Raw genomic sequence first — 57,671 nt, 5'->3', positions numbered from 1 at the left:
GAGGCTGACATTGAAAAATGCATTCGCGCTCACATCTGGGAACCGCTGTATGTCCCCTACCGCAAGCCCTATTAAACCCTAGCGCGATGCAATCGCGCGCAGGGTATTCTGGCGAAGCAGATCGGCAAAATCATCGGCCGTCAGGGGTTCGGCAAAATAATAGCCTTGCCCCTGATCACAGCCGAGATCTTTAAGCAGTTGCAATTGTTCCTTGTTTTCGACCCCTTCGGCAATCACTTTCAACTTCAACCCATGCCCCATGGCAATAATCGCCTCGACGATGGACGCATCATTGCTGTCCTTGGTGCAATCACGAACAAAGCATTGGTCAATCTTAAGCTTGTTTACCGGGAATTTTTTCAGGTAATTCAAGCTGGAATACCCGGTACCAAAATCATCAATGACAAAATCAATACCAATGGAATCCAGTTTCAGTAACAGGGAAATGATTTTCTTGGTGTTGTCCATGAGCGTGCTCTCAGTCAATTCGATTTCGAGATAACCCGGGTCCATTCTGGATTGTTTAAGGATATCCTCCAGCGTATCGATAAACCCCTCGCGCTTGACCTGCACGCCGGACACGTTCACGGCGATGCGGATAGGTGGCAGCCCCATTTTTTGCCAGGCGGCATTCTGCAGGCAGGCCGTCCTAATCCCCCATTCGCCCAGGGGAACAATTAATCCGCATTCTTCGGCGGCAATAATAAAATCATTGGGTAACAGGAGGCCGAAATCGGGGTGCTGCCAGCGCATCAGGGCCTCCACGGCACAGATTTCGCCGGTTTCAATATGGATAATCGGTTGATAAAGCATGAAAAATTCTTTGTTTTTTATTGCATTGCGAATCTGGCTTTGAATTTCGAGTTTCTTCTGCGATTGGTAATTGATTTCTTCATCGTACAACTGGTAATTATTTCTCCCCTGACGCTTGGCAAAGTACATGGCCATGTCCGCGTTTTTCAGCAGTGTCGTGGCATCCTTGCCGTGATGAGGGTAAGTGCTGATGCCAATGCTCGTGGTGACAACGATGTCATGGCCACTGAGTTTAATCGGCTGCGTCACTTTATTGAGAATATGATCAGCAAGCACGGTGATGTCTTCCCTGCGGCTGTTCATGAACAAGATTACAAATTCATCGCCGCCAAAGCGGGATACTGTATCGCTTTTACGCACACACTCCTTTAAACGGGCAGCAACCTCCTGCAACAATTGATCGCCGGCATTATGACCCAGTGAGTCATTGATGATTTTAAAATTATCCACATCAAGGAATAACAGTGTTAAATGATTTTGAAAACGTTGCGCGTAAACAATCCCCTGCTCGATGCGATCATAGAGCAGCGTGCGGTTCGGGAGGCTAGTCAGGAGGTCATGGTTAGCCTGATAGGCCAGTTGATGCTCCATCTGTTTTCGCTCACTGATGTCACGATACTGCCAGATATGCCCGGCCTTGCCCTTGTCCGCGCCATGCGGCTTGACATAGAGCTCAAAAAATTTACCGTCCTTGCAGGTCAACTCATCGATCCACTCATGCGCTGACTGCTCATGTAAATGCTGCATTTTTCGGGCATAGGAGTCCGGGTTTTCCAGTTTGGATAAAATATGCTGGCTGATATCCTGGTAAGTGTAACCCGTGATGACGTCCTGAGGGATTTCCCACATGTCCAGAAAAGTCTGGTTAAAATACTCAATATGGCCATGATTATCGACCACCAGCACACCAAATTCGCTCGATTCAAGGCTGGCACGCAGGATATCAAAGGATTTTTCCAGTGCATTAGTACGCTCCGCCACCTTTTTTTCCAGAAGCTGGTTATTAAAACCCAAATCAATGTTGGTTAAACGCAATTCCAGCGAGGACACCACCAGTGAATTCAAGTAGTGAGAGGACCCAAGCATCACGAAAATATAAAGAAACACGCAATAGCCGAGAAGAATATTATCCCCGCCCTGGGCAAAAAGCCAAAACGCATAAGGTAGAACAGCCGGTAACAGGAAAGCAATGTACACGGAGCGAATGGGGGAATAATACGAACTGGCCGAGGCCGTAATACCCAACAGCACGATCACCACGAAATTCTGTTGAAACACACTGTCAACCGGAATGAAAACGCCGGCGGCAAATCCCCAGCCAAGGCTTGAAATCAATACCCCAATCACAAACAGAGTAAGCCAGGCTTTCTGGCTCCGTGCTTCGTAATGGTGCCGGTAACGCCAGACAATGTAACCCCGCCAGGTGGCCGATGCAATGAACATGTAAAGCAGCCAACCGATCAACACCCGTTGGTCAAAGACAGTCCATAAAGCAACACAAATGGAGGTAACCGCCAGGCATTCTCCGAACAAGGCCACGGGGATTTGATCATAAAGCAACTTGACCTGCGCTCTCAGAATATTTCTTGACACGATAGACTGACCTTCCGCACGCATGCCAGATGATTAAACGCTGCTCTTTTCTCCATAACGTCCTGTCGAGTTGCCGGTAATAAACCCTTTTATTCTTATTAGTATAGACACTGGCCAGCCTTGTTTTGAAACTTTTTACGCACCCCAAGGCTGTAAAGCCCAGTAAGTCTTTCTATACTAGTAGTAAAGAAATCAGGATGATTTTCTCTATGATTAAAGAATTAGAACAAGCACTTAGCCAAGCCCTTTACGGAAAAGAAGAGGTGATTCGGTTGGGGATAAGCTGCCTGCTTGCCAATGGGCATTTGCTTCTTGAAGACATACCGGGCATGGGCAAAACCACATTCAGCCATGCCCTGGCCCACTTTACCGGCATGCAATACCGCCGCATTCAGTTTACCAGCGACCTGTTGCCCAGTGATTTAATCGGTGTGTCCATTTTTGACGCAACGACGCAGCAGTTTCGCTTCCATGCCGGCCCGATTTTTTCACAGCTCATCCTTGCCGATGAAGTGAATCGTGCAACGCCACGAACCCAGAGCGCTCTGCTTGAAGCCATGGAGGAACGCCAGGTAACCACAGAAAATGGCACGCACCCCCTGCCGGAACCTTTTTTTGTGATTGCCACCCAAAATCCATCCCATCAGACCGGGACCTATTTTCTGCCGGAATCCCAGCTGGATCGTTTCCTGATGTGCTTAAGCATCGGCTACCCTCCTCCTGAGGCCGAACGGCAACTGCTGAAACTGCCAGAAAATGGTAAAATTTTTGAACAGCCGCCAGTCAGTAGCATTGAACAGCTTCTGACCTGGCAGCAACAAAGCCTTCAAGTACACGTCGCCGACACCGTGTTGGACTACATCCAGAACATTCTGGCCGCCAGCCGCCATCAGGGCTGGTTTAATCATGGTTTAAGCCCGCGAGCGGGCATGGCGCTTGTACGGGCGGCTAAAGCCTATGCCCGAACCGAGGAGCGCGATTTTGTCCGCCCGGACGATGTGCAGGCGGTGATGCCCGCGGTAGTCAATCATCGACTGGTGATTAAACAAGCCCATATCCAGCATTCTCCAGCCGAGATGTTACTTAATCACGTTGAGGTTCCGCTTTGAACACGCTCCTGACCGATCGCATCAAACACTATTGGTTTCAATGGGCAAAACGGCGCAATGCCCCAGGCGAGCCGCAACGATTGGAAAACGCCAACCTCTACATTCTACCCTCTGGTTTTGGCTGGGCCTATGGGGCCGTGTTGTTGACCTTGTTTCTTTGCGCCATCAATTACCAAATCAGTGTCATTTTTTTATTTACGTTTTTTTTAGCGATTATCGGCATGATCAGTGCCTGGGCCACCCATGCCAACCTCAAAGGATTGACCATTACCAGCACAGAGATTATGGATGTACCCAGAGGCTCACCCGTGGCCGTGCGGCTCTTTGTTAAAAGCGTTCATGGACAGCGCTTCAGTTTACACTTCGGCCCACCTCATAAGACACCCCAACCCATCGATTGCCTGCCGGAAGAAGGGAAGGAATTAACGCTTTATCTGCCGAGCGAAAGGCGCGGTTGTTTTACGCTGCCGCCCATCCAATTTTATAGTGTTTTCCCCTTTGGTCTCTTTCGAACCTGGGGCTATGTTTTTTTTGACAAAACCTATTCTGTTTACCCCGAGCCCGTGTCGCCCGGTTTCTGGCCGAAAGCCGTCTCAAGCGAGGAAGGCAGTAATAAAATAAGCCAGGCAGGCATTGAGGATCTGGAAAATTTAAGGCCGGTGAGTAATCCCTGGGTTCAGGTTAATCGTATCGCCTGGAAAATTGCCGCTCGAGGTCAGGGTTGGTATCTCAAAACGATGAGCAATCCGGAAGGCCGCTTTTGGTTATTTAAACTCGATGACCTGCCAGCCATGGACATTGAACAGAAATTACAGCATGTCAGTTATTGGCTGATTGAGGCCGAGCAGCGGGGGTTGGTGTATGGGCTTGAATTAAGGGGGATTCGCACCGCCTTCTCTCAGGGTGCTAATCATTTAAAGCAGTGTTTACGCCAATTGGCAGCTTACTGATGAAGTTAACCACGCACACACCCGCGCTGCGTCTGGCGCTTCTGGTGATGATGTTCTCTTATTTACCGCATGGAATGAACATGCCGGTATTGTTGTCGCTGATGATCTTAAGCGCAATCGGCTACCGCCTGCTGGTGAGCTATTATCCGGTGCCATTGCCGTCAAGCGGAATAAGACTCGGTTTGATTGCGCTGTGCCTTGCCTTGTTATTCTGGCAATACGGTACCGTGTGGTCAGGGCAATTTTTTATTGGCTTCTTACTGCTTTTTGTGGCCTTAAAGAGTCTGGAACTGCAAAACCTGCGCGATTTACGCGTCATCATTCTCTGTAACTTCTATTTAATCCTGACGAACCTCATCGTTTACCAGGAGTTATGGATTTTTATTTACCTTCTTCTTGCTGTGTTTGCCAATCTGTTGTTGATGCTTAAACTCTTTGCGCCTGAAACACCCTGGTTTTCAGGCGGCAAACTGATTGTCAGGCACATGCTGTTAGCGATTCCGATTACGTTGGTGGTGTTTTATCTTTTTCCGCGATTAACCAATCCCCTCTGGCAAGTGCCTTCTCTGTCACGGGGACAATTGGGATTTAATGAGGAACTGAGCCTTGACAAAATGAATGATCTTTTTAACGATGATTCCATCGTGATGCGGGTGACGTTTAAACCGACTTTCTTGCCGACTCTTTACTGGCGCGGCATTGTGCTCAGTCACTACGATGGCTGGCGATGGACTGCCCTCCAACGCGACAGCACCTATTTTCCACCCCTTGAAAAAATCCCTCAAGGACAAACCGCAGACTACCAGATCCTTCTTGAGCCGCATCAGAAAAAGTGGCTTTTTTATCAGGACTTCCCTTATGCCGCCAACCCCAACCTGCTGTATGCCCCGGGACTGGGGCTGGTGCAGCCAGGCGACCACGAGGTGTATCAACGGTTTGCCTACGCCGTCGTTGAGAAAAGACCTTTTTATCTGCCTATTTCTCCCAGAGACAAGCAATTAAACACGTATTTACCACCTGCCAACAACCCGCGCTTGCGCGCCTTTGCGAAGCAGCAATTCACGGCTGTTCAGGGTGATACGGAAGCTTTTATCAATCAACTGAAGCAGTACATTCACAGCGAACCGTTCTGGTACAGCCTGTCGGTTAACAATCCCAGGCGCTTTAATCAGATGGATTATTTCTGGTTTGAACAGCGCAGGGGGTATTGTGAATATTACGCCAGTTCGGTGGCCTTTATCCTGCGGTCGGTTGGGATCCCTTCCCGAGTAGTGGTGGGTTATCATGGCGGGCAATGGAATCCCATGTCCCACTACCTGACCGTGCGGCAGAATGATGCCCATGCCTGGATTGAATACTGGCAGGAAGGGAAAGGATGGCGGCGCCTGGATCCGACACTCTACATTGCCCCTGAGCGGATTGACCGGGCTATCCGTGACAAACAGGGGAACGCGCTCGCCTCGCAGTGGTCCCAGGAAGGATCGCTCCCCTGGCTTGCACAGACTGGGCTGTTTCTCGAATCCCTGCAATTTTTCTGGGAGCGGTGGCTGCTTTTTTATAATTACGATAACCAGCGTGCATTCTTAAAAGAGCTTGGTCTCAACCATTGGGACGGTCAAACCCTGCTTAAGGTGTCTATCGCTTCTCTGCTCGCTTTTTTATTGATCGGCAGCCTCATTTATCAATGGCAGCAGTACCGGTACCGTGATCCCATGGCGCGTGAATACGCAAGATTAAAAAAGCAACTTAAAGCCCTGGGCATTGATGTCGCCCCACCCGCGACATTACAGGATCAATTGCGGGCGTTGGGGCGGCAGTTGCCAGCCTCACGGATTAAACTCAGCCAGTATTACCGCGAGTATGAATTGCTGCGATTAAAGCCTTTGGCCAACCGAAGCAAACGGTATCAGCAAACACTCTGCTGGTTAAAATCGTTATCGGCTTACCTAAAGCGGGTTAAGAAAAGACCCAGCCGGAGCCCAGGGACGGATCGCTAGAGTCGTCATCCAGGTCGTTGGGGGTTGAAGACTGAAGCACCTTCTGTCTATCGGAAGGAGTAGATCCTTTCCTACCGTCGTCAGGTTGCGTCGAAGGATTTAAAATCACAAAATGGTCTTCTGTTTCCTTTGGGGTTGTTTTTTTATTCCCTTTTTTCTTAAACGCATCGTTGACATTGCTGCCTCTCGGAAGGTGCCCATCCTGGACAGGGTTTTGGGTTGCATCTTTTTCGGTCAGGATCTTTTCCACCCCATCAACCAGGGTATTCAGTAAGCCTTGACCGGCCTGAACGATGGCAGCGCCTAGTGTTAACGTTCCGGCGGCGGCCGTGCCTGTGGTTAGCGACACCCCCATCAAGCCAACGAACTGCACCAGAGGGTAAGCGAGCGCATTGAAAACCGGGGCAGCGGCAGGGCTGGCTGCCATGAGCATAGGCACCACAACCGGCGCGGCAAAGTACAACAGAGACGCATAAGCGGTTAATGAGACAACAGCGCTTAACATACCCAGGGCGGGATGAACACGCCAGGCTGCCTTAAAACTGGTAACAGGAGACGTCACCGTGCGAATCGCAAAATACAAGCCTTTGAACAGTCCCTGCAGGCCAATGGTGCTTAATAACAGGCCGCTACGAAAAAACTGCGTCGCCGGATGGGTCGGGGCCCAGGCTATCAGACTGTTTTTAAGAAAACTGAACGACTCCGATACGCCATTGGCCAATAATTCCGGCAACTTGATCACGTTGATTAAGGGATTAAATATGAAACCCAGTGTGAGGAAGTACACCACTTTACGGAAAGTGCCTTTTTGAGAGGGCCAACCCATAAAATAATGGCCAAAATGCAGGGGGTCACGCTCTTCTTCGATTTTATCCGGCAGGTAGGTGTCAAGCCAGGCTTTCTTCATGAATGCCAAAAAGCGGTTCGTAGCCTGTGATTCATAAGGGGTTTTCTCCAGCGCCTCACTGCTTTCATGAACGGGATTGCGGAGTTTGTCCAGTAAGGCGTCAACCGTCAAACGCTTGCTTTGCATGATGAGGCCTTTTAATGCCAACAGTTGCGCCGCATGGTGATAACCGCAGGAAACCCCGTCATAAAACGATTGGGTGCCTAAGGCGAAATGGACTGCCGGCCTGTTGATGTCCTCCCCATCCGACAGAGTAAAGGACGACGTCGGTCTTGGCGACAAGGAATTCCATAAAGCAGGAAACAGCCGACGCCAGCGGAACTTCTGATCAATCAGTTCATCCGAAAAAAATTTTTCCCGATCGCTTGCCTTAGGATCAAAAAAATGAATATCCCCATTGGGCGGCACATACATGCTAACAATGTGGCGTTCGGTTACGCCGTTGCCGACGACACCGGCGAGAACATGAAAACGGGGCTGTCCAGTTTGGAACTCGGGAATGCGCTGTCTAAGGCCCGTGAGTACACTGCCAATATCCTGTTGATTAGGGATCAAATGGATGGGCGTCAAAATGACGAGAAGCTGGTTGTCATCATCGATTGTTTCTATGCAATATTTGAATGATTGACTCAGGTCATTGCCCGCAGCAACTTGTGTATGAGAGAAATTGTTCTCTAATATACTTTCAGTAGCACCATTACCTAAACCCTTATAACCTGCCATGACCAATACCCGCAACACACTTTAGGCGTTTAGAATAACAAAGACAGATTAAGGAAGAATTAATAGCCAGTGATTGATTAAAAATAAAGTGGATGACTGCAGCGCATGATTCGACCCTCCCGACAGCACCATTGGCGTCGCTTCGCCCTCTCCTGAGAGGGCGGTGAGTCGACGTGAGGGATTACAGCAGGCAGTCTTACCTAACGCGGGGGGTATTTATCCGCCGTGGGAGTTGCCGCGATAAAATCAATGTCATGTGCCAGGGGTCTGCGATTGGCGCGAAAATAGGTGATGGGTGAATGCGCCAACAAATCAGACAACTTCGCCATGTAAATGCAGGCAAAACGATCCACCTGATAGGCAAAATAACTTTCCTCAGCACCGGCTCGGAAAACCCGATCCCATTTCGGATTGTAATACTGATGCTGCTCCTGCAGAAGTTTCGCCAACTCCGCATCAATGGCGGTTAATTTTTTCTGTAATTCATTGATGTCCTCATCAAAGGCGTTGGAGTGCTCATCGATGCGTTGGGTACAGAGTTCCACATACTGCTGCTCCAGTGTTTTTTTAACATTCATGGCTTCACCGATTTTCAGCGTGGTCGGCAAGGCTTTAGCCTGGGCCTCAATTTCATCGCCCAATTCTTCGACTACCAACGCCGTGCGCCAGTTACAATCTTTCTTTAAACGGACAATGTCGCCATAAATATGGTCACCGATGTAAAGAATTTCATCACCCTTCAAGTTAAGATCATGAGTGAATTTATTGGCACAGCCGCCTTGATAAATCCCAGGAACAATTGGCCCGTTCAAATTGGTCATGCTGCCATCCGCCGCATTAATGTGTAAAAAGCGCAGATTGTCATAAAAAAACCGCGGTTTATTCGCCAGAGTAATCACAAACTCAAACAAACTGGTCCAGTCTTTCCCCTCGTCAAGAAAGGGGTTAATGGCATAATCGAGCATCAGTTTGGTATAAAAATAATCGGAATTGGTCAGTACAAAAATCTTTTTACCATGGCGGATATACCATTGAAGCCCCTCCACCACATCCTTATCCTTGATGACATACTCATTGAGGTTCTCACTGATCGCTTTTTTAAGGCTGCCATCGGCATGCGCCATGTCGACGTATTTCAGCACGTCCATGGCAATGTCGTGATAGCTTGGCAACTGATTGGGGTATTCGTCTTTGTAATCCACCAGCTGGCTGTACAACACAGCGAAAGCAATCGAGAAGGAGGTATCAATGGCCTTGTAATTGGCATCGCTTAAATCCACATAGATACTGCGGTAAATCTCCTGCTGCTCAACGTAGCTGATGGGGCGCGTGCCATGATAACTCTGACGAATGGCCGCATACCGGCTCAGTTTAAGCAGGTTGCCATTTTTGCTGTCAATCACCAAACCTCGAATGGCGTCATCGAAATTAAACTGAAAGCTTCGGATAGCGGCAGGATAATTGTTGTGGCTGATTAATTTTTCCACAACCAGCGTGTAAACCAGCGTTTCAAGTTTTTTGGTGTTGTAGCGGAGCAAGGTATGGTCCATATCCAGACCAATGTACTTGATTTTCTTCATATTCAAAATGCGGTTTACAAACACTTTTTGATTCATCAGCTTTCCTCAACCTCCCGTTTATCCGGGGTATTAGTCATGAATGGACAAAGACTGGGCAACGTCAACAAGGCTTCCTTTTCCTGGCGCGACAGCGTCTTGATAAATCGCTCAAGCTTTAAGGCGGCGGACTTATCAAAGACTTGCCAATGGGCAGCAATTTCGACTGGTTTAAAACTGCGGGTGTACTTGCATTTTCCTGCCAGATGGGCCTGGTAGCGACGCTCGAGATTAGTCGTGTAGCCCGTATATAGACTGCCATTTTCACAGCGAAGCATATACACCGTATACGCCGTCATCTACCTCATCCTGTCTTCTCCTGTTTTCTCGGGCTTAGGTTACACCAAAGCCTTTTAGAATTCATCTTTTATCGCCTTCCTCGCCAGTGGCGAGGGTAAAAAAATCGATCACCGCCTGATTCCACTCCCCTGGCTTTTCAAGATTCGCCAAATGACCGGCTTCTTCAATAACCACAAGCCGGCTCTGTTTGGTGATGGCCTGCATGGCCCGGCTTTGCTCTGGAGCAATTAACGCATCCTCCTCACCGGTTATAAACAAAACCGGTACGTCCGTTTCGGCCAAAAGCGAGGTGGCATCCTCTCGCATGGCCATGCCTCTTAACGCTGAGGCCATGGCCGCGGGGGATTGTGCCGACAAGACATGATGGAGCCAGGTTCGCAACGCCGTCGAGGCGTGAGCGGACAATGCCTTAGGCAAAAATCCCTCGATGAAAGCCTTGTTTCCATGCTGCAGGATGTCCTGAGCGGCCTGTTCCCTTTTTTCCTGCATGGATACGGTGTCTGCAACGGACTGCGTGTCCGATAAAATTAAACCGGCTGTCTTGAGCGGGTATTTTTTCAAAAAAGCCAAGGCCACATATCCTCCCATGGATTCCCCGGCAACAATGGCTTTTTTAATCCGCAGGTGCTGAAGAAGCAAGGCCACCTCATCGGCATAGTCACTCATACTGACTGCTTCGCCACTGACGGATTGGGATTGGCCAAACCCCCACAAATCAAGGCTGATAACACGAAACTGACTGGCTAAGGTTTGTTGTGGGACCCATAAGCGTTTATCTGTGGGGAATGCATGGATAAATACCAGAGCCGGCCCTTTCCCTGTGTCGGTATATGCGATTGGAGGCGACGAAGCCCGCGCCGTCAGCTCGCCAAAAAAACAAATAAAATCAATACCAAGGCTAAACGCCGAACCACGCTTTCCATGAGGTGAATCTCCTTGTGAAAGAATCCTATCATAGCGGTTTTTCGATACAGAACAATGGGACAAAAGACGCAGAAACTACTTCTCTTAATAATCTGTTAATAATCAGCTAAGCAAACTGTGGTATTTTATGTACATGTGTGAGCGAATTTGGAACAGCAGACAATGCCATTAACTGAACAGCAGGCTCTGGAGTTGCAGCAAGCCATAGCCAATATTCAATTTGAAAAGAAAATAAAATGGGCGCAGCTTCGCTGGATCAGTTTGATGGCACCCAGCGTCAATCCCGTATCGCCCCCCTCCTCCAACGACTTAAACAAAAACCTTGAGGCATTGGCTGAGCTTCAGCACCGCCTCATTGGCGTACGTCAAGCGCATCTGAATACTAAATCCGTTAAAATCAAGTTTGATGAAGGCTCAGCATTCGGCAAAAAAACCATCCGTGTTTTCGATCCCACCCGCCAAAAGAATTTTAACAGTGATGTGTCTGATATTTTTGCCCGGGGCATTGATTCGGCCAATGCGGTGATTGAAATATTAAAACATGCTTTTCCGCTTAAGCTTCGGGAAAGCCAGGGCGCCCTGCAATCATTGACGGAGCATCCCAATCAAAAGGCGATAGCCGCTCTGATGAAGCTACTTTTCCACTTCAAAAATCAAATGGCCAATCATGAAGCTAATTTAGTCGGTCAAAAACAGATTGCTGCTGCCATGAAAGAATTAAAGCAGTTTAATGCCGCCTTGGCTTCGCTGCTTGTGGAATACAATGTGGTTAAGAAACGCAGCCATGCTGAAAAAGCGATTGGCCTCGTACGAGACTTTGTCTGGAAACGGGATCTTTGCATTGCGCACTGCAGCATAGAAAGAAAAACGCCCGGTTCGTCTCATACCATGCTACGCTATGCCGAACCGATGACTTTTGGTCCTTCGGAATTCCGCTTAAAGAAGAGCGACAGCCGATTGGATTTATGGCAGACAAAAGAACGGATGTGGCTTCACGATTTTGCCGAGAAACTGGGTTTGAACCAAGACAGCATGAACGACAGCTGGTTTCAAAAATTCCTGGATGCCAACAAGGAACAGCTTGCTTCCCTGTCTTCCACACCCATGACGCGTTTTACCCCCAATCCAGCCAATGCCTTTGATTGCACCGACTTTATTGTCGATGACACCAATCGCCTGGTGCACATGGGACATCATGTGCGCATGGCCATTACCGACCCTCTCGAAATAAAAAATCCCATCGAGCGCCAGAAACTGACCGATTTCAATCACCTGCAGCTTTTCAGCAAAGCTCGCCTGGCGCAGGAAATCACCGCCTTTATGGACAGTTGGGGGTGTTTATTCCAGGGTGCTGACAATCGCCCCATCCCTTTAACGATTCTTCACCAGACATTAATCGGCGATGAAGTCACATTATCCCCTGATCAAACCAAAGCCGTCAGCGGTTTTGACGGCAGTGTCATCGATGCGAAACAGGAGGCTAATGAGGCTGTTCGTACCATGTTGTCAAAAAGCCTGGTGCTTTGTGAGCGAAGAAAACCCCATCAGGTTGTGATCCTAAACAAATCGTTACTCAAGCAGACAAACAACGGCATTGAGGTGTACGAGGGCCCATCCGGTAAGCGGGGGAAATTGCTTGCTACCTACCAGTATGACGACTACCAGGTGGTAAAGGTCAGTCTTTTGGAAACCAACAATTGCGTGAACATGTGGCATTCGCGTGCCCGCATTCGCAATAAGGATGTCAATCATGCCCGGCAATTGATTAATAATGCCGTCGAACTCTTTGAAGAGTGCAACAAGCAATTGAATGACCCCAACTTTAGCACGATTATCGATTTCTTAAAATCACGCGATCACTCCCTGATTACTCCTCATAAACACCGCGGCGAGAAAGTGAAGGCGGCAGTCAGACAATTCAGCGCGACCCTGCGGAACAACCCTCTTCCCGGCGATCTCGGTGAGCTTAATCGTGAAACCCTTAATTTAAGCCTGCAAGCCGCTGTCGAATTAAAATGCACCGTGCATGAAACCTGGTTTGGCTCCATGCGCCGCGCGATTTCCAATTTTACCCGCGACGTTCGCGACACCGTTCCGGTGATTGGCCATCTAATCAATTGGACCACGCGATTCGTCTTATGGACGCTTGCCACAGTATTCACTATTCTCGCCCTTCCGCTCAATGCCCCTTCCTACATCAAGCATTTAGCCGACAGGAAAGAAATTTCCAAGGCCAATTACGAAGGGCTGCTGGCGGAAAGCATCGGTGCCTTGATGGGCGGCTGCATGAGCGCCGCCGATCGTGCCGGTGAAATTGACGAACAACGCGCCGCGTTGCGCCGGCAATTTGCCGATACAGGGGTGTTGCTGGGCTATAATGACTCGGCAGAGGACAAACTGGCGTTTTTTAAAAACTATGGCAGTACACGCACCAAACACGATAACGTTGAAATGGCCACTGGCACCGCCGTCACCAATGATGCAGAAACACGCGGCTTCAATCCTTTATTGTACGTGGCGAAATTTCTCGCCGCCATTCACCTGATTTCCCCTGACGCGGTTGATCTCATGACCGTTGGCTTAATGTCATCGCGCGTTGAAACGCCCGAGGAACGAGACGCCAACGAACAGATGTCAGGCTTGAGAAAAACAAGCTATGACGGAAAAATCAGGCTCAGCACTCAGTACCTGGGAGACAAAACAAAATCGGCTTCCCAGGCAAGCGCTGATCCTGAAATGCAGAACAGAGGAGCCGACAGTAGGCAGAGCCATGCAGTCATTCACAGGGGCGAACTGGATGAGAACCCAATCCACGTCATTACCTCCAACTTCAAGAGTTAATCGCCCGCTGCCGTCAAACAACCGGCGATAGCCAAAATCAGTGTTTAAAGTCCATCTCCTGCGTATCCACCGGCGGTGCTGAGGGGGCATATGGACTCTGCGCGTGACCAGGGAAAAAATTCTCTGGATTGGCCGCAAACGGCATGGTTATGGTCTGTATCTGGCACGCTTTATTGTGATAAAAAGCCGCTGTTTCAGCATGAGAACTTATTTTGCCTCTGATTTCATTCACACTTAAATAACTTCTGTTAACCTCCTCTTCCAGTTGAGGAATTTTTTTCTCGTTAAGTTCACTGACCTCCCCTGTTTGATCCTGCCAGGTTTGGGTGTTTTGCCTCATTTTGCTGGTCTTTTCTTCAAGTTGACTCTGGCTCGCATTATTCATTAAGGTAAAAACCAGGACCATAATGAGCAACCCAACCAATGCCAGCGCGGCTGCTCCGCCCGGTATAAACAACAGGGGCAATAAACCGGCAGCGACAGGCAGCGTTGTCAATGGCAGGGCGAAAGGAATGCCTATGCCAAGAGCCGCCGCGAAGAAAGCAACGGTTGAGGCAATCAGCGCACGGCGACGCGCACGATCTCGCCCTGCGATCTGAACACGTAAGTCCTCATTCTCCGCCGCCAATTGCTCGTTTTGCTTCAGCAATTGGGGGTTGGATTGCACAAGACTCTGCAGGCGTTTTCTGGCATTCGCCAATGCCTGCTTCAGGGAGTTGTGAAGCGACTCCGCCTGCTCAAGATTCCTCTTCTCCTGAGTCTCTTTCTTTTTTTCCTGCAGGTAGGCATTCATCGTGCTGGCAATGTGCAACAAAGGCGTTTTCTGCGAACCGAGCCGGCTCAGGTCTGTGTCGTGAAGCAGAACATCAATGCAGTCGCGGTAACTGATTTCAGTAGCTGTCTTTAACAACTCCTCCTTCTTTTGGTCCAGTTTGTTATGGCAGAACAGGATGTCCTTTTCCAGTGCCTTGCGTTTTTTTTCGGATAATTGATTCATTGTGCCTTCGCTGCGTGCTTTTGTTCGCGTTTCCCGGTCAAAACTGCGCTGTTGTCTCTCCTTTTCACGTCGAGGAATGGTGTCTAATTCAGTACTGTTTTTGTCATAGGCTGCTTTTAATTGACTGAGGGTGGTTTTCGCGCTGCACACGTCAAGCTCCGCATTACGGCATTGCCCTTCAAGATGACTACGCCGGGAAGTCAATGCCTGCCAGTCCTCGGAAGGGTGATGGCTCACAACGGCATGACCATGATGATGACTAAGCGGCGTGTGTTCGTGGTGATGGCTAGTCACGGCATGCCCGTGATGATGAGTACCCGTAGGGTGACCATGGCTGTGCTGAATGCTTTCCAGTTGACTTATCTGCCTGTTCAGGTCAAGCAGTTGATTGCTTATTCCCTGATGGTGTAAAGCAAGGGTATCAAGATGACTTTGTTCCTGGATGATTTGTTTGTTTAAGCGGTTGAGCGCCTGAGATAGGGATTCAGCCAATTGCCTGTCTTTCTCAGCCTCACGTTTATCGTGAAGGTCTTCTTTGCTGTCCTCTTCCTCCTGTTGTTTGAAGAAAGCCTGCGTGAGCAATTCCTTACTCTCTGTTTTATCTTTTTCACATTCCGTAGAAAGCAGACCGGCTACCGCCTGAATGACTGACTCTAAAGGCCTGACCTCGAGACAAAGGTTTCGCAATTGCTCATAACCGCATTGATCAATGGCAACCTTTGTTTTTTCCCTGACTAGACGATGAATATCGAGAGTGGCTAACGGCATGGGTTATCTCCTTATTAGAAGGCCCATTTTAGCCGTATTTACTACGCCGTCAACTCAGAAAAGCGGGTGTTTCATGTTTTGGCAACCCGTTTTAAACACTGCCTATCGACTGGCTGAACAAGCGAATAATCCAGTAGAAAAGGATGAGCACCTGCCCTACAAAAAACACAAAACGCACAAGCACAGCCAGAACCCGGGTCGACAGGACATGGACAATGGACTGCAGTACCCTCAAGGTTAACAAAGTGAGCGCCAAGGGATTAATGACAGACAGTTGCTGGGTCATGGCGGCTACAAAGACCACGCCTAAAACCACAGGAAGGTTTTCGTAACAGTTGGCATGGGCGCGGCATAAGCGATTGGCAAAAGGCGACACCTCATCGCCAAACGGAGAAAACGCGTTGGCACGGCGTTGACCGCTTACGGTGAGGCTGACGCGTAATAAGCCAATACTGAACAATAAAATCAACGTCCAGGTGCAATACCCCAATACCAGCAAATAACCTAATTCCATGGCGATCCTGTTTCCTCATCAAATGATTAGCATAACCAAGGAATTGCTGTTTGTCAGCGTTATTTACGCCGGGAAACAAAAGGGTTGTCTTTAATGTAGAAACGCAATTCCTCTTTTGCCCATTCTTTCGCGTAATCCACGCCAATGCGAGGGGTCCTGATAATAGAAAAGGGATCAACTGCAGGATTTTTAGCGACAAAAAAGTTGTCGCTCAACAAGTCATGGGCATTCAACTGCCTGTCGATTCCCATGGCGCGGCAAAGCAGGCCAGGCCCCTGGGTGCGGCTGGCAATGTTGTGAATGGGTTCAAGCGCTCGCAGCAGCACCGCCGTGCCCTGCCCTTCAGGTTCAGTCACCACATTGACACAATGGTACATGCCATAGATGAGGTAAACATAAGCATACCCGGGAGGACCAAACATCACACGCGTGCGCGGCGTGATGCCGCGGGAGGAATGGGCGGCCAAATCCCGTTGACCGAGGTAAGCCTCTACCTCGACGATTTTGCCGACACGTTCTTCATCCCCAACCCGGTGAATGAGGTAGTGGCCCAACAGGGATTGAGCCACCTCCACCGTGTCGCGGTTATAGAAATCACGGGTTAATTTTTCCCACACCATAAGCAATCTGAATTCATTGGGTCGATAAGCCGCAATCGGCTTAAAGCAAGACCTTTTAATCAATCCTATAGTATAGCTGACTGCCGTGGTTTGACGATAAGCGGGAAACAACTTAATGCAACGGCTCCCTGACTTCGTTGCCAGGGATGACAAGACCCCCCTCTATTCCGCGCCCACAGACACTTTACCCGCGGTGTAGGAATGAGCGCCGACCCCGGCCAAACGTCCCTGATTCACCACCAGGTACTCGTCACGGATCGGACGTCCCGCCAACCAGCACTCCAGAATTTCACGGGTTCCTGCCGCATACCTTGCCTGAGCAGACAGGGACGTGCCGGAAATATGGGGCGTCATCCCATGATGAGGCATGAAACGCCAGGGGTGGTTCTGCGGTGCAGGCTGAGGAAACCAGACATCCCCCGCATAGCCGGCAAGCTGTCCTGATTTGCAGGCGCGAACAATGGCATCCGGATCACAAATCTTTCCTCGTGCCGTGTTAATCAGGTACGCCCCTTTTTTCATTTGAGCCAGCAGTTCATCGTCAAACAGATGTTCTGTTTCAGGATGCAGGGGCACATTGATCGTCACCACGTCACAGTGCGGCAGCATGGATTGCACATTGGGGTGGTAAACAAGGCCCAATTCTTGTTCTACCGCCTCAGGCAAGCGGTGATAATCGGTATAGTGCAGCGTCACATCAAACGGTTTTAAACGACGCATGGCGGCGAGACCAATACGGCCAGCACCCAATGAACCGACTGCCATGCCTTCGAGATCATAAGAGCGTGTCACACAGTCAGCAATATTCCATCCGCCGTCTATCACCTGCTGATAGGAGGGGATATAATGGCGAACTAACGCCAGGATCATCATCACCACATGTTCCGCCACGCTGATGCTGTTGGAGTAGGTCACTTCAGCCACCGTGATACCATGGGCCATGGCCGCACTCAAATCCACATGATCAGACCCAATGCCGGCTGTTATTGCTAACTTTAATTTCCCGGCCTTGGCCAAACGCTCTGACGTCAGGTAAGCTGGCCAGAACGGTTGGGAGATAACGATGTCGGCCTCCGGCAATTCCTGTTCAAAACGGGAATGAGGGCCGTCTTTATCCGACGTGACAATCAAAATATGGCCCTGGCTTTCAAGAAAAGTACGCAAACCCAACTCGCCTGAGACACTACCCAGCAATTGCCCTGGTCTAAAATCAATTCGTTCCGGATTGGGTAAGGACTGGCCGCCAGGGTAATGGCTGATGCGGGGAATACCCTCACGGGCATAGTGCTCAGGGTAGCCGGTGACGGGATCATCATACAAAACGCAAAGTACCTTTGCCATTTATTCTCTCCATGTAATAAGTGTCCTGAGCCACAAGCTCAGCGTCCCTGGATTAAAGCGTATAACGCCATCCTGGCAACCCCTGTTCGTCTAAACTTAAGCCGTCAGCCAGCGTTGCAGCAATAACGTTGTCCGTTCACGTGTCTGAATCAGGGCGTCTGAATCGTCCTCACTCGGCGCGGCCAAATCGTCACAATGCGACGCGCCAGGAATCATGCTGTAAGTCAACCCGGGATTGCCGGTATTGTTGTTGCGTTCAGCTAAAGACAACAGGGACCAGGGATCCTGTTCGCCATTGGTGAAGTGAATGTTATCAATGCCGCTTTCGATCAAGGGAAAATAAAAGGCGGTGTTCATCCGCTCCGTGTTGGCCGGCTGCGTCAGACCAAACAACCGTTGACAGAGCATTTGATGGTATTCGTCATTAATCAGCCTGGATCGTGTTGACTTGTCCGGATTGGGATGAGCATTCTGCCAGTAACCGTACTCGGTGCAGGATTGATAAAGCCAGGCACGCAGGCCAAACGCTTTATTATAGTCAGCCGGATTCTCACTGATCGCGCCCTGGGCGCTGAGTTCCACGGCGGTGATGCCATAATGGTTAAAAATCGCCTGGGCAAATGCCGCGTAGTTCTCTAAAACCGTTTTTTCAGGCGAGGCCAACTGTTCACAGAAAAAATCGCGCATGCCGTATTGTACCGCCATGGCACCCAAATCGGCGACCACGTAGATAAAATCGACATTCTCTTGAATCGCTTCGGCGCTAAAAAGCTGCTTGATTTCCTGCAGACGCGTCGGGTCTGTGAAGGACGCTTCGATGTCACGTACCGCCTCCCGCATTCTGCCTGCGCAATCAGAACCGGCAACCTCCGTCACATGGGCATCGTATTCAATGAAATCACTTTTAGCCATCACCGGTGCTGAGGACGCCAGGGCGCCGGCTACCAGCTCGGGGTATTTCAAACGATAATAGGCCGCCAGCGAACCGGGATAGGAACCGCCAAACGCGATCCAGCGGCCTGTCCATTGCCGCTCTTTGCTCAGGCGTTGCTGGAAATTGGCCAGGTCATCCAACGCAGCTTCGGTGGATAAATACCGGAGGTGTGCGGTGGACAGCGTGGCAAAAGGATGGCTTTCGCCGTAATAACGGTGCTCCAAAGCCACCAGCCGGGCATGAAACTGTTGAGCAAAATGCCGTATGGCCCCCTGTAAATGGCGTTTTTCACAGGCCCCCTCACCGCAAATGTAGAAAAAAACAGGGGCGTCTTTTCCTGCAGCGAAGCGTTCATCTATATAATAACGTTGGGCAAATGTACCCAGATCATGCTGATGGTGATCAATCCATTGCTGGAAACGGCCTTCATGAATTTTTTTCTCAGCCAGAGGCAATGACGGTGTGCGGTCACGCTGGACGTAATAATCCAGCGGATTAGCATGGGTCAGCGGCAACAATAAAAACAAACTGAGACCGGCCAGCAGCGGCCCTGCAAATCCCTTTACCCTGTCCATCATCCCGTCCTCCTTTACTCATGGAATTCCATGATATTTTTGTAAGGGAGATAAAACAATATTAATTTAACAATTGCGGGTTTTTTTGCAGGTATTGCAGTAAATTGTCCGGCCGATAGTCCGGATCGGACTTGTAACGCTGCAAAACGGACGGATGAAGCATTTCACAGGTTTCCTTGCCTTCCCCCGCCGCCTGGTCGATTGGCCGGGAGTAGGGCGGGATAAGCCGATACAGGCCGGTACGCGAGTTGGCACAGGGCTGCATCAAATCAGGCTTAATGGGGAGATCAGACAGCCCGAGACCCGCATGCCTTGCCTTGTCTGCCATCCAGTGAAGCGCAATATCCGATAGACCGGTTGCGCTGTAGCCGCCGCCAACATCGGAATGGACACCCACAAACCACACCTGTTCCATGGTTTGGCGGGTATCGCTTTTATCTTTTTCCCACAAAGCCGGCTGAAAATGACGCCGCTGTTCATTAATGGCCACCGCATGGTAAGCATGATCCACCATGCTGCTTAATTTATAATCGTGAAAACGGTAGCGCGGCGCTAAAATGCCATTAAGCAACAAGGGATTGCCCAGTGCACCCACCGTGTCCCAGACCCCGATGAATTTAATCGGCGTCCGATCCCTGACCGCATAGGAACGGCGAAACAGGGTTGATTCCACCAGGCGGGGATGAGACGACAAGGTACGGGCACTGTAAAGCTTAAAGCCCTGATCCATTTTATCGATCTGATTACGCCGTAAAATGCCGCAATTGCGAATCATGCCGGCTAAGGTCCGCACCGTGAATGCACCGCGGCTGAAACCGAATAAAAACAATTCGTCGCCGTCATCATAATTCTGCACCAGAAAACGATAGGCCTTCAGCATGTTTTCCGATAAACGGTAGCCGGTCAAGCCATCGTAAACCCGGATGAACCTGTTGCCCTGCGTGCCTATACCCGTGTCATAGAACATCATCTGCTGAATGCCTTTGTATTCATACAATACGGCTTCAGCGACTTTGGTGACGTTGGTTTTCAACGGCAGTCCATTAAACACGGCATCGGGTAAATTCCAGGTGCCGTCGCAGCAAACCACAATCCGTTTCATCAAGGCTATCCCTGTTGCTTTTTCTTTAATTATAGAAGTAGATTATACCTCTCCCGAGCGTTGCGCTGTTTCGTTATAATGCCGCCATTGTCTTTTGGATGAAACCAATGAAAAGGATTTTCACAATCTGGCTTTGCCTTATCGCCTGTCTGAACCTGTATGCCCAAACGAGTTTGCAGCGCCTTGAACTTCACGGTACTTTTTATGACATGGGTAAACAATATGCCGAAAAAACAGCAGAGAAGCTGATCGCGCAAAAAGCCTTATCCATTCAGAGTCTTTACCCCGATGATCCGGTTAAAAAACAGAAATTCGCACGCCTGGTGAAGCATTGGCTTAAACAAGCCCGCCTGCGTTACCCGCCTGAACTTTATGAATTTCTACAGGGCGAGGCCAACAGCGATTTTGCCAAAACCCATGGCCTGAGCATTGATGATTTTATTTTTCTTGATCAGAGCATTTTACTGACTCTCTTCGCTAAAGAATTTAAGCACGGTCCCTCTGTTGATTCCTGCTCTTTTCTGGGTTTAAAGGATGACGCTGTCATGGCGGGGCGTAATTTTGATTACCCCAGGGACTATCTGGCCATGACCACCCGCTACCCCCAGGTTATTCTTTTTGAACACCAGAACAAAGCGCTTTACCCCCATCGCGTCATGAGCATTGGACAACCGGGCCTGATTTCCGCCGCCACGTTTATGAACGACCAGGGTTATTTTATGGCCATTAATGCCGGGGCCAGTGTTGGCAATGAGTACAAGGTGTTTCAAAGACGCTCTTATTTTGGTCAGATGTTGATTCAAATGTTTAAAACCAGCCAGTTTGATCAATTGTCGAACTGGGTCCGTCACACGGCGCCAGACTTTGGCTATCTGGTGAATATTGCCGGTCCAAAGGAAAATGATCTGATGTCCTTCGAAGCCTCGCCGTATAATGAAGTCCAGGGGCATTATCCCCTTGATCAACTCCCTGAGGATGTGTTTAAAATTCGTTCACGGAAACCCGGCGAAGCAGAGACTGTTGAACCGGAACTGGACAATAACAAGGATTTTCTAGTGGTTGCTAACACGTTCCGGTTATTGAATTGGCCGCTGTACCTGGGTCATGACCACGGCCAGCAGACACCCAGTTTTTCAGCTGAGCGTTACCTTCATCTAACGGCGTTGGCCCGGACGCGACAGAACAGCTCCGCAGAGACACTCAAGGGCATCATGGAAAAAGAACTCAATACCCTACAGGCCTTTCCCGGTGCAACGGTGCATTACTGCGGCACCGATCCCCACTACCTCCGTGATCCCAGTGCGACTTATTACACCGTGGTTTTTGATACCGCCAGGCGAGAAGCCTTTATTCGATTTCAACAAACCGACAACGCTGAAGCAGCCACCTGCGAAAGCCAATGGACGCCCTGGCAGTCTGTCACATTTTGAGCCGACGAGACGCCGTATACAGCATAACGGTGAAGCCAGCAAAAAACGGGCGCTTGTCCACCAATCACAACACTTGGAGAAAAGTCATCAGGAGCAATGAGGGAGGTGACATCACCGGTTGTGGCTACCTTTTTCTACGCATGTAGCCGGCAACCAATACAATCACGGCAATGCCGAAAACAACCGCCGACAGCGATAATTTTCCGAAGCCACCAAAGTACCCTTCCACGAAGTTCACATTAATGGAGGGTTCAATGAGATCAGCGTAAGCCACTGTAACAGAAGTCAGTATCAGGCACAGGCAGGCAATAATTTTAACCAGCACAATAGTTCTCCGACAATAATTGAACTGCCGTTTAAGATCAGGGAATAACCGAGGCCCGATTTCAACGGCTTTAACATGGCAATGCGAATCAGCAGGGCTTCTACCAGAATGACAGCCGTCTCGGTAACAAGCCAGCTCAGGTTCGGTGCATGCGTTGTCTGCTCCAAATAATGAAAGGCGATCTGGGCCAATGGATTGGTGACGCAGTTTAATCCTATAATAAAAGCTATCCATAGCCAGAATTCTTTTTTGGGGACTAAGCGTTTGATAATCAGTAAAAAAGCAGCCAACTCACACAGTATGGTCACGAGCAGTGTGGTGGTCATGTTTATGCTGTCAGCATCCATTTTTCCTTTTAGCTCCTACTTGCTATCCCTCAGTTTACTGGGGGCGCCTCACGTCTATTACGAACTGGTTTATATCCGCAAACACATCGCCACGCAGTTACCGGCATCTTTTATGATTCTCGTGGTAAGCATACTCTCTTTCCTGGTCATTGTGAAAATCTTTCATCTGATACACCCTCTTCCCGGGATGACGCTTTTTGAACTTCTTTGTTTATTCTCTCTGTTATTTCTGTGCCTTTATTACAGCACCAACTGGCTGACCAGCCTCGTTCTGGCTGTGTTCACAAGCCTGCTGATTTTCAATGCGGCCCTGCTTTTAGTTACCCTCGCCTTTTTACATAACCTGACCCCCTGGGGCTTTCTGTCAGTGCAAAAAGCGTCATCGCGAGCCTGGATCCTTTTTATTGTCAATCCTTGCGTTGTTTTTCTCTTAGCCCTTTATCTGACAGTCGATGCGCCTGTGTTTTCTCATCAGGAAATCCACCAGTTCTTGTCCCATTACATCCTGAATGCGTCTTACAACACCCTGACCATTGCCTGGTTTGCGGCAGCCGTTTATCTACAAATGATTCATTATTACTTTGTGCTTCGGGTGCTTCCAAACCATGCGGGCATGACCTTGCCTATTCATTTACCGGTACTGGCCATTTTTGTAGTATTCAGCGCCTTTTTCTTCTACGCCTTTTCAGTCACCAGAACATTCTACGGCATCGCTGCTCTTTTTCATGCCTACCTTGAAATTCCCCTGCTGCTTTATCTTTTGCCCCTGACAGGGAAACTAACTGCTAACTCTGATCAAATAACCAGCATTGTCAAAAAATAAGGTTCAATGATATTGTAATCGATGGGGGTAACTTTTGCGGTTTAAAGTCATCGATTAAGCTCCGTCCACGATCGGGCTCCACAACTAATTAAGGATGATGTATGAAATATTTAGTGACTTATTGTGCCTTCGATACAGAAACCAGCAATCCTTTATGGCATAGCGCCTTTATTTTGTCTCAATGGGATGAGATGCAAGGCAATCAGGCGCCCATAGAGGTGGTCAATACTTACGGATTTTACGGCGTCCCCACAACCACACGCCATACCTGGACCGCTAAACTCAAACTGCTTGTGGGATTTGATGTCGATCTGAACGGCAATCACGGCATGCTTCGTCCGGAAGAAACCCGCTTTATGGATTTTGGTTCCGGCATGCACGGCGTTACGTTTGAATTAACGATGGAACAGTTCCAGGCGTTGCAGGGCAAATGCAAACAAATGATACAGGAGCAGGAAGACACCATTGAGGAAACTGCCCAATTTTTTAAATTGAAGGCCGCCGATAAAAAGCGAGTCTATGCCTACGAAAAATGGTCCGCCTTAATTTATGAAACTGAAAAAATCCGCGCCAGCAATGAAGGCCGCGAGCCGCGTTTAAAACCCTTTGAAATCAATCCCTCGCTGACCTGGTCAGGACCTTCGTTAAGCCAGTCTCATACCTGCAAATCTCAGGCAATACGCCTGCTGGAGGGAGTACTGACGGCCAGCCAGATTGCCCGGCTGACGGAAAATGGCAAACACCCCGCAGTCCCACGCTACAGCGGTATTATGGAGCCCCTTGCACTCCACAGTGAAGGGCCTTTGAAAACCCATGTGAAGTCGGATGGGACACTCGTCCATTTTCGTGACGGCGCCGATCCTGCGGTGAAATTACGCTGGACTCTCCCTCCTCAGGAAATTGAGGCCCTCTCGGAAGATACCTTACGGCGAGTAACGCTGCCTGAGGAACATTTACCTCGAATCAGAACACTTTGTAAGCGGCTTCAACGACTGGAGTGGTTATTTATCAATGCCGAATTACCGGCTTCCTATGAATCTTACCGCACGGCGCTCATTGCGCTTATCCGTTCCAGCTATCAGGCATTTTCCAACCCAGTCCCCAAAGAAGCACTGACCGAGCTTCCTGGCTGGAAAGGGTATATGCGCCATTTGTTCTCTATTCCCAGAAATCAGTATGAGGTCGCCTTGCTTGACCAACTCAGGCAGGGCGAAGTCCTGCTGAACAGCCTCTACATGGCCATGGTGGACAATTGGAAAATTGAAAGCGAATGCCCTATGGAATCCATAAACACCTTGCCGGCGGATGACTCCCAGGAAGACGATGTCTATAAAAATCCGGTTGAAGCCATTGCAGCTTATCTTAAAGAAAAAGATAAAGAACGCGCCTGCCAAATCATGGGCCGCAGTTATGTCAGTGCAGAGGAAGAGGAGGCAGAGCAAGAGGAGGCAGACGAAGAAGCTGCTTTCAGTGCAACCCCAGCACTCCAATAAATCAGAAGGGAACCGCGCCAGGCGGTTCCCCGTCCCTCTTTATCTATTGAAATGACCAGTCAAATACTGAATAATGGCAAAGCCTCTTACATGACCTTGATGGTTAATTGATAACCATGTCGGAATTAAATCAATTAAATAACAGTGAGTTGCGGCAACTATTAAATTCGAACAGGTTAAATGACCTGTACGAGTTTCTGGACGAGGGAACCGTCGATGCCCTGATTGCCTACGGGCACAGAATCGCTCCGAAAATGCGTCGTAAGAATAAACTGCTGCAGGCCATATCCCTCCCCCTGACCGATTCCTCAAGCTACCCTCTGATCTTATTATGGAGCGTTATTGGCGTCGTGACCCTGGGGGTTCTTTCCCTATTGATAAGTACGAGCATTATGGCCTTGCTCTCTCTCTTAATGGGCGGACTGTTTATTTATGCCAATTACAAAGAGTTGCATCGAGACGAACTTAAAAATCAAAAATATTGCTGTCTCTATGCGTTAAAAAACAAAACAGCCGATCTTCTGCTTGAACGAAACGGCTTGGCTGTAAAGACACGACGAATCCCTGAGTACATCAACAAAAACCGTGCCCTGCTTGTCCGCGACGCGGTAAATACCACCGCGTTAATCTGCACGACCTTATTCGGTACTTATTTTCTCGGGGTCAATGCAGTTTTAACCGCGTTTGAAGCGGCCGCCGTCGCGGGATTGACGATTGGACCGGCCGGTTTTCTCATTGGGATTGGCATCGCGGGTTTCATCAGTCTCTATTTAGGCTACCATTATTATCAATCAATAAAGGCCGATGATTACTCTAAATACCAAAAAAAATGCCTCACCACCATTGTGGAAAAAAAAGCCGCCGTCTGCGAGGCCATTCATAACCGGGACATTGAACTTGTTTCACCCAACGAAATACAGTCTAAGGGCGCGCTCGGCGTAAACAGCGTCTCCACCCGAAGTAAATTCCTGTTCACCTTGACCGCGGTCAAGGACAATGCCTTTTTTAAGCCCGAGGAGGAAAAAAAGGAACCAGAAAAATTGCCGCTCCCGTTGACCATAGGCTCCTATCGCTAGGCAAACCGGTTTTAACTCCAACCGATGACGTCGTCTGTCCCTGCTCCTTCCGGAAAGGGTTTGGATGTTCCTTTGAATAATCAAGCACTCACGTGTACTATGGGTGTGTTAGTTTGCGGATTAAGGATAATCAAGGGGTTCTATGGCATTGATTCTATTTCAACGCACGGGCGAAAAAGCAGGTGCCTTATTGCAATCCACCGTTTTCTTCTTTGTGTTTTTTGGTCATTTTTTTTATAGCCTGCTGTGTAACTGGAACGCCATCGCCTGGCGCGAATCCTTTATTGCCACCTTGCGAGCCGGAACCTGGGTGGTAATCCCCCTGCTGTTTGTCAGCATGTTGATGGGCACCTCCCTCGCCGTCAGTATTCATTACATGCTCGCCTCGTATAACCTTCAGCATCAAGGCATGCTGATTGCCCAGAATACCGTCATTCATGATTTCGCCCCGCTAACCATTGGCTTTGTTCTGTGTACTCAGTGCGGTTTAAACCTCATTGATTTTTATCACCCAAGCCTTCATGAAGATCCGCAAAAAGTGTTGCTTGAAAACATCATTCCTCTTGTCGCCGGATTCAATGTCACGGCTCTGCTGCTGTATACCTATGTCTCGTTAGGATTTTTAACCAGCATTTACTTAACCTTCTATTATTACCTCAAGGCGGATATCAATGAGTATTTAATCCGTTTAGGCGATGTCATTACTCTGGCTGATTTACTGAATTCGCTCTGCAAGACTATCCTCTATGCAACCATTGCCAGTTTCACCGCAGGTTATTATTATTATGATGTGGCCAATCGAATATTGCCTACGAGGAAAGCGGTGTCACGCATCATTACACGCGGGTTGTTTTGGTTAATTATTGTCAGCGTCATATTGAAATTATATCTCTCATAGCCACCGGTAAGGAATAGAATGCCCAGGGAACGTCAGGAACGCATCTACATAGGAATTGGTGTATTTATTTTTGGCGCGATCGTGCTTGCCGCGCTGAGTCTGGTTTTTATGTACAAAGAATACATGCATGGTAAAGTTGAGACCTATACCATGTTTTTCAAAGGCTCCTTAAACGGCTTGAATGTGACCTCCCCCATCACCTACCGCGGCGTTAAAATCGGTGAAGTCAAACGCATCGAGTTGACTGCGAATAAATCAAAATCCAATGTGGCCATTCCAGTCTATGTTGAGTTTTTCGTCGAAAAATCCTTCGTCCAGAAAGACAACCCCATTCAAATTCTGATTGATAACGGCATCGTGGCGACAATTACCGCACCCAATATTCTCACCGGCACAGCCAGCATCGAGTTGGTGCCTTCCGAAAACAAACAAAGAACAACCCCATTGATTCGAACCTTCCACGGCTATTCCATGTTCCCAACCGAAACGTCTAACGAAGACGACATGACAGCCAATGATACCCTGCGCGCGGCACGGAAAACCTTACGCGACATCAGCAATTTAATTCGCTCCAAAGAATTCAAAGACACCATTGTCGCCATTAAAGACATGGCGGCCAGTATTGATAAATTAGCCATTGCCATCTCCGAACGCATGCCGGGTACCTTTGTCTACTTTAATGAAAGCATGAGGGAAGTAGCCAAGGCCGCTTATTCCGTCCGCAACTTAAGCGATTTCCTTTCCCGCCACCCGGAATCCCTGCTGCGGGGTAAATCATGAGGCGCGCCGTAGGATTACTCCTCAGTGCAAGTCTGATTCTTACCGCCTGTTCGCGCAGTAAAGATCCGTCCTATTATGTACTGAATCCGGTTTCAGCACCGGTGATTCAAAGCAATCAATACATTCATGTCAGGCTGGGGATTGAACGGGTCAGCGTACCGGACTACCTCGATAAACCGCAATTAAGTATTTATTACACACCCAATCTCAGTGAATTACAGGAAGATTCTCAATGGGCAGAAGAGGTCCGGGGCAATGTGAAGCGGGTCATTAAAACCAATCTGTCCACTTTTTTATCTGGCGCCCTTGTTGAACTGGCGCCCTGGGATATTAAATACAAACCCAACTATCAATTGCAGGTCGATATTTCCCAATACAAGGTGACCGCTCAGGGGCAAAGCATTTTACAGGCGGAATATGTCATTTATAAAGGCGAAGAACCCTTTAAAAAATACAAGGTAGCCTACACGGAAAAGCTGTCTGTGGTGAACCCCAATACCATGGTCATCAGCATGAACAATAACCTGACCCGGCTAACCCGGGATATTGCCAGGCACCTGCCCCGCGCTTAATCAATGCGGCCGCCCGCCTGTTGAATGTGGTGAAGGATGTAGCGCTGTACGTCTTCGCTGACCTGCGCACTTGGAAACGTAATGAATTGACTCTTTGAAAAAAAGAGCAACCACAGGTCATCATAACGCCACACGTCTTTAATGGCTGACCAGGGAAAGGTGCTGCTGCCGGCGCTGGAAGAGATTGTTGCGCTGTTTTCTGACGCAATAAATGACGCCACGGGCGAGCCCATTTCCCTGAATTTATGCCAGGCATTACGAAAATGCACCAGGTAGAGCGTTAAAATCATTAAAAAACTGAGAAGGAGCGCCGCCCCCAACGCCCCGATCCACCAGGAACGGTTGCCCTGATAAAGCAGAATAAAAAAAACCAGGGTCATTATGACCAGAGCAATCGGGTAGACCAGGCCAACCGTTCTTTTCCAAAAGCGGAAAATGGCTTTGCGAACCATGGATTCATCATAGGTCAGGGTAATCTGGTGCATGATCTTCACTTCACGGCCTGTTTATAAAAAGATAGCAGTTATTCGGTATCTGCTCTAATTTTTAACTAAAAAACTGGTCAATCCCCGTTTAAAGGCAGTACTATAACGGCCTTATCAGTTACTATGGGTATTGTCCTTATGAACACATTGAAGAAAGCCGTGGGCCGCTTTATTTTTATGAGCCGCTGGCTTCAGGCGCCCCTGTATCTTGGCCTCATTGTTATTTTAGCCACGTATGTCTACCGTTTTATTGCTGAGCTTTACCATCTGATCAGCCATTTAAATGGTGTGGATGACAATCAAATCATGCTCGGCGTATTAAGCCTGATTGACGTGGTCATGATTGCCAACCTGCTCATCATGGTGGTCATGGGCGGTTATGAAACCTTCATCTCGCGTCTTGATCTGGATGCCCATCCTGATCAGCCGGAATGGCTGGATCACCTTGACGCAGGAGCTATGAAAATTAAACTGGCCCTGGCGTTAATCGGCATTTCATCCATTCATTTATTGCGTACATTCATCGATCCCTCGAGGATGGCCAACGACAAGGTTATGTGGCAGGTTCTCATTCACCTTACCCTGCTGGTCTCCGCGTTAGCCATTGCTTACACCAACAAGCTTTTGTCTTCCGGCAGTAAACATTATTCCACAGAGTAGACTGACAAACATTATTGCATCATGGTCATCCTTATGCCATGATGACCGCGTTAACTATTGATTTGGATTTAGATATGTTAAAAAAAATAGCCGTTTTGTCGCTTGGCACTGCCTCCCCTGTGTTAATGGCGAGTAACGCCGTAGACCTTTATCAGGCCCCGCTTTCCAGTTTAAACTCGTTTTCCCTCATCCAGCCTCAAGCCCATCTCGCTGCAGCTAAAAAGATTGCGCCGCAAGAAAATGCCTTGCAACAGATCAGTCAAACACGAGAAAACAACAAAACCATTACCCGTTTTCAACAGCTCTACAAAGGAATCCCGGTGATTGGCGCCCAGGTCATGGTTGCCAAGTCCACCACCGCCGCGCTAGCGGCCACTGCCGAGGGCGAAGTGAACGGCCAGTTGATTAACGAATTAGACTTAAACACGCAACCCGCACTCAGTGCCAATCAGGCTATTGCTGTCGCGAAAAAAGACTATCAAACCACCCATACCAGTGAACTCCACCCCGTTCGCAGTGAATTGCAAATCCGTATGGAAGAACCCAATACGCCCCGTCTGGTTTATCTGGTTGCCTTTAAAACTGTCGAGAGCAACAAGCCGGCGCAGCCGACCTTCGTCATTGACGCCCAATCCGGCACTGTTTTGAGTCAATGGAACGATGTCAAAACCTACGGTGATAGCGGCCCTGGAGGGAATGAAAAAGTTCATGAGTACTGGTACGGTAAAGACGGCCTGCCGGCATTGGAAGTGACTCAGCGCGGCGACACGTGCATCATGGATGATTCGAAAGTGCGGTTGGTTAATTTAAATTCCAAGTGGGATTGGGACGACAAAATCATGACTCCCCATCAATATCCCTGCAATGCCAACATCGAAGAAACCGTGAACGGCGCCTATTCGCCAACGGATGACGCTTATTATTTCGGTCACACCATCATTGACATGTACAAAGACTGGTACGGGGTCAATGCGTTGCAAAACACCAAAGGCAAGGCGATACCTCTCGTGATGCGCGTCCATTTCGGTGACGGGTATGACAATGCCTTCTGGGATGGTCAGGCCATGTCGTTTGGCGATGGCACCGATTTTTATCCCTTGGTTTCGCTTGATGTCGCAGGGCATGAGGTTACCCATGGCTTTACCGAGCAACACGCCGGCCTTGAATACCATGATCAACCCGGAGCGCTCAATGAATCCTTATCGGATATGGGCGGTCAGGCGACCCGCGCTTACCTGTTAGAAAAAAATCCCTTGCTTTTCAGCAAAACCAATTTAAATCCCACGGCAGTGACCTGGGGCATTGGTGAGACCGTCGTGAAGGATTCTTTTGGTAAAGCGCTGCGTTTTATGGATTATCCCTCTTCGGATGGCAGTTCTGCGGATTGTCTTGATAAGACAATTGCCCGCAGCAGCGGCAGCTATTGCGCAATCAGTTACCCTGAACTGGTGGCTTTTGCCAAATCACGCATCTCGGATCCACAGGATCAGCAAAGCTTCATTGTGCATACAGCCAGCGGCGTGTTCAACAAAGCGTTTTATCTGTTATCGCAGAAAATCGGCATCAAAAAAGCCTACCATGCCATGGTCGTCGCCAACACCCGTTATTGGACGCCAACAACTGATTTCAAAAACGGGGCTTGCGGTGTTTTGTATGCCGCTAACGATTTGAAACTGGATTTGAAAACCTTTAAAACGGCCTTTGCGCAAGTGGGCGTCATGACCACTCAATGCCGCGTATAAGCATCCGCTTCATCTGCCCGGCTTTATCTGTCATCCCGGTCTTCACCTCCCCCGCGCAGGCGGGGGAACCACGCGTCATCCATTTAAAAAGTCACAATGGCCTGTAAGGCGAAGGTATCCCGATTGCCACGGTAGCCTCTGACCGGCCGATCAAGGCCTGAAGCCATGACGGACTGTTTGTAATTCAAGTCTTTAAAATATTGCAACTGCAGGGTGAGGTAAGGCGTTGGAAACAAAGCCAGACCGACTCCGGCTCGTTTTTCGGGCAATTGCAAGGCCAGCGCCTGAAAGGATTGATCATAAAAAACACTGACTTTGACTGGAACAGTCCTTACCTGGAACTCATACCCGCTTTGCACGCTCAAGGCCTTGGGTGCTGCCCCTTGGTTCTGGTAGGCAAGTTCATTGCTATCAAAGCGCCGCAAAGCCGAAACGAAGGTCAGGTAGGTTGAATAGCCGCGATAATGCCAATTCACATAAGCCGCTCCTCCCGGCACATGGCTATTGATAGTGGAAAACAGGTAACCTCCAAATCCCTTGTTGTATTGAAACAATTGGCTCTCAGCGAATGAATAGAGATAACTGAACCCCACATCGTAATACTCATTGTGCCAACCCGTATTGAGATTGTAATAATAATCAAGCGTTGAGGAACGAACCCGTGAATGAGGAGAAAACAGGGACACACTGCCATAAAGGCGGTTATCAAAAGCCATGACTAAGGTGTCTTCATTCGTCTGGCCCATGGCCTTAGTCAAAGGCTTGTAAATCAGGTCATTTTTATAACTGCCGAAAGGCAGCCATTTTCTGCCGGCATCGACGTAAACCGAAGCCATAGCGGGCTCGTGCAAACCCAGGTAAAGTTGCTCAAAATACAATTCAGGGGTGACTGGCGTGGGCAGGGTGTTGTAAATCAACAAGCCTTTGATCTGGCTTTTTTCCCAGAAAGCCCAATCGGACTCAAACTTTACATTGGATAATTGTTGATTGAGTAAATAACGTTCTCCTGCCAGCGCGGAATCACTGACATTAAAAAACACATGCCCCTGGTAGGAGAATCGCTCATTTTCAAAAGGATGAGGCAAGGCGGCAGCTGAGCTGGACAAGATAAACAAGCCACCCAAGGCACGTTTTTTCAACATCAAGGCAAAGAATCAGGATAAAATTAAATGATAATGATTATCATTTACGTTTGCAAGATGCGCTGTCCGATTAGGAGTGAGACGACAGATTGTTCCCTTCATCGGGTTTAAAGTGGCGTCGGCTTTGGAGCTGAGTACAGAGGATCTTCTTGCCATTGGTTGCATAAAAGAAGGTATCGCCCACGCGGCCTTCGTGCATTTTGAACATTTTTTTATAAGGAAAATACTCGTTCGCATTGGTCATGCTTTTTGTGGTTTTTTTAAAGCCTGGCGGCAGAATCGGCTTCGTCAAATCCCAATCAGGGTAAGAGGCATGACTTGAAAAAACATGGCATAACGCTAACGCATTGAAAGCAAAAGCCAAATCATACTGAATGATCTGATTAGCGTAAGGCGTTTGCCCGGGAAAATCCATGGTCGGGGTGGTGTTAACCAGTTGCAGACGAGGCTCCCGGGTTAGCAGCAGATAATTTAACAGGGGGGTGTAGCGCTGCCATTCATCCTCGTTCATAACCGGTAGAGGCAAGCCCTGCTGTATTGTCGTTTCTATTCGTTGAATCAACGCCATCATGGCGGGTTCAATGGACAGGTAATAATTCACGGCCATGGCTTTAACCAGCCCAATGACGAGATCGTGCATGGCCGAATCAGGTTTTTCAATAGCCGCCAGTTCAGCAAAAAAACCATTCAATTCCTCGCAGGTCAGGAGTTCAAACCGAGTAAGGCGGGTTAAAAAAAGGGGGACAGCATGCGGCACCTCGTCGTCAAGGATGCGATGGTTTTCTGCGTAATTTATAGCTTGAATTTTTACAGAAAAAGAAATAGCCCCTTGTTCAATCAGTTCTTTAACCATCATCGTACAGCAAAGCGACTACTCTCATGTAATTATAGCTCAACTGGGCCCTTCCAGTAGAAATAAGACAGCCTGGGATGCGTTTTTTAAGACTGAAATAAAAAATGCTCCACTTTACTAACCACCGAATAATCAATACATTACGCCTATTATTATCTGGCGTTGAAAAAGATGAAGAAATACTTACTCCCCTTGCTGTGTATTGTCTCCCTTAGCCACGCCCACTGCCCGATTTACTTCAAGAAGGATACCCTGCCCATCCAACAGGATCCTTTATTTTCACTGGTGTCATCGAGTGCCTCTTGCCCTGAAACAATTACCGCTTTCACTGCCCTGTTGCGTGACAATGGCTTAAATCAGCAAATAAGTCTGGTTGCCAACCGTGGCCGCAACAATCCGTCACAAGGAAGCTTCAGCTTCTTTACCTCCATTTTCGGTGCGATGCGGAACGGTAAGTCAGTCGCACACGGTGATTTCTTTATTGGGTATTTCACCGATCAGAAAGAAGGCCTCATTTATCTTGATCAACAAGCGGAAGCGGGCAAATTAATGATCGAAGTTATTGCCTGGGATAACGACAAAGCGCTGTATAATTTTTATGAATTACGGGGGATTGATGGCGGTCAAACCCGCTGGTTTTATCGTGGAAATTCTAAAGATGCTTATCGCGACAACCGCTTTTTATATCGTCAGAATCCCCCGGATGAAGCCCATTTCGGCCAGCGTATGCGCTGCTCGGCCTGCCACAATTCAGGGGGCCCTATTCTTAAGGAAATGAAAGCGCCTCACAATGATTGGTGGACAAGCGCACGGCCTTTGGAGTTCGCACCCAATCGGCTTGATGAGGAAACCGCCTTGCTGCTGTCTCAGATCAGCGAGGCCCATTTGTTGGCAAACGATGTCAAAAAAGGAATGGAGAAACTGCGTCAATCCGCTAAAATGCGATCGTTTATCAATCGCTTAAGTTTACAGGAACAGCTTCGCCCCCTCTTCTGCACCACTGAAATTAATCTGGAATCCAGTTTTAAAAATTCCCGGGTCTCTATCCCTTCGGCATTCTGGCTCAATCCATTGCTGGGTCAGGTGAAGTCATCATTAGCCACCCCCGTGTATGCCTCTTTATTGAATCAATGGGATATGCACTTTCCCGAAACGTCCTTGCAGGATGCTGATCATCCCTGGCTCACCCCGGTTAAGGGCTATAATGACCAGCAGGCGATTCGCCAGCTGCTTCGGGATAAAATCATTGATAAGCACTTCGTTCAGGCAGTCCTGATGATTGACTATCAGCATCCTGTGTTTTCCAAAACACGCTGTGAACTTTTAACCCGTCTGCCATTAGAGAATAAGCCGGGTTGGCAGGTTGAATTTATTGAGACTTTAACTCGGTCGGAACACCTGAGCGCAGGCAGGCAACTCGCTCGCTTTCTCACCATGAGCAACAGCAGTGAATGGCAGACCGTTATTCGTCAATATCGCCAATCGGTGCGGCAGCTGCTGCGCACCGAATCGGGCGCTGCTGCCAGCTTTCAGCAATTACTTCGGCTGCGTCAACGTGTGTTTGACAGTGAGATCTCACAAAATCCCCTCGGGCAAATTCTTGAGCCGGGATTTCGAGTGATTTTTCCACGATCGCCAACAAGCGTGTAGAGTCTCAGGGGGTCTTATACCCCCTGCCCTTTGGGATTTTTGCACTGTGCCAAATCAATCCCTTTTTCTTTTAATGCCGCCGCCAGTGCGTCTCGTGTTGGATAGGAATAAATACTCCATGACACCCCGTAATTACTGCGCTTGCCCTCAAAAAAATAAAAAATGTCATCGAGATACGGATTGCTTTTGGGATGCCTGACAAATTGTTCCGGGGCACAGACAAAATCATCAGGTTGAATATTATACATATTGGCCTGCAACCTGTTGTAGTTGGCAAATTGGCTGCCCGTATGATAAATCACGTACAGAAGCGGCAGTAAACAGAGAAAAGGAATCAACAGCACCATAATCGATTGGTCGGGACGTGATGCTTTATTCAGCCTACGGGCATAAAACAGGCTGGCGAAAACAATCAAGGGGTAAAGCCAAATGTAATAGCCGACGATGGAGACATAATGTGACGCAACGCCCGGCCCACCACAAAGACCGCTGTAACAAACGTAGAAAGTAATGGCATACGGAACCACCAACAGGGAAAACCAGACTAAAGCCAACAGAAAAGTACGTGTAAATTGTTTCATGAGCAATCACCTTAAAACGAGTCAAATCCTTGATAATCCTGCCAGGGAAGATCTTCACGGCTATGCTCTTCCACACGGGCTAAACGTGGGCCTTTTTTTATCCAGGCATAAAACAGATCCAGTTTATCCACGTCTCCACAGGCAAAAATTTCTACACGCCCATCCTTCAGATTACGTGCCCAACCGGTAATACCCAGTCTGAATGCCTCCTCTTTGGCAGAGGCCCGATACCATACTCCCTGCACTTTGCCTGCAACAAAACAGCGCATACACGATGGATTAGTCATAGGAATTTCTTACTGGTTTGCGTAGTATTAGAGTTTATGCTTATTTTACAAAGAAGTGGAGATGAAAATGGCCATCTGGTACAACGAGTTTGGTGTTGACGATTTGAATCGCCGCGGAAACAACACCCTGTCTGAGCTACTTGGCATTCAGTTTACCGACATTGGCGATGATTACCTGACCGCCACCATGCCCGTTGATGATCGTACGCGGCAACCCATCGGCATTCTCCATGGCGGCGCCAATGTGGTGCTGGCAGAAACCGTGGCCAGTACTGCAGCCAATGCCGTGATTGATATCAAGCGCTTTTATTGCGTGGGGCTGGAAATTAACGCCAACCACCTTCGCTCCGTGAAAGAAGGGCTGGTCACGGCTGTCGCCTCGCCAGTGCATCTGGGCCGTACGACGCAGGTTTGGCAGATTGCCATTTACAACGAGCAGGGCAAACAGACCTGCATTTCACGAATGACGGCGGCAGTCATTGCCCGCTAGGTTGGTTATAATGCGAAAGAATCTTATCCTCGTGCTGGTGTCCTTTGCCATGTTCATGGAATCCGTGGACACCACGGTCATTAACACCGCCATTCCAGTGATGGCCAAAAGCCTTAAGGTCTATCCCATCGATTTAAAACTGGCATTGATAAGCTACCTGCTCAGCCTGGCTATTTTCATCCCCATCAGCGGCTGGATTGCGGATAAATTCGGGGTTAAAAAAGTCTTCATGTGTGCCATTGCCGTGTTTACGTTAAGCTCCATCTGGTGTGGCTTTACCCAAAGCCTGCCGGAACTGATTGCAGCCCGCATTGTGCAGGGCCTGGGTGGTTCATTGACCATGCCCGTCGGCCGTCTAATTATTATCCGCACCTGTGAGCGCCACGAACTGGTTGCCAAAATGAGCATTGTGGTGATGGTGGCGGCGATAGGCATGATGCTTGGGCCGGTTGTTGGCGGCTTCATCACCAGCCATTTTTCCTGGCGCTGGATATTCTGGGTGAATGCACCCATTGGTGTACTGGCTTTAGTGCTTGCCCGGAGATTGCTGCCGTCAATGCCGCCAAGGCCGGTACCGAACCTGGATAAGATCGGGTTTATCCTGTTCGGCAGTGGACTGGCCACGCTGACCTTTGGCCTGTCCACGTTAAGTGAATCCCATACCAGAAACTCGCACTCGATGTTGACCCTCGCCATGGCAGTGTTACTGCTGTTATTTTATAGTTGGCATTCGCGCAATAAAGCGCATCCCGTGGTTAAGGTAAGTCTGCTTCGCCTCCGCACCTTTCGGGTTTCCATCACCGGGAATCTTCTGGCGCGCCTGGGTTTTGGCGGCATTCCCTTTCTGCTTCCCCTGCTTTTTCAACTTAGCCTTGGATTTTCACCGGAGCTTTCAGGGTTGCTTCTGGCGCCGATAGCCTTAGGGGTTTTACTGGTTAAGCCGTTGTCGCTTGCTATTCTGAGACTCTTTGGCTACAAGAAACTGTTGATACTCAACACCGTCCTGGTGGCGCTGGGACTGTTTTCCTTTGCCCTGGTCAATGCACAGACGTCCCTCTACTTTATTACCGCCCTGACTTTCGCCTACGGCTTTTTAATCTCATTGCAATACACGGGCATGAATTCCTTAGCGTATGCCAATCTCGCCCCCGATGACATCAGTGCAGCCACCAGCATCATGAGCACGACCCAGCAACTCGCACAAAGTTTCGGGGTGGCGGTGGCTGCCGTTTTGGTGCGAATTTTTGCAGCCAGTAACAACGAAACCCTATTAAGCCTTAAAACTTTTCATGAATCGTTTATCGCCTTGGGGATATTAACCTTGTGCTCCGTGGCTGTTTTTATTTCATTAAAAAAAGAGGATGGCGATGAATTAATTCATGGTCCCCTGGAAAACGCCCGGGCCAACTAGAAAAAGCCAATGACCAGACCACCGCCAAAGGAACGCTCCAGGCTGTTTAAAGCGCCGTGGAGGCGCTGGTTGTAAACCACATCGACCGTCATGTTTTTTGCCACCAGAAAAACCAGGCCGGCATCGGCATTCACGCCCCAACCCTGATTAGGTGCGGTGCGGCTTTGGGCATAGGCTTCGACGTACATGTTCATTTTATCCTGCAATGGCCATCCTGCAAGAATCAGGGGATTCATGCTGAGATAGCGTTGATTTCCATCCACCGGTTGAGTCACGAATGAAGCAAAACCCACTTGCGCCGCAATCCCAAACCCGGAATCAAAACTGTAATTGTAAATGCCATTCACCATGCAGCCATTTTTACGGCCACCAAAATTGTTACCTCCTGAGGGTGGTGAAATAGCCGCCTGCAGTGTAACCAACTGATGGTCGTCATAATAGGCAATGCGTTTAGCCCCCACGGTCACAACACCGTAGCCGACCTGGCGGGGCGTTGATTGCCAGTTGTAAGCCGGGGGTAAAATATCAATCTCGGTATGGTGCCCCAAACCGAACCGCCACTCCATCTGCGGGACATTGTGACTGAAGCCATTGGGTGTGGTTTGCTGGTAAGTATAGCCGGATTCAATGAGTAATGACCTGGCAGGGACGATGCAAGCGCTTAAAGCTTCGGAAGGCCGGTCCACCAATGCCAACAGGCGGTTTTCCCCGCTGCAAAGCGGCACCTCGCCGGCCTGCAGGGGAAAAATGGCAAAGGCCAGCAGGCAGAGAAACAGGAAGGGTTGATAAACACCATTCATGCAGCAATCCATTGATGCAATACTAAAATAACCACTTTACCTGGCTTAGCCGTCATTGACAAATCGCCTCTTAATCAAAACGACAGGCGGCCAAGGTCACACGCCGGGTTTGATTCAGCCATTTATGGCTAAGCCATACACCTAAAAACAAGGGAACGCCAAGGTAGGAAATGATAACCCCTTGCCAATCAATGGCCTGCCCGGTAAACGCCCTGTAATTTTGACTGCCAATGATCAATAGGCATAATCCGAAGGCAAACAGAGGCCCATACGGGTACCCTTTGGCGAGATAAGGCAGCTTCTTTGGATCCCTCCCCTGATGAAGATAGGCTTTTCGGAAGCGGTAATGGCTCGCGGCAATACCCATCCAGGTGATAAATCCTGACAGACTGCCGGCATTCAGTAACCAGAAATACACCCTGCCGCTGCCATAGAGCGAAGATAAAAACGCCAGCAAGGCAATGCTGCTGGTCAAAGCCAGGGCCCGCAAGGGTACGCCGCGGCGATTGACTTTAGCAAAGGCTCTGGGTACATGGCCTTCACTGGCAAGAAACCAGAGCAGACGGCTTGAGACATACAAACCGGAATTGGCTGTGGAGAGAATGGCAATCAACACCACACCATTCATCAGTAACGCCGCCGAAGTAAAGCCTCTTTGCTGAAACACAAACGTAAAGGGGCTCATCAACACATCCGAAACCGTCAATTGTTTGGCTGTATAAGGGATAAGCAGGCTGATAATTAAAATCGATAACACAAAGAACAATAGAATCCGCCAGAATACCAATCTGACCGCACGAGGTACATTAACCCCCGGATTGTCACTCTCGCCTGCGGCGATGCCTAATAATTCCGTCCCCTGAAAGGAAAAACCAGCGGCAACAAACGCACTTAACACCCCGAGCCAACCACCATGAAACGGTGCATCGCCGATAGACCAGTATTTAAACCCGGCTGGCTGGTATTCCGTCAAGCCGGCAATCATGGCAAAACCCACCACAATAAACAAAATGATAACCGTGATTTTGATGAACGAAAACCAGTATTCCGCCAGGCCGAACGCTTTGGTGGAAATCACATTAAAACCCATCACCAAAAACAAAAAAGTGGCACACCAAAGCAGCGGCGGGCTACCAGGAAACCAGAAATTCATCAGCAAGGCGGAGGCTGCGATTTCAGACGCAATGGTAATGGGCCAGCTAAACCAGTAATTCCAGGCCAGCGCGTAACCGAGGGAAGGATCAATAAAACGGGAGGCATACACATAAAAAGACCCTGAACTCGGCATGTAGGCGGCCAGCTCCCCTAAACCGCTCATCAGGTAATAGACCATAATGCCCATGATCACGTAAGCCAGCAACGTACCGCCCGGGCCTGCCAGCGACAAGGCATTGCCGCTGGCTAAAAAAATACCGGTGCCCAAGGAGCCGCCCAGAGTAATCATGCTTAAGGTGCGGGCACTCAGCTGACGCTGCAAACCCGGTTGTGATGACGCATCCTGCATCATTGTCCTTAGTTAGTCATTCAGGAATTCACAGAGTAACCGTTGAAAATGATGAGTCCCTTGTTCTTTGGTCGGTGAAAAACGCCCGCCATCATAAAAACGGGACCGTATCCCTTTTTGTACAGCCTCCACCACGGCCTCGTCTTCCCGCTCAACAACATCCAGTTCCCCGCCTGCCCCTTTACCCAAGTGACTCTCATCAAGCACAAAGGTTAGAAACGAGACTTTCGTGACATCAGGCGTCATGGGTTTGACCACATTCACCGAGCATCCCCAGGGATAAAAATTGAGCATGGTGTTGGGGAATATCCAGTAATAATAAGCCGCTACCTCCTTGCCATAATCCTGCGCGTCTTTCGGTAAGTTGAAACTCGCTTCGCCATTGGCGGCCAGCGCCAATTGCAAATTGCAATAACGGTAAATTTCCGTGGTATACGTGGTGCAGTCAATGACCTGCCTTAAACCATGATGGACAAAGGGAATATGCAGGGCTTCAAGGTAATTTTCACAGTAAAGGGCCCAATGGGCCTTGACTAAGTAATCGCGGGACCGCTGCGCATCCAGGCGCATGTTTTCCATGGGCAGCCAGAATAAACGCTCGCGAATTTCGGCAAAAACCTCCTTAAACGGCACGGCAGGCGACAGCGCGGCAAATAAAAACGGCTCCAGAGTATCAAAGGGAATGGCAGGCAGGTTGTCGCGCTCCGAAGGAAAATTCTCCGTTTGTTCAAATTCCGGCATGTGCAGCATGTCACCACAAAGACTGAAACGGCGGCCATGATAGGCACATTTAATTTTCTGCATGACAGTGCAGGGGGCTTCAACCAGAAGATTACCGCGGTGGGTGCAGACATTGCTCAGACAGTGCAGGGCATCCTGCTCATCGCGCACAAACAGCAAGGGCTCATCGAGCAAGCCAGGCAGCAGGGTATGAGGAACCAATTGACCGGGAAGCCGTAAAGCCTCCGAACTCAGGCAAAACTGCCAGGTTCTCGCAAAAATTTTTTCCCTGCTTTGCTCAAACCAGTCGGTTGAAGTATAAAAGTCCGAAGACAACGTGGACGCTTTTCTAATATCCGGATCAACATAAAGCGGCTTCATTCAAATATCCTTGTGCAGCACTCCCGCAACAGGCTGGTAAAATTATTGTATTCCCTGCCGACTGTCAATTGAATTTACGGTACTGGCGATTGACTGTACTGCCTGAACAGGTCCGTCAGCACGCGTGCGGAAGGCCCCATGTTCTGGGGATTGTGATGCACCAGATACAGTGGGTAAGTACGCACGTTATCTTGTGGTAATCGCAGGGGTTTGATGGGTAAATTTCTACCCTCGACCAGCGCTTCAGGCAACCAGGAAAAACCAATGCCATGCGCCACGCATTGAATTTTCATTTCCATGGAACTGACCTTCCAGTGAAATTCAGAGCCTAACCAGCCTTCATTCCTTTTTTTATGTCGGCCCGAATCCTGAACGATGATGTATCGTTCCTCGCAGAGTTCCTCAAGGCCTATGTTCTTTTGATGCAGGGGGCTGTCAATGTGGGCATAGGGAATGGAGTTAATGTCCATTAATTTCTCCCCCATGTAACCTTCAGGAATACGAGAAACTATAACCATCTCGGCTTCACCCTGCTCTAACGCGTCGCTGGGACCGGATAACAGTCCTTGATTTAAAATAATACGGGTATGGGTATTCTGAAGACCAAAGGCTTTTAAAACCTGCAATAAGCGATTGGGTGGGAAAATTTCATCCACAGCCAGACGCAGGGTTTTTTCATGGTTGGATTTAAACTGATGAACGCTCTGCTCCAGATTCCTGGCAGCCCGTGTTAATTGCCGCGACGAATTAAGAATATGCAGGCCCTGCTCGGTAAGCACAGCCTTTCGGCCCTGCAAATCAAACAGGCGAATACCGAGAATATCCTGTAATTTACCCACGGTGTAACTGATGCTTGATTGACTTTTATGCAGTTTTTCTCCTGCTTTTGCAAAGGTCCCTTCATCCGCCACGGCTTGCAAAACCCGCCACTGCTCCAGAGTAATTTTAGCCATTGCGCCCCTTTAATCTAAAAAACTGATTGTTTTGCTCAAAAAATCGCGCTTTTTTATTTAAAAAAGCCAATTATAATCGATTTAATCAATAAATAAAGGAGAATAACATGAGCAAAAAAGGCATCACACTGGCCCTCTGTCTGGCCGCTTCCAGTCTGGCTTTTGCTGCAAAAAATGAACAGGAGATGAATAAAGACGTCGTGACCCGGTTTTATCAAAAAGCCATTAATGACAAGGATTTTGCCGCCGCAGAAACGTACATGGGACCCTGGTATATCCAACACAATCCCCTGGCAAAAGACGGTATTGAGGGCTTTAAGCAATACGTTGATTACCTGAAAAGCACCTATCCTGAGTCGCACAGCGAAATCAAACGGGTCCTGGCGGAAGGGGATTATGTGATTCTGCATGTCCATTCCATCAAAGAGCCCGGCACTCGCGGCCAGGCCATCATCGACATTTTCAGGCTGGAAAACAATAAAATTGTCGAACATTGGGACGTGGTGCAAAACATTCCCGAGAATGCCGCCAACAGCAATGGCATGTTTTAACCATCAAGGCCGTGTCACGGCCTTCATGTCAGACATTTAACCGCAGAGTGAATTCAATGGCCTGAGTGAGTAAGCCTTTAATGTCGTGCTCGGCAATGTAAAACGAAGCTTGTCCCGGAGTACCGGGATTGCTGGTGATGACGCTGCCGCTGGCTTTGAAGCTGGATGTGCCCAATAAACGGTATTGCAGGATCGCAGTGGTTTTATCATTCACTGCATACGCGGCACCCGCCTTAAACTGCCAGGCAAATGCCGTACCATAAAGGGAAGGACTGGTTTGCGTCGCTGGTGCGGTTTCAACCAGGGGCGTGGCCGGATCATCGATATTGATGATGTTATTGGTTTTTACCCGACCCGATTGCAGCCAGGCCACACCCACCCCACCATTTAAGAAGGGAGTCCATTGACCATTCGGGGTTAAATCATACGCGATGTTCGTCAGCAGCGAGTACACATGAGCCCGCTTGCTTTTGTCGCTGATGGGGTTATTGGCTTGTCGTGCGTAAATGGCCCCGGTAATGGGATTTTGTTCTTGCCAGTCATAATTGCCTTGACTGTGATGCTTCAGGTTTTGATACAAAAATTCAACATCGGCTCGCCAGGTGTCATTCAGGCGATAACCCAGGGCTGCGTTTAAATCAAAACCATTTTTAAATTCATTACGCCAGTTCACATCCGGCAATGAAAATAAGCTGGTGCCTATGGCAGTCGGGCCATAGAGTACCGTGGTTGAATTGCCGGTAAAGCGATTGCTGGTCGAGGAAAAAGCCCCGCCGGCCCCCAGATTAAAATAAACGGCGGCTGGCGCTGCGGCAGTCCAGAGTAGGCTCACCAGGGCCAGATTGGCTTTTAACATCCTGCTCATGACGAAATTCCTTTTTTAAAACCTTGTTTATTATCATGATTTTTTTCATGAAGTAAAGAATCAGCCGTTACAATCGATGCCGAGGGGTCCCTCATCCCTTCCATTCAGATCAGGTGCTGTTTCAGATTGGGAAGGCGTCATGGGTGGTCGAGGCTTGAAAAAACCTGGCGCTCGGTGTTCAACCAGTTTGTAGAGCGAACGGCAGCCAGCCACCAGAAAAAGGCACAACAACAGATCTGCCAAATCAGCCTGCGGCGCCTGCCCGTCTTTGCTGCCCATTGTTTTCATCAGCAGAGCAAAAAAAGCGGTGGTGAAAAACAACAAGGCCCCGGTTTTATTCATCTCTTGGCGGTAAGGATCGTAAGGATGATTTAGGCAGGCCTGCAATTCGTTAAAAGCCGCCGCGCCATCATACTCCTGATAACGATCAACCGGATTGAGCGTATCCAGTTTCTGCTTGAAGTCCTTATCATAAATGACATAAGCCACCTGCTCCCGGGTTAAGGGCGAAGTTCTATGACCCTGCTTAAACCAATCCAGCAAAGCGGATAATTCATAGTGATGGGGATAAACATAAACCGGATGACGCATCGGCTCGTGCGTGATAGGGCAGAAAAACGTTGTCGGTACACGGTCTTTTTTCATTGAATAACTCCTGTTACAGGCGCAAAATACTTTCGTGTTCATCCGGATCAACGGAAATGACCTCTCCCACCCAATGAAGGAAGCGGGGTACTTTCCTTAACCCTTCAGCAAGACCGTATTGGTGATTGCTCGCGAAGCGAATGCCATAGTCCAGAAGAGTGGTGGCCAGCATCAGCACAAGCAGACTATCCGCGTCTAACGTCTTGCATTCTTTGAATAGATTCAGAGCAACAACCACCAAAAGGAGAGCATCGGCTGTTAAAAAAGCCTTATAGGCATCCTGCTTCCAGGGTTTGTAGGGTGCGCCCAGGCGTTCGGTTAATTGCTCAAGATAAGGCTGGCGCTCATACTCGTCATAGCGCTCGGGTAAATCCATGTTATCGAGATCATTTCGAAGCGGTAAATCATAACTGGCGAAAAAAATCGCCTCGCGGTCATGAAAACCCGTTCTATGACCGGCTTTAAGACGCTCATTCAGGGCTTTCAGCTCGTAATGATGGCCATCGGAAGCCAGCACAGGATGACGGAAGGGTCTTCCTGTCAGGGGACAGACAAGGCCATGATTAACACTGCTTTCGACTTTATTTTGCATGGTGACTCAACAAGGTAGGCCAAAAGCGCAAAATAGTACCTTGTGATCAATTTGCTGTCAAAAGAGTATTCATTTAAATCCAGCATAAAGGGATAGAGTCTGGGTTAAAGCATCGATCAATAACGCGTGGTGTTCGCTCGATTCAAACCCGGCGGATTCTCAGACAAGGCGGCATAGTCATGCAAGCTGCGTGTTTTTTTTATATCCAACTTTGCAATGTCCTGATAGAACGCCTCGACTGCTGGATCCCGTTTTCTGAACGTTTCGTGGAACGCTTTGGTAAACGCCGAGTCTGATTTTTTGTCATTAGCCAAGGCAATGATTTCAGCAAGCATCGCCGGACTTGACGTGTTTTTAGCCATAATCGCGTTCATTTTTTGTAATCCATCAACATTCGGATGTTTCGCAATAAACGCTTTGATTTTCGCGAGCACGTCCGCACAGGCCTTATGGGTCTCTTTTTCCCTGAGAATGCCTGTGGCATGATGCGTCGCCTCATGATGGAAATTAGCCAGTTCAAAGGCTAACTGAGTACGTTTAGGGTGCGTGTGAGCATAATGATTGAGGAAATGGCCGTTCAACTGTTTGGATAACTCAACAAAAGCGGCTTGAGGATCGCTGCTGCCCCGCTCAATATTGGGTAATCCCTGAACAAACTCTGTGGGTTTATACGGTACTCCCGTCGCGATGCAGTGAAGGGCTTGCAGCAAATTAGGGATGATTTGAGAATCGGCACGTCCAGGGCGAAATGAGCCAGAGGATCTGTTCGTGTGAGGAATATTATCGTGTAATGCCTGCAGGGCCTTGCCGTAGGTTGTCAATAACTGTTTCGCCTGCTCTTTGCTAATCATGGATGGCCTCACCCTTTCTCAGCTTAATTATAGACTTTTTACGCAGACTGATTAATGTTTAATCTATTTCACGCGTCTCGATGGATGCAAAACACGACAGGAGCCACGCCCCAGGTTCCGTGCCAGTTCCGATTTTCCGTCACGCATACTCTCTCTAAACTGCTCAATTAAAGACATCCATGAGTCGCTCCTCGGGCGGTAAACAGACCTTTTGCTGATTTTTTCTTCCTTTTTTTGCTTTCCTTAATATTTCATTAAGAAATAAATAGTACTATTTTTGGACAGATATTGTACTTTTAATACAGGATTCGCAACTCATGTTACTAAAACTAATCGCCAATGTGCAAAACAGTAATCTGGTTGAACTTCATATCGATGGGCATTTTGTCCGCTACGTCAAGATCAGTGATTTGCCTCTTCTGAGTCAGGGAGTGAATGGGTTCCTTTTGAACCAGGAATTGGTTAATCTAGACGACCCATCCCAATCCCTCACGTTAACAGCCCAGTCCGAATACGATCTGGGAGATCTTGATGAATCTCAGGAAGAGCTCTTAAGAACCCTGCTGGAAACAGGCCCCAATAAACACAAAGTAGAACTTCCTCAGAATTTGGCGACCTCGGCCCAAAACAATCCAGTGGTTTTTTCCTACCGTAATCTTGGCGAGTTTCAAAACTATTGGCAAAACCAATCCCTCGATAAAAAAACCATGCTTTACCAGGTATTGTCTGCTGATCTTATCGAAACGCCTTATGTTGATGATCCCCGCGATTACATCGAGCGTCAGAACGTTATCGCCTACCATACCAACCATGGCACGTGCCATGGCATCCGTCAGGATAAATTATCCGTTGCCTACTTGCAGCTGATTAAGGCGCAAGGCAATGCAGTCACTCTAAAGACAGCCAACTCTCTGACCGGTGAAGAAGAAGCCTGTCTGCAACTGGCCGCCTTCTTATTCCGCTCAGGACGCACGAATGAATTGAGCTGGCGGGATGATGCGACTTATGGCCAACGTTCGGCCGCCATTTTTAAGCAGGTCGCTATTGATTTGGGGTTTAACACAGCGATTGTCGATTTAATCGCGCTGTGTTTCGATTACCATAGCAAAAACGAACACATCACTCCTTTGCCGAATCATACCATGCAAGAAACCCGCAGTAAGCTTGATTTGTTCACCAGTATCTTAAAATTAAGCCATGAAAGTGATTTAATCCGGGTCAATATGGATGGCTATGCCAAGCAGCGTGAACCGATTGTCGCAGAACTTGAAAAGGTACTCGGTGAGGAAAGTGACGTGGCCAGCGTGGCCGATGCCCTGTTGTTGTACGCAGGCCAACTGTGTGCTGAAACCGGTGCCCCCATTACCGATAGCAGTTTACGTGAACGGGTCGCTCAATCCTTTAACGAATTAAAAACCACCCGCAAAGGCATGAATCCTTCCATGACCGGCAACCAGGTCATAGCGGCTAAATCCGCCAATGAATTACGCCAGACTTATTATCGCCTGCTTGAACTCAGCCCTGCTATTTTCCCAGGCTTTACTTCTGCCACCGCCTTATGGATAGAGTCAGACGAGCATACCTATTCAACAGAAGATGGTACCTCCTCTCTTAAGAAAGAAAAAGAATCGGTGCAAGAGGAGCGAACGCCCTTTCAACGCAGTACAACAGGTCATTTTTTAATCTGGGGTCACTCCGACACTAATAAAATCCTCATGAAAGACAGTTGGACTCCTCAAAGCATTCAGGCTATTCCGACCAAACCCTGCATTGAAGAAGAACTCCAGTTGGCGGAAACCCATGTCAGCATTTACCATGCCACCACCAAAGCCAGCTACGCTCTGGATCTGTTTTGCCGTGAATTGAAACGCCTGTCAGAAGGAGCCAATCATGTCGCCTGGTTAAGGGATTTCCACTCGAAGCCACGCGGCCGCATTTACACCGAAATTGAAGAAATTAAAAGCAAAATGAGTGATGGACGCTCTGTCGACAACAGTGAAAACGTCAGTTGGAATCTGTTGTCCTGCAGTCCAAGCCTGTGGCAAAACGCGGATTTCGCCTCTGAAGAGTCGACGGTGGATTATTTCTACAATAACAGTTCAGTCACTCGCCTGAATTTTAAAACCATTCTCCATGATTTATGGGATAAAGAGGGTTTGCTGGTCGGGCAAAACGATTTACGTAAAAAATTGGTGGATGACTTTAATGAGTTGGTCAATGATCCGGCTTTTGGCAGCCAGGGGGTTATTTATCAATTCATGATTCCTCATCACCTGGTGGATGAGATGGCCTACATTTCCAAAGAAAACGGGATTTACGACCCGAGCAATCCCAGCGCCTTAAACACCCTGCTTAAATTAAAAACACCTGAGCAACAGGCGCCCAATCACCACACCCTGCAGGTGCGTTTGCTGGTGTCTAAAGTGATTAATCCCGACATTGCGAAATCCATTCAGGTGCATAACCATGTCAATATGCAGACCAGCCTGCATGACACACTGAAAAGCAGAGTGGCCGTTATGGCGGAAATGGCCTATTCCGGTCCAACCGAAGGTGTTAAGAAAAAAGTTGAAGTTAAAGATGAAAAAGCGTCTTATTCGTTTAATCTCTTAAGTTCACTGACCCGCGTTGAGATTCCGTTAACGCCGGTTAAACCTAAAAAGCAGGTTGAAGTATCAGATGAGTGGTTTTTTGATTTCTTCACCCCGGCTGAAAGCGAGGCCACCACGGAGGCCCCGCATTCCACCTCGGAATCAGACAGTGAAATGACCAGTCAATCCAATGGTTTTCCTTGTTAACAGAGACAGGCAATTCGACAAATACATGCGCACACTGCTCATATAATGCTAAAATTGCCTTTTTCATTTTCTGGGTCTTAAATTATGCTGAAAATTCAGACCAACCGCCTGAGTTCGGAAATTTTCGAGCTGCGCGTGAATGATCACTTTGCACGTTATGTTTCCCGAACAGAAATGGATGAACTCGAATTAAAGATTCGTCACTTTGCCGATGAAACCGAGGAGAATCCACTCTTGTCCTTTAATCCATCCGTGGCTGAGCCGCTCGTGGTGGATTTGTCTCGAGATGATGAAGCCCGTCTTCTCGACCTTCTACTCCATCAACAAAAGAAACCCATTGATTTTCCAGAGGAATTGACTTTATCCAAAGAAAATAAATACCCGGTGATTGTCACTTACAGCGATCTTTCAGAATTCAAATACTATTGGCAGGATCAAAAAGCGGGGGCGTCTTTGTTATGGCAACAGTTATCGCGGGAACTGATTGAACACCCTTACCTCGATGACCCTCACAATTATGAGGTGCGTCACAACAAGATTGCCTTTCACATCAATCATGGCACCGCCTCGGGATTACGCACTATGATCCTTGTGCGAAGTGGGTGGGCATTGCTTAAACAATGGGGCAGTGACGAAGTAAAAACCCTCGCCAAAAATCTCGGTACGGAAGAACTGAATTGCCTTCAATTAGCCAGCTTTTTATTACGAAGCGGGCGAACCAATGAATTAAGCTGGGATGATGATCCCAGCTATAGTCCACGCTCAGCTTACATTTTCACCACCATCGCCCACGAATTGGGCTATGACCCTGAATTAATCAAAGACATTTCAGAGTGCTTTGATTTCGACAAAGAGTTGACTTCAGGCGATGATGAATCACTGTCCAAACGCCGCCATAGAAAAACCCTTTACCAAACCCTGCTTAAACTGGCTCACCAGGCCGAGTTAGTCCGTTGCAAATCCAAATTGGAAGTCCTCGCGACTAAAATCAGCTCCCTCTTTAACGAGCTTCTGCTCCCGACCAGCCCTATCAGTCATCTGGCTACACAATTTCTACTCTTCGCCGCTGTATTGTGTAAAAACACCGGTTCTCCAGTATTGCCGAAAGAGTTAAGGGAAACATTGAGCATGGGTTTTGCCAATCCTGTTCTTGCAGTTCATTGTGCCAACGATGTGGGGACCACTCTGAAAAACTTAACTGTTCTGGGGGAGGAATTTGTATTCCATTTTGACTGCAAATCCATTGCAGACGCCACCACCCATCCCCAAACCCTTTACCTGTCATTGGGCATTAAAAACACCCATGAGAAAGAAGAAATCGCGCTGAAGGACACTGTCGAATCAAACGAATTGGCTTACAGTTTTGAAAACGCGTTCTTCTCATTGCCAGAGAAAGTCACGGAGACTAAAAAAGAACCCCCGAGCATACTGAACTCCGGGATGGTTTAACCGCAATGTCATCAACAGGGCAAACAATGCCCGTCAGGATAACCGACCTCGGAAATGGCCTCGCCTTTCTCAGGCTTTTGCATCACGTACGCCGGATGGTACGTCGTGCTCTCACTGATGGTTTGATCGCGCTTGGCCGCCACACAGTTTTCAACCCGAAAACCGATGGACTCGAGGTTTTTTTTCGATAACAGCAGGGAGGTAAGCCCCGTTGCAATCACAGCCCCGCCCTCGGCCAACATCGCTAAATAATCACAGGCATTGGCATAGGCGGTGTCGTAAGAAACCACTTGATTGTTCAAGGGCCCCCCGCAGGAAATGATTAAATCCACACCGCCCTTGACGACTGACTCGTCAAACTGGGCTTGATGTAATCCATCCTGAACTGTCTTATCATCCAGACTGGTCATAAAATCCTGCAGGGTACCATGGAAAACCACCACCTGAGGGTAGATTTTGAGTAATGCTTCGGCGGCCTCGCATTGAGACAAATCCGGTTCAATTAAAACATAGTGAAGCTCGATGCCCATGCACTGGGCTTCACGCAATAATTTATCAGCAAGCCTTCCTTTACCGCCGCCCACATCCAGTACCAGGGCTTCGGATGACGCTTTATTGGTCATGTGCTTTCGAAAAGTATCGACGGTGACCGCATCAATCCCCCCCGGCGCACTGTAAGGCGTCGTGTACTTATCGAGCCCCCATTCCTTGCCCCAGAAGGAGTTGGGGTGGGGCTTTGCCCGCAGACGATAATAGCGCTTCAGCTTTTCTTCAATCTGCTGAATGGGTAACTGAAGACGCAAAGCACGGAATGCGTCATTCAAGTCGTGTTTATTTTTGGCAACGTAATGGGTTTTCTGTACCTTTTTCTCATCGAGGTATTCGACCGTGAAGAGGGTTAAACGTTGATTGTGGGTAAATTTGCTTTGTGATTGTTTAATGGTCAGTACGTCACGCCCGCGGTGATCTTTAATCGCATAGGCACGGATGTCCAGAGAAAGACTGTATTCGCAAAAACGGTCGTCGCCAAACAGCGTTTTAAATGACTTGAATTGCTCGTGACTTAACGGGATAAGGAAAGAAAATAATCCGCGTGCCTCCTCGATGGTTTTGGCCGAGAGGGTATCAATGCCGCAAAGCGCTTTGTTGTTAAAGCTCAGCTCCCCTAAAGCCTGTATTCTTTCCACTATTTTCGCAGTATCGATCATCCCGCACCCCTAAATAGTTTGAGCTATAGTTAGTTATAACGAGGAAGAATAAGAAAGTATAGACCAAGGAATTCCCATGAGAAAAAGCCTGTTATTGCTTTTGGCAGTGACATTTCCCTGTTTCTCACTGACCCCTCTGCAATTTCTTAAAGAAAGAACCACGCCGGCGGAAGAACCGGTGTTGAGCGAGGTCATTTCCGTTATCAACAATCAACCGCCGATTAATGGGCACACCCTGCAAAGCATTCATGCGCTCCTGCGTCAGCAAAGCCCACACCTCAGTGAAGCGGTCATCAACAAGGTACTGACTACCTTAAAATGCCTGGACACCTACCACATTGAGCATAACCCGGTGTTAACGATCATCGACTATTCTCTGCCTTCCAGCGAAAAACGGCTCTGGGTTTTTGATTTAAGCACCAATCAATTGCTGTTTCATACTTACGTTTCCCATGGCATCCGCTCCGGCACCCTGTTGACACAATACTTTTCCAACCAGTACGACAGCAAAGCCAGCAGCATCGGGGTCTACAAAACCGAACAGGCGTATTACGGACGCGAAGGCTTGTCATTACGTCTGGCGGGACTTGATCAGGGTTTTAACGACAATGCCATTGGCCGTTACCTGGTCATGCACAGCGGCTGGTATGTCGATGAGGATTTTATCAAAAAATATGGCCGTGCAGGCCGCAGTTGGGGATGCCCGGCTTTACCCATGCACTTGGCGAAACCCATCATTGATACCATCAAGGACAATTCCCTCATGGTGATTTATTATCCCAGCGACAATTGGTTTCTCAAATCCAAATTTTTAAATTGCGACAACCTGTCACCCGTCCGCCGCAGCGCCATTCAGACGGTGGAAGAAAACCTGTTGCCACCAAAGCATGAAACGCGTGATGGTATTCTTTTTGTCGATCTCAATAAAAACAATCAACGGGAAGAAAATGAACCGATTGTGGTGATTACCGCCGATAATTACCTGCGATTCTTTCATCGCCCGCCGCCGCTTGAGCGCATGCTGAGAAGACAGATTGATAGAATTGAGTACATTGCCTTAAGCCAGGATGAATTCACCACCCTGCTTGGCAACACCCAGGACCCGCTGCCTGATTTCAGCCACTTTTATTTTGTCATTCCCGAGGTGAAACGCCTGCGCGGCTATTACATCACCGAAATGAAGCTGCTGACTCTCGGAAAGATTAAAACCATTAGCAAACGAGACGACAGCGGAGAGAACCCGGGCACGGACGACTACCTGATTTCCTTTGACAACCGCCCCGCGGCGACGCTGAAAACAACCGCTCATTTTATACGCTGGCTGGGGTTATAGACAGGGCGCGGGGGGCTTGTTTCCAGCGTCTTTAAGGAATGCAATTCCATAAAATACTGATTGAACACAACCATCCCACAAACCAGATGGTGGATCGTAATGTCGACCAGTTCAACAGATAAATGGCATGGTAGGCCAGCCTTGCCACAATAAAGGCAATGGCTAAATATTGATTGACCGTTGCGGTGTGCTGGGTCGCTAATGCCGCAAGAACCGCTGTGGAGAAAACCAGCAGCGCTTCGAAGCTGTTCTGATGCGCCGCCACGGCGCGAGCCCCCAAGCCCGTGAGTCCAGCCTGTTGCTGGCGAGGATGATGATTATCGTAGCGGCCTTCTTTTTTAATGGCATAGACCACCGCCAGTTTTGACAGATAGGGTAATAATGCCGCAATAAACAGACAAATCAGTAAGGTCGTCACTTTTGCTCCCTGTGGCTTGATGAAAGAGCGAGGATACCACAGCCTAACATCCCGGCCAATCCGGAATGCCAGACACTAGCTTTCAATGCGCAGGGATTGCACAATTGTCCAGAAATCCGCCCAGGGATCGTGCTTTAACTGCTTAAGCCGTTTTGGCAAGGTATGGATAGTATAAAAATTATCATCGAATCGCCCGCTTAGCTCCTCCCAATGCAAAGGCACCGCAACCGGAGCGTGCGGCCTCGCGCGTGTTGAAAACGGGGCAATGGCGGTAGCCCCGCGCTGATTACGCAGGTAATCAACGAAAATTTTCCCCTTGCGCTTCACTTTCGCCATGGTGCTGATGTAGTTTTTCGGGTTGATTTTTTCAAGGTATTCCACAAAGACATGGGTGTAGTTTTTTATCATTTCCCAATCGTGGTCAGGCTTAATGGGAATCACCAGATGCAGGCCCTTTCCTCCGGTTGTTTTTACAAAGCAGCGCAACGAATAACTCGCCAGGCGATCACGGATATCGAAGGCGGCATCAACCACCTGACTCCACGCGACCCCGGCACCGGGATCCAAATCAAAAATGAGAATATCCGGGTACTCGTACTGCTTCACCGTACTGCCCCAGGGATGAATTTCAAGAACCCCCATCTGCACCAGGCTTAACAACCCCTCCTTGTCATTAAGATAAAGGTATTGCTCGCTCTCGCCGTGTTTATCCTGAACAGGCAGGGAGAGCAGGTGATCTGACTTCTGGTTTAGGTGTTTCTGATAAAAACATTCCGTGTAGCTTGAAGGACAGCGCACCAGGGATAAAAACCGATTGCGGATGTAGGGCAGGATATAATCGCTGACTTCGTCATAATACTCGTAAAGATCCTGTTTGGTGATTTTGTCTTCAGGGTAAAGGATCTTGTCCGGATTGGAGAGAATAATGGCTGTGCTTTTGATTTTAGACTCCTTTTTTTCAATGGGCTCCACCGGTTTGACGTTTTCCTTAACCACCTCACTCGCTGGCTTATCCAAGCGTAAGCCCTTGAAACTCGGGTGCCTTAATCGCCCATCCTCTGTCCACTGTGAAAATTCCACTTCAATGACCAGTTCAGGCTTCACCCAGGTCGCCGTTTTGGTATCCGGCGGTTTTTTTTTAAATGGGCTTTTGTCAGTGATGAGGGGTTTCATTCTCTCATACAGGGATTTGATGGATTTGTCGGTAAAGCCGGTGCCTACGTTGCCGGTATGCACAAATTCGCCCTGCTCATTGAATACGCCAATAAATAGCGATCCAAAACAGGTGCGTGAGCCTTTGGGCTGAGAAAAACCGCCAATGACGAATTCCTGCCGATGACTGCATTTTATTTTAAGCCAGGACAGGGAACGCTTCCCCTCGTAAGGACTGTGAATCTGCTTGGCAATAATGCCTTCCAACGCCATGTCACAGGCCTGTTGAAAGACGTCATTGCCCTGACCGATGATGTGGTCGCTGTAGCGCAGGATGGATGAAGCAGAGGCTGCGATTAATGGCGCGAGCAGGCTTTTCCGCTCAATCAGCGGCAGGGGGCGTATATCGTATTGTTCCAGGTACAGCAAATCAAACAGATAATAGATAAATGGCGCCTTTAAGCCTTCTTTAATGGAATTCTGCAAACGCTGAAAGTCAGGCCGTCCCTCCTCATTTAAAACCACCACTTCGCCGTCAAAAATGGCCTTTTTGACCGGCAATTCGCCAATGGCATCAACCACCGCCGGGAAAACCGAGGTCCAGTCATTGTGGTTGCGGGTTAACAGATGGACTTTTTTATTGTTTTTCAGCGCTAAAATACGGTAACCGTCGAGCTTTAACTCCTGTAGCCATCCCTCCCCTCGCGGCGGTTTGTTCACCAGCGTCGCCAATTGGACCGACACAGTCTCTGGAAATGGCGATTCGGGAAGGTTCAGTTGCAATCGTTGCAGAGCAGTCACGGATTTTTTACGTCCCCGGTTTTTTTTTTCCTTACTGCTCCACACCCGCTCGTAGTGATCGGAAAGGCTTTCCATGGACTGTCCGCTTAATACACTCAAGGGCTTATCGGTGGTTATGTCGTAGTCAGCCGGCTTTGCATAGTCATCTTTGAACTTAATTAAAAACCAGTTTTTATCGTCTTTAAAGCGGATGAGATCCCAGCGTCCTTTCAGCTTTTTGCCTTTTAATTCAAAACGTAAGTGGCCTTTTTCATACCCGGCCCGTGGATCCTTATCCAGGGGAATCCATTCGCCCTGATCCCAAAGCATCACTGTACCGCCGCCGTATTCGCCTTTGGGAATGATGCCTTCAAAGGTTCCGTATTCAAGGGGATGATCTTCCACATGCACCGCCAGGCGTTTGACGGTGTTGTCCAGACAGGGTCCCTTGGGCACCGCCCAGCTTTTCAGTACGCCATCCAGTTCCAGACGGAAATCATAATGCAGGTGACTCGCGGCATGTTTTTGAATGACATAAAGAAAATGCTTCTGCCGATGCACACGACCGCGCGGTTCGGGCGTTTTTTTAAAATTTCTTTTTTTATGGTAGGTTTCAAGGCCCATGGCAATCCTTGGCTCGTCCTCTTAACTCTCTAATTGTAGTTCAATAAAAGAACAGCCACGTATTTTTTCCTATACTTAAGGAAAGCTAAAAACAAGGAGAAAACCATGCCAAGGCCTGTGTGGAAAGGCGACATTTCCTTCGGTCTGGTTGCAATCCCTGTCAGCCTCGTGCAAGTTGAAGAAAAACAGGATATCCACTTTCACCTGGTGGACTCACGTGACCATTCCCGAATTCGCTATGAGCGCGTTAATTCCGAGACAGGCAAGGAAGTGCCCTGGAATGAGATTGTCAAAGCCTATGAATACGACAAGGACAGTTATATCGTCCTGGACGAAGACGATTTTAAAAAAGCAAGTCCTGATGCCTATAAATCCATTGATATCGAGGAATTCGTCAATCTAAAGGACATTGATTACCTTTTTTTCGATAAACCCTACTATATTCTGCCGGAAAGCAAAAATAAAAAAGCCTACGTGTTATTGCGGGAAGCGTTGAAAAAATCCAATAAAGTCGGCGTGGCCAAAATCATTATTCGCACCCGTGAATATTTAAGCCTGATCCTTCCCCACGACAAGGCGCTGATTTTATACATCATTCGCTTTCAACAGGAAATCCGCGAAGAAGAGGACTTTAATTTTCCGACCAATGACTTAAAAGCCTATAAAATCAATGACAAAGAAATCAAAATGGCGAAGGACCTGATTTCTGAAATGAGCACACCCTGGGAACCTGAAAAATACCATGATGACTACCGCGATGCGCTCATTGCCTGGATAGACAAAAAAATGCAGGGCATTACCAGCGCCAAACCCGCTAAAAAAGCGAAGAAAACAACCAGTGATGATGTCATTGATTTCATGGAACTGCTGAAGCAAAGCATGGACAAAAAGGGGAAAGGAAAAAGCGACAAACAGGAATCCAGTAAAACGGTCAAAAAAGCCAGGAAATCCTCTTCAAAATAGTACTAAATTGGTACAAATTTATCAATAAGCAACTATACTTACTGATGAGAATGTCTATGGAGAAATCAACCGATGTTATACCGTTTCTTACTCCGCTATTTCCAGGCCAAACTGCTTGGCCGCCTTCTGGCTGCATTTTTAAAAAATAAAAGCCTGAAAAGCATGCCGTTAAGCCGCATGGGGATACTCTATTTTCTGTTTAACCATTTTTTCCGTCAAGCCAAACCGCTGAACAGAAAATAAGCGTCTCGCGCCAAATCCAGGCTTAATCCTGAATATTATACCCGCCATCAACATAGAGGATTTGACCGGTAATGGCTTGTGCTTTTTCGGACACAAGAAAAGCCGCCATTTCACCAATGGCTTCGATGGTCACTCGTTGATGCAGCGGGGCTTTCTGCGCGGCTTTTTCCATGAGTTCATCAAAATCAGTAAGCCCTGAAGCTGCACGGGTACTGACCGGTCCTGGGGAAATGGCATTGACTCTTATTTTTTTACTGCCAAGTTCAATGGCCAGATAGCGCACCGTGGCTTCCAATGCCGCCTTCACTGGTCCCATCACATTGTAATTCTGCACGACTTTTTCTGATCCGTAATAGCTCATGGTGATAAGGCTTCCGCCATGACTCATCAAGGGTTCCGCCGCGTTAGCCAAGCGAATGAATGAATGGCAGGAAATGTCCATGGCGACCATAAATCCTTCGCGGGAACAATCCACCACACGCCCCTGCAAATCGCTTTTCGGCGCAAAAGCAATCGCGTGGATAAGGAAATCCAGACGGCCCCAATGCGTTTGGAGCGCTCAAACAAGGCATCCATCTGATCCGCCTCCCTGACATCCAGCGGCATGACTATGGGGCAGGCAATTTCATTGACCAGGGGTTCGATGTAGGCTCTGGTTTTTTCATTCTGATAGGTTATCGCAAGTTCACAGCCTGCCTCATGCAGGACTTTCGCACATCCCCAGGCAATGGAATCGTTATTGGCTATGCCGACAATCAGCCCTTTTAAATGGGTCATGTGCGTTCCTCCTTCTGATTTTCAAGCACTGTCAGTGTGTGCAGTGCCATCATGTGTTCTTCATTGGCCTCGATGACGCGGACTTCAAAGGGTCTTAAAAAATCAAGGGAATGGACAATACGGTCGCGGACAGTCTCTGCGTTTTCTCCGATTCCCCCAGTAAATACCAGGCCATCGATGCCGCCCAGGGACACCGCCATCATGCCGGCAAATTGCGCAGTCCGCAGGCAAAAAAAGTCGAGTGCAAATCGGGCCCGGGGGTCTTCGCTGTTCTGCAGGAGGCGAACATCCTGGGTCCATTGCGATAAACCCCGCAACCCTGACTCGTAATAAAGAATAGACTCGGCCTCATCCGGGGAGAGTTGAAGCTCGCGGGTCATGTAAATGACAGCACC

At 48.6% G+C, this 57,671-nt stretch carries 53 protein-coding genes and 1 pseudogene (2 of these 54 running past the window's edge); 23 read left to right on the top strand and 31 right to left on the bottom strand.

The window, feature by feature from the left end; genetic code table 11:
* Positions 1 to 75, top strand: the 3' portion of a protein-coding gene (locus tag DYE45_RS04060) for an NAD-dependent malic enzyme (RefSeq protein ID WP_108292461.1). It extends 1,635 nt beyond the left edge of the window; the window shows 75 of its 1,710 coding nt (coding positions 1,636-1,710); the start codon falls outside the window, past its left edge; it ends in the stop codon at positions 73 to 75.
* A 3-nt stretch (positions 76 to 78) separates the two neighbouring features.
* Here DYE45_RS04060 and DYE45_RS04055 read toward each other — a convergent pair whose 3' ends face one another.
* Entirely contained in the window at positions 79 to 2,406 is a 2,328-nt protein-coding gene (locus tag DYE45_RS04055; protein ID WP_242602697.1) for a putative bifunctional diguanylate cyclase/phosphodiesterase, read from the bottom strand.
* A 209-nt stretch (positions 2,407 to 2,615) separates the two neighbouring features.
* On the opposite strand from DYE45_RS04055, the gene DYE45_RS04050 reads away from it, so the two are divergent.
* The 3 genes from DYE45_RS04050 to DYE45_RS04040 are packed head-to-tail and all read left to right on the top strand — an operon-like array spanning position 2,616 to position 6,462.
* Positions 2,616 to 3,515, top strand: coding sequence for an AAA family ATPase (locus DYE45_RS04050; RefSeq protein WP_174703683.1), 900 nt, complete (start codon positions 2,616 to 2,618; stop codon positions 3,513 to 3,515).
* Positions 3,512 to 4,465, top strand: coding sequence for a DUF58 domain-containing protein (locus tag DYE45_RS04045; RefSeq protein ID WP_115300498.1), 954 nt, complete (start codon positions 3,512 to 3,514; stop codon positions 4,463 to 4,465). Before DYE45_RS04050 ends, DYE45_RS04045 begins: the two co-directional genes overlap by 4 nt.
* Positions 4,465 to 6,462, top strand: a complete 1,998-nt coding sequence (locus DYE45_RS04040; protein WP_115300497.1) for a transglutaminase TgpA family protein — start codon at positions 4,465 to 4,467, stop codon at positions 6,460 to 6,462. The genes DYE45_RS04045 and DYE45_RS04040 overlap by 1 nt, the downstream gene beginning before the upstream one ends.
* Here DYE45_RS04040 and DYE45_RS04035 read toward each other — a convergent pair.
* The 4 genes from DYE45_RS04035 to DYE45_RS04015 form a co-directional block, all read right to left on the bottom strand.
* Positions 6,422 to 8,092: a hypothetical protein gene (locus DYE45_RS04035; protein ID WP_120047373.1), complete on the bottom strand. Its 1,671-nt coding sequence runs from the start codon at positions 8,090 to 8,092 to the stop codon at positions 6,422 to 6,424. The two genes, DYE45_RS04040 and DYE45_RS04035, sit on opposite strands and share 41 nt — an antisense overlap.
* Positions 8,093 to 8,292: 200 nt before the next feature.
* Positions 8,293 to 9,708 (bottom strand): HAD-IG family 5'-nucleotidase, encoded by a 1,416-nt coding sequence (locus tag DYE45_RS04025; RefSeq protein ID WP_108294113.1) that lies wholly within the window; start codon positions 9,706 to 9,708, stop codon positions 8,293 to 8,295.
* Positions 9,708 to 10,007 carry a GIY-YIG nuclease family protein gene (locus tag DYE45_RS04020; protein WP_108294111.1) on the bottom strand — a complete coding sequence of 100 codons (300 nt, stop codon included), beginning with the start codon at positions 10,005 to 10,007 and terminating at the stop codon, positions 9,708 to 9,710. Before DYE45_RS04020 ends, DYE45_RS04025 begins: the two co-directional genes overlap by 1 nt.
* A 61-nt stretch (positions 10,008 to 10,068) precedes the next feature.
* Positions 10,069 to 10,995 carry an alpha/beta fold hydrolase gene (locus tag DYE45_RS04015; RefSeq protein WP_160160673.1) on the bottom strand — a complete coding sequence of 309 codons (927 nt, stop codon included), beginning with the start codon at positions 10,993 to 10,995 and terminating at the stop codon, positions 10,069 to 10,071.
* A 99-nt stretch (positions 10,996 to 11,094) separates the two neighbouring features.
* On the opposite strand from DYE45_RS04015, the gene DYE45_RS04010 reads away from it, so the two are divergent.
* On the top strand, positions 11,095 to 13,773 hold the full coding sequence (locus tag DYE45_RS04010) for a hypothetical protein (RefSeq protein ID WP_115300494.1): 2,679 nt from the start codon (positions 11,095 to 11,097) through the stop codon (positions 13,771 to 13,773).
* Between the two features lie 37 nt (positions 13,774 to 13,810).
* On the opposite strand, the gene DYE45_RS04005 is transcribed toward DYE45_RS04010, so the two are convergent.
* The 6 genes from DYE45_RS04005 to DYE45_RS03980 all read right to left on the bottom strand — a co-directional run bounded on the left by DYE45_RS04005 (position 13,811) and on the right by DYE45_RS03980 (position 20,624).
* On the bottom strand, positions 13,811 to 15,538 hold the full coding sequence (locus DYE45_RS04005; RefSeq protein WP_108294105.1) for a hypothetical protein: 1,728 nt from the start codon (positions 15,536 to 15,538) through the stop codon (positions 13,811 to 13,813).
* 91 nt (positions 15,539 to 15,629) lie between these two features.
* Positions 15,630 to 16,052, bottom strand: a complete 423-nt coding sequence (locus tag DYE45_RS04000) for an MAPEG family protein (RefSeq protein WP_108294103.1) — start codon at positions 16,050 to 16,052, stop codon at positions 15,630 to 15,632.
* 59 nt (positions 16,053 to 16,111) lie between these two features.
* Positions 16,112 to 16,672, bottom strand: coding sequence for a DNA-3-methyladenine glycosylase (locus tag DYE45_RS03995; RefSeq protein WP_108294101.1), 561 nt, complete (start codon positions 16,670 to 16,672; stop codon positions 16,112 to 16,114).
* A gap of 162 nt (positions 16,673 to 16,834) precedes the next feature.
* A complete protein-coding gene (locus DYE45_RS03990; RefSeq protein WP_115300493.1) occupies positions 16,835 to 18,013 on the bottom strand; it encodes an NAD-dependent formate dehydrogenase in 1,179 nt (392 codons plus the stop codon).
* A gap of 96 nt (positions 18,014 to 18,109) precedes the next feature.
* Positions 18,110 to 19,525, bottom strand: a complete 1,416-nt coding sequence (locus DYE45_RS03985) for a S28 family serine protease (RefSeq protein ID WP_242602698.1) — start codon at positions 19,523 to 19,525, stop codon at positions 18,110 to 18,112.
* Positions 19,526 to 19,583: 58 nt separating this feature from the next.
* Positions 19,584 to 20,624, bottom strand: coding sequence for a T6SS phospholipase effector Tle1-like catalytic domain-containing protein (locus DYE45_RS03980; RefSeq protein ID WP_207393867.1), 1,041 nt, complete (start codon positions 20,622 to 20,624; stop codon positions 19,584 to 19,586).
* A gap of 107 nt (positions 20,625 to 20,731) precedes the next feature.
* On the opposite strand from DYE45_RS03980, the gene DYE45_RS03975 reads away from it, so the two are divergent.
* Positions 20,732 to 22,054, top strand: coding sequence for a C45 family peptidase (locus DYE45_RS03975; protein ID WP_108294095.1), 1,323 nt, complete (start codon positions 20,732 to 20,734; stop codon positions 22,052 to 22,054).
* 124 nt (positions 22,055 to 22,178) lie between these two features.
* Here DYE45_RS03975 and DYE45_RS14575 read toward each other — a convergent pair whose 3' ends face one another.
* Together DYE45_RS14575 and DYE45_RS03970 are read right to left on the bottom strand one after the other, a co-directional pair.
* On the bottom strand, positions 22,179 to 22,379 hold the full coding sequence (locus tag DYE45_RS14575; RefSeq protein ID WP_108294093.1) for a hypothetical protein: 201 nt from the start codon (positions 22,377 to 22,379) through the stop codon (positions 22,179 to 22,181).
* Complete coding sequence (locus DYE45_RS03970; RefSeq protein WP_136627729.1) at positions 22,346 to 22,726, bottom strand: hypothetical protein; 381 nt, start codon at positions 22,724 to 22,726, stop codon at positions 22,346 to 22,348. The genes DYE45_RS14575 and DYE45_RS03970 overlap by 34 nt, the downstream gene beginning before the upstream one ends.
* Positions 22,727 to 22,745: 19 nt before the next feature.
* On the opposite strand from DYE45_RS03970, the gene DYE45_RS03965 reads away from it, so the two are divergent.
* The 6 genes from DYE45_RS03965 (at position 22,746) to DYE45_RS03940 (ending at position 28,368) form a co-directional block, all read left to right on the top strand.
* Positions 22,746 to 23,549: a hypothetical protein gene (locus DYE45_RS03965; protein ID WP_147286225.1), complete on the top strand. Its 804-nt coding sequence runs from the start codon at positions 22,746 to 22,748 to the stop codon at positions 23,547 to 23,549.
* A 101-nt stretch (positions 23,550 to 23,650) separates the two neighbouring features.
* A complete protein-coding gene (locus tag DYE45_RS03960) occupies positions 23,651 to 25,042 on the top strand; it encodes a hypothetical protein (protein WP_108294087.1) in 1,392 nt (463 codons plus the stop codon).
* A 116-nt stretch (positions 25,043 to 25,158) separates the two neighbouring features.
* Positions 25,159 to 26,118 (top strand): hypothetical protein, encoded by a 960-nt coding sequence (locus DYE45_RS03955; RefSeq protein WP_115300491.1) that lies wholly within the window; start codon positions 25,159 to 25,161, stop codon positions 26,116 to 26,118.
* Positions 26,119 to 26,260: 142 nt separating this feature from the next.
* Positions 26,261 to 27,016 (top strand): ABC transporter permease, encoded by a 756-nt coding sequence (locus DYE45_RS03950; protein WP_203456177.1) that lies wholly within the window; start codon positions 26,261 to 26,263, stop codon positions 27,014 to 27,016.
* An 18-nt stretch (positions 27,017 to 27,034) separates the two neighbouring features.
* Positions 27,035 to 27,796, top strand: coding sequence for an MlaD family protein (locus tag DYE45_RS03945; protein WP_242602699.1), 762 nt, complete (start codon positions 27,035 to 27,037; stop codon positions 27,794 to 27,796).
* Positions 27,793 to 28,368 carry a PqiC family protein gene (locus DYE45_RS03940; RefSeq protein ID WP_108294083.1) on the top strand — a complete coding sequence of 192 codons (576 nt, stop codon included), beginning with the start codon at positions 27,793 to 27,795 and terminating at the stop codon, positions 28,366 to 28,368. Before DYE45_RS03945 ends, DYE45_RS03940 begins: the two co-directional genes overlap by 4 nt.
* On the opposite strand, the gene DYE45_RS03935 is transcribed toward DYE45_RS03940, so the two are convergent.
* Positions 28,365 to 28,853, bottom strand: coding sequence for a YcxB family protein (locus tag DYE45_RS03935; protein ID WP_108294081.1), 489 nt, complete (start codon positions 28,851 to 28,853; stop codon positions 28,365 to 28,367). The genes DYE45_RS03940 and DYE45_RS03935 overlap by 4 nt on opposite strands.
* Before the next feature lie 138 nt (positions 28,854 to 28,991).
* On the opposite strand from DYE45_RS03935, the gene DYE45_RS03930 reads away from it, so the two are divergent.
* Together DYE45_RS03930 and DYE45_RS03925 are read left to right on the top strand one after the other, a co-directional pair.
* Entirely contained in the window at positions 28,992 to 29,513 is a 522-nt protein-coding gene (locus DYE45_RS03930) for a TIGR00645 family protein (RefSeq protein WP_108294125.1), read from the top strand.
* Between the two features lie 74 nt (positions 29,514 to 29,587).
* A complete protein-coding gene (locus tag DYE45_RS03925) occupies positions 29,588 to 31,255 on the top strand; it encodes a M4 family metallopeptidase (protein WP_108294123.1) in 1,668 nt (555 codons plus the stop codon).
* An 83-nt stretch (positions 31,256 to 31,338) separates the two neighbouring features.
* On the opposite strand, the gene DYE45_RS03920 is transcribed toward DYE45_RS03925, so the two are convergent.
* Positions 31,339 to 32,397, bottom strand: coding sequence for an LbtU family siderophore porin (locus tag DYE45_RS03920; RefSeq protein WP_108294079.1), 1,059 nt, complete (start codon positions 32,395 to 32,397; stop codon positions 31,339 to 31,341).
* Between the two features lie 70 nt (positions 32,398 to 32,467).
* On the bottom strand, positions 32,468 to 33,253 hold the full coding sequence (locus DYE45_RS03915) for a hypothetical protein (RefSeq protein ID WP_108294077.1): 786 nt from the start codon (positions 33,251 to 33,253) through the stop codon (positions 32,468 to 32,470).
* Positions 33,254 to 33,421: 168 nt separating this feature from the next.
* Between DYE45_RS03915 and DYE45_RS03910 the strand changes: the two genes are divergently transcribed.
* Positions 33,422 to 34,900 carry a hypothetical protein gene (locus DYE45_RS03910; protein ID WP_115300490.1) on the top strand — a complete coding sequence of 493 codons (1,479 nt, stop codon included), beginning with the start codon at positions 33,422 to 33,424 and terminating at the stop codon, positions 34,898 to 34,900.
* Between the two features lie 14 nt (positions 34,901 to 34,914).
* On the opposite strand, the gene DYE45_RS03905 is transcribed toward DYE45_RS03910, so the two are convergent.
* Positions 34,915 to 35,481 (bottom strand): hypothetical protein, encoded by a 567-nt coding sequence (locus tag DYE45_RS03905; protein WP_108294073.1) that lies wholly within the window; start codon positions 35,479 to 35,481, stop codon positions 34,915 to 34,917.
* Between the two features lie 11 nt (positions 35,482 to 35,492).
* On the bottom strand, positions 35,493 to 35,768 hold the full coding sequence (locus DYE45_RS03900; protein ID WP_108294071.1) for an acylphosphatase: 276 nt from the start codon (positions 35,766 to 35,768) through the stop codon (positions 35,493 to 35,495).
* Between the two features lie 67 nt (positions 35,769 to 35,835).
* On the opposite strand from DYE45_RS03900, the gene DYE45_RS03895 reads away from it, so the two are divergent.
* Together DYE45_RS03895 and DYE45_RS03890 are read left to right on the top strand one after the other, a co-directional pair.
* Positions 35,836 to 36,258, top strand: coding sequence for a hotdog fold thioesterase (locus DYE45_RS03895; protein ID WP_108294121.1), 423 nt, complete (start codon positions 35,836 to 35,838; stop codon positions 36,256 to 36,258).
* A 10-nt stretch (positions 36,259 to 36,268) separates the two neighbouring features.
* Positions 36,269 to 37,669, top strand: coding sequence for a DHA2 family efflux MFS transporter permease subunit (locus DYE45_RS03890; RefSeq protein ID WP_115300489.1), 1,401 nt, complete (start codon positions 36,269 to 36,271; stop codon positions 37,667 to 37,669).
* Here the strand turns inward: DYE45_RS03890 and DYE45_RS03885 are convergent.
* From DYE45_RS03885 to DYE45_RS03870, 4 genes are all read right to left on the bottom strand, one after another.
* On the bottom strand, positions 37,666 to 38,469 hold the full coding sequence (locus tag DYE45_RS03885) for a transporter family protein (protein ID WP_160160672.1): 804 nt from the start codon (positions 38,467 to 38,469) through the stop codon (positions 37,666 to 37,668). The two genes, DYE45_RS03890 and DYE45_RS03885, sit on opposite strands and share 4 nt — an antisense overlap.
* A gap of 70 nt (positions 38,470 to 38,539) precedes the next feature.
* Positions 38,540 to 39,976, bottom strand: a complete 1,437-nt coding sequence (locus tag DYE45_RS03880) for an amino acid permease (RefSeq protein WP_242602700.1) — start codon at positions 39,974 to 39,976, stop codon at positions 38,540 to 38,542.
* 9 nt (positions 39,977 to 39,985) lie between these two features.
* Positions 39,986 to 41,074, bottom strand: coding sequence for an SRPBCC family protein (locus tag DYE45_RS03875; RefSeq protein ID WP_108294063.1), 1,089 nt, complete (start codon positions 41,072 to 41,074; stop codon positions 39,986 to 39,988).
* A 74-nt stretch (positions 41,075 to 41,148) separates the two neighbouring features.
* Positions 41,149 to 42,027, bottom strand: coding sequence for a LysR family transcriptional regulator (locus tag DYE45_RS03870; RefSeq protein WP_108294061.1), 879 nt, complete (start codon positions 42,025 to 42,027; stop codon positions 41,149 to 41,151).
* A gap of 107 nt (positions 42,028 to 42,134) precedes the next feature.
* On the opposite strand from DYE45_RS03870, the gene DYE45_RS03865 reads away from it, so the two are divergent.
* On the top strand, positions 42,135 to 42,578 hold the full coding sequence (locus DYE45_RS03865; RefSeq protein WP_108294059.1) for a nuclear transport factor 2 family protein: 444 nt from the start codon (positions 42,135 to 42,137) through the stop codon (positions 42,576 to 42,578).
* A 28-nt stretch (positions 42,579 to 42,606) separates the two neighbouring features.
* On the opposite strand, the gene DYE45_RS03860 is transcribed toward DYE45_RS03865, so the two are convergent.
* From DYE45_RS03860 to DYE45_RS03845, 4 genes are all read right to left on the bottom strand, one after another.
* Positions 42,607 to 43,443: an outer membrane protein gene (locus DYE45_RS03860; RefSeq protein ID WP_242602701.1), complete on the bottom strand. Its 837-nt coding sequence runs from the start codon at positions 43,441 to 43,443 to the stop codon at positions 42,607 to 42,609.
* 60 nt (positions 43,444 to 43,503) lie between these two features.
* Entirely contained in the window at positions 43,504 to 44,088 is a 585-nt protein-coding gene (locus DYE45_RS03855; protein ID WP_115300488.1) for a U-box domain-containing protein, read from the bottom strand.
* A 13-nt stretch (positions 44,089 to 44,101) separates the two neighbouring features.
* The gene (locus DYE45_RS03850; RefSeq protein ID WP_115300487.1) at positions 44,102 to 44,680 is read right to left on the bottom strand and encodes an RING finger protein; all 579 of its coding nucleotides are present in this window, start codon (positions 44,678 to 44,680) and stop codon (positions 44,102 to 44,104) included.
* Positions 44,681 to 44,796: 116 nt separating this feature from the next.
* Positions 44,797 to 45,531 carry a hypothetical protein gene (locus DYE45_RS03845; protein WP_108294053.1) on the bottom strand — a complete coding sequence of 245 codons (735 nt, stop codon included), beginning with the start codon at positions 45,529 to 45,531 and terminating at the stop codon, positions 44,797 to 44,799.
* A 317-nt stretch (positions 45,532 to 45,848) separates the two neighbouring features.
* Here DYE45_RS03845 and DYE45_RS03840 point away from each other — a divergent pair, with 317 nt between their 5' ends.
* Together DYE45_RS03840 and DYE45_RS03835 are read left to right on the top strand one after the other, a co-directional pair.
* Positions 45,849 to 48,329, top strand: a complete 2,481-nt coding sequence (locus tag DYE45_RS03840; RefSeq protein ID WP_115300486.1) for a SidE phosphodiesterase domain-containing protein — start codon at positions 45,849 to 45,851, stop codon at positions 48,327 to 48,329.
* A gap of 84 nt (positions 48,330 to 48,413) precedes the next feature.
* Entirely contained in the window at positions 48,414 to 49,778 is a 1,365-nt protein-coding gene (locus tag DYE45_RS03835) for a SidE phosphodiesterase domain-containing protein (RefSeq protein ID WP_108294049.1), read from the top strand.
* Between the two features lie 11 nt (positions 49,779 to 49,789).
* Here the strand turns inward: DYE45_RS03835 and DYE45_RS03830 are convergent, their stop codons facing one another.
* Positions 49,790 to 50,986 carry a hypothetical protein gene (locus DYE45_RS03830; RefSeq protein ID WP_115300485.1) on the bottom strand — a complete coding sequence of 399 codons (1,197 nt, stop codon included), beginning with the start codon at positions 50,984 to 50,986 and terminating at the stop codon, positions 49,790 to 49,792.
* 76 nt (positions 50,987 to 51,062) lie between these two features.
* On the opposite strand from DYE45_RS03830, the gene DYE45_RS03825 reads away from it, so the two are divergent.
* Complete coding sequence (locus tag DYE45_RS03825) at positions 51,063 to 52,319, top strand: murein L,D-transpeptidase catalytic domain family protein (RefSeq protein WP_115300484.1); 1,257 nt, start codon at positions 51,063 to 51,065, stop codon at positions 52,317 to 52,319.
* A 31-nt stretch (positions 52,320 to 52,350) separates the two neighbouring features.
* Here DYE45_RS03825 and DYE45_RS03820 read toward each other — a convergent pair whose 3' ends face one another.
* Positions 52,351 to 52,737 (bottom strand): MAPEG family protein, encoded by a 387-nt coding sequence (locus DYE45_RS03820; protein ID WP_108294043.1) that lies wholly within the window; start codon positions 52,735 to 52,737, stop codon positions 52,351 to 52,353.
* Between the two features lie 75 nt (positions 52,738 to 52,812).
* Entirely contained in the window at positions 52,813 to 55,293 is a 2,481-nt protein-coding gene (gene ligD, locus DYE45_RS03815; protein ID WP_115300483.1) for a DNA ligase D, read from the bottom strand.
* Positions 55,294 to 55,398: 105 nt separating this feature from the next.
* Between ligD and ku the strand changes: the two genes are divergently transcribed.
* Together ku and DYE45_RS14645 are read left to right on the top strand one after the other, a co-directional pair.
* The gene (gene ku / locus DYE45_RS03810; protein WP_108294039.1) at positions 55,399 to 56,256 is read left to right on the top strand and encodes a non-homologous end joining protein Ku; all 858 of its coding nucleotides are present in this window, start codon (positions 55,399 to 55,401) and stop codon (positions 56,254 to 56,256) included.
* 72 nt (positions 56,257 to 56,328) lie between these two features.
* Positions 56,329 to 56,499, top strand: coding sequence for a hypothetical protein (locus DYE45_RS14645; RefSeq protein WP_160160671.1), 171 nt, complete (start codon positions 56,329 to 56,331; stop codon positions 56,497 to 56,499).
* A gap of 22 nt (positions 56,500 to 56,521) precedes the next feature.
* Here DYE45_RS14645 and fabI read toward each other — a convergent pair.
* A pseudogene (gene fabI, locus DYE45_RS03805) lies at positions 56,522 to 57,276 on the bottom strand (enoyl-ACP reductase FabI).
* Positions 57,273 to 57,671: the 3' end of an acetate/propionate family kinase gene (locus tag DYE45_RS03800; RefSeq protein ID WP_115300482.1), read on the bottom strand. 729 nt of this gene lie beyond the right edge of the window; only the last 399 of its 1,128 coding nucleotides appear in the window; its start codon lies off the right edge, out of view; the stop codon is at positions 57,273 to 57,275. Before DYE45_RS03800 ends, fabI begins: the two are co-directional and overlap by 4 nt.

It is taken from the genome of Legionella taurinensis (genome assembly GCF_900452865.1).
In the GTDB taxonomy this organism is placed as follows: Bacteria; Pseudomonadota; Gammaproteobacteria; order Legionellales; family Legionellaceae; genus Legionella_C; species Legionella_C taurinensis.
Note: the sequence above shows the minus strand (reverse complement) of the source record. Positions and strands in the feature narration are given on the sequence as shown.

What these genes read in the sequence shown, in the direction of transcription:
- DYE45_RS03940 (WP_108294083.1), top strand. Translation starts at nt 27,793, where the DNA reads ATGAGGCGCGCCGTAGGATTACTCCTCAGTGCAAGTCTGATTCTTACC.
- DYE45_RS04010 (WP_115300494.1), top strand. Translation starts at nt 11,095, where the DNA reads ATGCCATTAACTGAACAGCAGGCTCTGGAGTTGCAGCAAGCCATAGCC.
- DYE45_RS03995 (WP_108294101.1), bottom strand. Translation starts at nt 16,672, where the DNA reads ATGGTGTGGGAAAAATTAACCCGTGATTTCTATAACCGCGACACGGTG.
- DYE45_RS03870 (WP_108294061.1), bottom strand. Translation starts at nt 42,027, where the DNA reads ATGGCTAAAATTACTCTGGAGCAGTGGCGGGTTTTGCAAGCCGTGGCG.
- DYE45_RS03830 (WP_115300485.1), bottom strand. Translation starts at nt 50,986, where the DNA reads ATGATCGATACTGCGAAAATAGTGGAAAGAATACAGGCTTTAGGGGAG.
- DYE45_RS03920 (WP_108294079.1), bottom strand. Translation starts at nt 32,397, where the DNA reads ATGTTGAAAAAACGTGCCTTGGGTGGCTTGTTTATCTTGTCCAGCTCA.
- DYE45_RS03950 (WP_203456177.1), top strand. Translation starts at nt 26,261, where the DNA reads ATGGCATTGATTCTATTTCAACGCACGGGCGAAAAAGCAGGTGCCTTA.
- DYE45_RS04020 (WP_108294111.1), bottom strand. Translation starts at nt 10,007, where the DNA reads ATGACGGCGTATACGGTGTATATGCTTCGCTGTGAAAATGGCAGTCTA.
- DYE45_RS03850 (WP_115300487.1), bottom strand. Translation starts at nt 44,680, where the DNA reads ATGCAAAATAAAGTCGAAAGCAGTGTTAATCATGGCCTTGTCTGTCCC.
- DYE45_RS04040 (WP_115300497.1), top strand. Translation starts at nt 4,465, where the DNA reads ATGAAGTTAACCACGCACACACCCGCGCTGCGTCTGGCGCTTCTGGTG.
- DYE45_RS03925 (WP_108294123.1), top strand. Translation starts at nt 29,588, where the DNA reads ATGTTAAAAAAAATAGCCGTTTTGTCGCTTGGCACTGCCTCCCCTGTG.
- DYE45_RS14645 (WP_160160671.1), top strand. Translation starts at nt 56,329, where the DNA reads ATGTTATACCGTTTCTTACTCCGCTATTTCCAGGCCAAACTGCTTGGC.
- DYE45_RS03945 (WP_242602699.1), top strand. Translation starts at nt 27,035, where the DNA reads ATGCCCAGGGAACGTCAGGAACGCATCTACATAGGAATTGGTGTATTT.
- DYE45_RS03955 (WP_115300491.1), top strand. Translation starts at nt 25,159, where the DNA reads ATGTCGGAATTAAATCAATTAAATAACAGTGAGTTGCGGCAACTATTA.
- DYE45_RS04050 (WP_174703683.1), top strand. Translation starts at nt 2,616, where the DNA reads ATGATTAAAGAATTAGAACAAGCACTTAGCCAAGCCCTTTACGGAAAA.
- DYE45_RS03975 (WP_108294095.1), top strand. Translation starts at nt 20,732, where the DNA reads ATGAAAAGGATTTTCACAATCTGGCTTTGCCTTATCGCCTGTCTGAAC.
- DYE45_RS03840 (WP_115300486.1), top strand. Translation starts at nt 45,849, where the DNA reads ATGTTACTAAAACTAATCGCCAATGTGCAAAACAGTAATCTGGTTGAA.
- DYE45_RS03990 (WP_115300493.1), bottom strand. Translation starts at nt 18,013, where the DNA reads ATGGCAAAGGTACTTTGCGTTTTGTATGATGATCCCGTCACCGGCTAC.
- DYE45_RS03935 (WP_108294081.1), bottom strand. Translation starts at nt 28,853, where the DNA reads ATGCACCAGATTACCCTGACCTATGATGAATCCATGGTTCGCAAAGCC.
- DYE45_RS03845 (WP_108294053.1), bottom strand. Translation starts at nt 45,531, where the DNA reads ATGATTAGCAAAGAGCAGGCGAAACAGTTATTGACAACCTACGGCAAG.
- DYE45_RS03865 (WP_108294059.1), top strand. Translation starts at nt 42,135, where the DNA reads ATGAGCAAAAAAGGCATCACACTGGCCCTCTGTCTGGCCGCTTCCAGT.
- DYE45_RS03910 (WP_115300490.1), top strand. Translation starts at nt 33,422, where the DNA reads ATGAAGAAATACTTACTCCCCTTGCTGTGTATTGTCTCCCTTAGCCAC.
- DYE45_RS03985 (WP_242602698.1), bottom strand. Translation starts at nt 19,525, where the DNA reads ATGATGGACAGGGTAAAGGGATTTGCAGGGCCGCTGCTGGCCGGTCTC.
- DYE45_RS03960 (WP_108294087.1), top strand. Translation starts at nt 23,651, where the DNA reads ATGAAATATTTAGTGACTTATTGTGCCTTCGATACAGAAACCAGCAAT.
- DYE45_RS03930 (WP_108294125.1), top strand. Translation starts at nt 28,992, where the DNA reads ATGAACACATTGAAGAAAGCCGTGGGCCGCTTTATTTTTATGAGCCGC.
- ligD (WP_115300483.1), bottom strand. Translation starts at nt 55,293, where the DNA reads ATGGGCCTTGAAACCTACCATAAAAAAAGAAATTTTAAAAAAACGCCC.
- DYE45_RS03885 (WP_160160672.1), bottom strand. Translation starts at nt 38,469, where the DNA reads ATGAATGGTGTTTATCAACCCTTCCTGTTTCTCTGCCTGCTGGCCTTT.
- DYE45_RS04000 (WP_108294103.1), bottom strand. Translation starts at nt 16,052, where the DNA reads ATGGAATTAGGTTATTTGCTGGTATTGGGGTATTGCACCTGGACGTTG.
- DYE45_RS03860 (WP_242602701.1), bottom strand. Translation starts at nt 43,443, where the DNA reads ATGAGCAGGATGTTAAAAGCCAATCTGGCCCTGGTGAGCCTACTCTGG.
- DYE45_RS03880 (WP_242602700.1), bottom strand. Translation starts at nt 39,976, where the DNA reads ATGATGCAGGATGCGTCATCACAACCGGGTTTGCAGCGTCAGCTGAGT.
- DYE45_RS03915 (WP_108294077.1), bottom strand. Translation starts at nt 33,253, where the DNA reads ATGATGGTTAAAGAACTGATTGAACAAGGGGCTATTTCTTTTTCTGTA.
- DYE45_RS03970 (WP_136627729.1), bottom strand. Translation starts at nt 22,726, where the DNA reads ATGGATGCTGACAGCATAAACATGACCACCACACTGCTCGTGACCATA.
- DYE45_RS03900 (WP_108294071.1), bottom strand. Translation starts at nt 35,768, where the DNA reads ATGACTAATCCATCGTGTATGCGCTGTTTTGTTGCAGGCAAAGTGCAG.
- DYE45_RS04005 (WP_108294105.1), bottom strand. Translation starts at nt 15,538, where the DNA reads ATGCCGTTAGCCACTCTCGATATTCATCGTCTAGTCAGGGAAAAAACA.
- ku (WP_108294039.1), top strand. Translation starts at nt 55,399, where the DNA reads ATGCCAAGGCCTGTGTGGAAAGGCGACATTTCCTTCGGTCTGGTTGCA.
- DYE45_RS04025 (WP_108294113.1), bottom strand. Translation starts at nt 9,708, where the DNA reads ATGAATCAAAAAGTGTTTGTAAACCGCATTTTGAATATGAAGAAAATC.
- DYE45_RS03825 (WP_115300484.1), top strand. Translation starts at nt 51,063, where the DNA reads ATGAGAAAAAGCCTGTTATTGCTTTTGGCAGTGACATTTCCCTGTTTC.
- DYE45_RS04035 (WP_120047373.1), bottom strand. Translation starts at nt 8,092, where the DNA reads ATGGCAGGTTATAAGGGTTTAGGTAATGGTGCTACTGAAAGTATATTA.
- DYE45_RS03875 (WP_108294063.1), bottom strand. Translation starts at nt 41,074, where the DNA reads ATGAAGCCGCTTTATGTTGATCCGGATATTAGAAAAGCGTCCACGTTG.
- DYE45_RS03855 (WP_115300488.1), bottom strand. Translation starts at nt 44,088, where the DNA reads ATGAAAAAAGACCGTGTACCGACAACGTTTTTCTGCCCTATCACGCAC.
- DYE45_RS03905 (WP_108294073.1), bottom strand. Translation starts at nt 35,481, where the DNA reads ATGAAACAATTTACACGTACTTTTCTGTTGGCTTTAGTCTGGTTTTCC.
- DYE45_RS03980 (WP_207393867.1), bottom strand. Translation starts at nt 20,624, where the DNA reads ATGAAACGGATTGTGGTTTGCTGCGACGGCACCTGGAATTTACCCGAT.
- DYE45_RS03895 (WP_108294121.1), top strand. Translation starts at nt 35,836, where the DNA reads ATGGCCATCTGGTACAACGAGTTTGGTGTTGACGATTTGAATCGCCGC.
- DYE45_RS03835 (WP_108294049.1), top strand. Translation starts at nt 48,414, where the DNA reads ATGCTGAAAATTCAGACCAACCGCCTGAGTTCGGAAATTTTCGAGCTG.
- DYE45_RS03890 (WP_115300489.1), top strand. Translation starts at nt 36,269, where the DNA reads ATGCGAAAGAATCTTATCCTCGTGCTGGTGTCCTTTGCCATGTTCATG.